The organism is Colwellia sp. 12G3 (assembly GCF_002836775.1).
Taxonomy (GTDB): Bacteria; Pseudomonadota; Gammaproteobacteria; order Enterobacterales; family Alteromonadaceae; genus Colwellia.
The window spans coordinates 57,672-115,342 of the sequence record NZ_PJAQ01000054.1 but is presented as its reverse complement, the minus strand read 5'-3'; the positions used below and the strand labels follow the sequence as shown (position 1 = coordinate 115,342).

38 protein-coding genes (2 of these 38 cut by a window edge) are annotated in these 57,671 nt (G+C 37.8%); 11 read left to right on the top strand and 27 right to left on the bottom strand.

From position 1 onward, the window contains the following. The 4 genes from trmH to CXF71_RS12360 form a co-directional block, all read left to right on the top strand. Positions 1-427 carry the 3' portion of a tRNA (guanosine(18)-2'-O)-methyltransferase TrmH gene (gene trmH, locus CXF71_RS12375; RefSeq protein WP_101233257.1) on the top strand. 281 nt of this gene lie to the left of the window's left edge, so the window shows 427 of its 708 coding nt (coding positions 282-708); its start codon lies beyond the left edge, outside the window; it ends in the stop codon at positions 425-427. Positions 428-467: 40 nt separating this feature from the next. After that, the gene (recG, locus tag CXF71_RS12370; protein ID WP_101233256.1) at positions 468-2,561 is read left to right on the top strand and encodes an ATP-dependent DNA helicase RecG; all 2,094 of its coding nucleotides are present in this window, start codon (positions 468-470) and stop codon (positions 2,559-2,561) included. Positions 2,562-2,672: 111 nt separating this feature from the next. Further along, the gene (locus CXF71_RS12365; RefSeq protein WP_101233255.1) at positions 2,673-4,049 is read left to right on the top strand and encodes an SLC13 family permease; all 1,377 of its coding nucleotides are present in this window, start codon (positions 2,673-2,675) and stop codon (positions 4,047-4,049) included. 90 nt (positions 4,050-4,139) lie between these two features. Then, complete coding sequence (locus CXF71_RS12360) at positions 4,140-5,159, top strand: transporter substrate-binding domain-containing protein (protein WP_232771462.1); 1,020 nt, start codon at positions 4,140-4,142, stop codon at positions 5,157-5,159. 83 nt (positions 5,160-5,242) lie between these two features. On the opposite strand, the gene polA is transcribed toward CXF71_RS12360, so the two are convergent. The 4 genes from polA to CXF71_RS12340 form a co-directional block, all read right to left on the bottom strand. Further along, positions 5,243-8,050: a DNA polymerase I gene (gene polA, locus CXF71_RS12355; protein WP_101233254.1), complete on the bottom strand. Its 2,808-nt coding sequence runs from the start codon at positions 8,048-8,050 to the stop codon at positions 5,243-5,245. A 762-nt stretch (positions 8,051-8,812) separates the two neighbouring features. Beyond that, complete coding sequence (locus tag CXF71_RS12350; protein ID WP_101233253.1) at positions 8,813-11,977, bottom strand: efflux RND transporter permease subunit; 3,165 nt, start codon at positions 11,975-11,977, stop codon at positions 8,813-8,815. 22 nt (positions 11,978-11,999) lie between these two features. After that, positions 12,000-13,391, bottom strand: a complete 1,392-nt coding sequence (locus tag CXF71_RS12345) for an efflux RND transporter periplasmic adaptor subunit (protein WP_101233252.1) — start codon at positions 13,389-13,391, stop codon at positions 12,000-12,002. Between the two features lie 94 nt (positions 13,392-13,485). Then, positions 13,486-13,821, bottom strand: a complete 336-nt coding sequence (locus tag CXF71_RS12340) for a hypothetical protein (RefSeq protein ID WP_157826759.1) — start codon at positions 13,819-13,821, stop codon at positions 13,486-13,488. Between the two features lie 196 nt (positions 13,822-14,017). On the opposite strand from CXF71_RS12340, the gene CXF71_RS12335 reads away from it, so the two are divergent. Together CXF71_RS12335 and CXF71_RS12330 are read left to right on the top strand one after the other, a co-directional pair. Continuing rightward, complete coding sequence (locus CXF71_RS12335; protein WP_157826758.1) at positions 14,018-14,794, top strand: hypothetical protein; 777 nt, start codon at positions 14,018-14,020, stop codon at positions 14,792-14,794. Between the two features lie 72 nt (positions 14,795-14,866). Next, entirely contained in the window at positions 14,867-15,307 is a 441-nt protein-coding gene (locus CXF71_RS12330) for a DUF4399 domain-containing protein (RefSeq protein WP_101233383.1), read from the top strand. A gap of 71 nt (positions 15,308-15,378) precedes the next feature. Here the strand turns inward: CXF71_RS12330 and gorA are convergent, their stop codons facing one another. Continuing rightward, on the bottom strand, positions 15,379-16,755 hold the full coding sequence (gene gorA, locus CXF71_RS12325) for a glutathione-disulfide reductase (protein WP_101233382.1): 1,377 nt from the start codon (positions 16,753-16,755) through the stop codon (positions 15,379-15,381). Positions 16,756-16,875: 120 nt separating this feature from the next. Then, the gene (locus CXF71_RS12320) at positions 16,876-21,447 is read right to left on the bottom strand and encodes an EAL domain-containing protein (RefSeq protein ID WP_232771461.1); all 4,572 of its coding nucleotides are present in this window, start codon (positions 21,445-21,447) and stop codon (positions 16,876-16,878) included. Between the two features lie 279 nt (positions 21,448-21,726). On the opposite strand from CXF71_RS12320, the gene prlC reads away from it, so the two are divergent. The 3 genes from prlC (at position 21,727) to CXF71_RS12305 (ending at position 28,981) form a co-directional block, all read left to right on the top strand. Further along, positions 21,727-23,778 (top strand): oligopeptidase A, encoded by a 2,052-nt coding sequence (prlC, locus tag CXF71_RS12315; protein WP_101233248.1) that lies wholly within the window; start codon positions 21,727-21,729, stop codon positions 23,776-23,778. 175 nt (positions 23,779-23,953) lie between these two features. Next, on the top strand, positions 23,954-24,688 hold the full coding sequence (locus tag CXF71_RS12310; protein ID WP_101233247.1) for a DNA-3-methyladenine glycosylase I: 735 nt from the start codon (positions 23,954-23,956) through the stop codon (positions 24,686-24,688). A gap of 135 nt (positions 24,689-24,823) precedes the next feature. Beyond that, positions 24,824-28,981, top strand: coding sequence for an InlB B-repeat-containing protein (locus CXF71_RS12305; RefSeq protein WP_101233246.1), 4,158 nt, complete (start codon positions 24,824-24,826; stop codon positions 28,979-28,981). 66 nt (positions 28,982-29,047) lie between these two features. Here CXF71_RS12305 and CXF71_RS12300 read toward each other — a convergent pair whose 3' ends face one another. The 21 genes from CXF71_RS12300 to CXF71_RS12200 all read right to left on the bottom strand — a co-directional run bounded on the left by CXF71_RS12300 (position 29,048) and on the right by CXF71_RS12200 (position 56,408). After that, entirely contained in the window at positions 29,048-30,478 is a 1,431-nt protein-coding gene (locus CXF71_RS12300) for a mannose-1-phosphate guanylyltransferase/mannose-6-phosphate isomerase (RefSeq protein ID WP_198559881.1), read from the bottom strand. A 330-nt stretch (positions 30,479-30,808) separates the two neighbouring features. Further along, the gene (locus CXF71_RS12295; RefSeq protein ID WP_101233245.1) at positions 30,809-32,002 is read right to left on the bottom strand and encodes a hypothetical protein; all 1,194 of its coding nucleotides are present in this window, start codon (positions 32,000-32,002) and stop codon (positions 30,809-30,811) included. Beyond that, positions 31,999-33,480: a hypothetical protein gene (locus CXF71_RS12290; RefSeq protein ID WP_101233244.1), complete on the bottom strand. Its 1,482-nt coding sequence runs from the start codon at positions 33,478-33,480 to the stop codon at positions 31,999-32,001. The genes CXF71_RS12295 and CXF71_RS12290 overlap by 4 nt, the downstream gene beginning before the upstream one ends. Before the next feature lie 42 nt (positions 33,481-33,522). Beyond that, positions 33,523-34,566 carry an acyltransferase family protein gene (locus CXF71_RS12285; protein WP_157826757.1) on the bottom strand — a complete coding sequence of 348 codons (1,044 nt, stop codon included), beginning with the start codon at positions 34,564-34,566 and terminating at the stop codon, positions 33,523-33,525. A 57-nt stretch (positions 34,567-34,623) separates the two neighbouring features. Continuing rightward, complete coding sequence (locus CXF71_RS12280) at positions 34,624-35,667, bottom strand: glycosyltransferase family 2 protein (protein ID WP_101233242.1); 1,044 nt, start codon at positions 35,665-35,667, stop codon at positions 34,624-34,626. A 59-nt stretch (positions 35,668-35,726) separates the two neighbouring features. Then, complete coding sequence (locus CXF71_RS12275) at positions 35,727-36,800, bottom strand: glycosyltransferase (RefSeq protein ID WP_157826756.1); 1,074 nt, start codon at positions 36,798-36,800, stop codon at positions 35,727-35,729. Next, positions 36,797-38,233 (bottom strand): oligosaccharide flippase family protein, encoded by a 1,437-nt coding sequence (locus CXF71_RS12270; RefSeq protein WP_157826755.1) that lies wholly within the window; start codon positions 38,231-38,233, stop codon positions 36,797-36,799. Before CXF71_RS12270 ends, CXF71_RS12275 begins: the two co-directional genes overlap by 4 nt. Then, a complete protein-coding gene (locus CXF71_RS12265) occupies positions 38,230-39,429 on the bottom strand; it encodes a glycosyltransferase (RefSeq protein ID WP_101233239.1) in 1,200 nt (399 codons plus the stop codon). The genes CXF71_RS12270 and CXF71_RS12265 overlap by 4 nt, the downstream gene beginning before the upstream one ends. Before the next feature lie 23 nt (positions 39,430-39,452). After that, positions 39,453-40,901, bottom strand: coding sequence for a lipopolysaccharide biosynthesis protein (locus CXF71_RS12260; RefSeq protein WP_101233238.1), 1,449 nt, complete (start codon positions 40,899-40,901; stop codon positions 39,453-39,455). Between the two features lie 31 nt (positions 40,902-40,932). After that, a complete protein-coding gene (locus tag CXF71_RS12255) occupies positions 40,933-42,141 on the bottom strand; it encodes a glycosyltransferase (protein WP_232771460.1) in 1,209 nt (402 codons plus the stop codon). Beyond that, complete coding sequence (locus CXF71_RS12250; RefSeq protein ID WP_157826754.1) at positions 42,142-43,095, bottom strand: polysaccharide deacetylase family protein; 954 nt, start codon at positions 43,093-43,095, stop codon at positions 42,142-42,144. It lies immediately after the preceding gene. Positions 43,096-43,099: 4 nt separating this feature from the next. Next, on the bottom strand, positions 43,100-44,428 hold the full coding sequence (locus CXF71_RS12245; RefSeq protein ID WP_101233236.1) for a putative O-glycosylation ligase, exosortase A system-associated: 1,329 nt from the start codon (positions 44,426-44,428) through the stop codon (positions 43,100-43,102). A gap of 87 nt (positions 44,429-44,515) precedes the next feature. Further along, positions 44,516-45,706, bottom strand: coding sequence for a glycosyltransferase family 4 protein (locus CXF71_RS12240; protein WP_101233235.1), 1,191 nt, complete (start codon positions 45,704-45,706; stop codon positions 44,516-44,518). Beyond that, complete coding sequence (locus tag CXF71_RS12235) at positions 45,706-46,929, bottom strand: TIGR04063 family PEP-CTERM/XrtA system glycosyltransferase (RefSeq protein WP_101233234.1); 1,224 nt, start codon at positions 46,927-46,929, stop codon at positions 45,706-45,708. The genes CXF71_RS12240 and CXF71_RS12235 overlap by 1 nt, the downstream gene beginning before the upstream one ends. Before the next feature lie 147 nt (positions 46,930-47,076). Continuing rightward, a complete protein-coding gene (locus CXF71_RS12230) occupies positions 47,077-49,047 on the bottom strand; it encodes an XrtA/PEP-CTERM system amidotransferase (protein ID WP_101233233.1) in 1,971 nt (656 codons plus the stop codon). 7 nt (positions 49,048-49,054) lie between these two features. Further along, on the bottom strand, positions 49,055-50,164 hold the full coding sequence (locus CXF71_RS12225; protein WP_157826753.1) for a TIGR03088 family PEP-CTERM/XrtA system glycosyltransferase: 1,110 nt from the start codon (positions 50,162-50,164) through the stop codon (positions 49,055-49,057). Beyond that, positions 50,157-51,617 (bottom strand): exosortase A, encoded by a 1,461-nt coding sequence (xrtA, locus tag CXF71_RS12220; protein WP_198559880.1) that lies wholly within the window; start codon positions 51,615-51,617, stop codon positions 50,157-50,159. The genes CXF71_RS12225 and xrtA overlap by 8 nt, the downstream gene beginning before the upstream one ends. Then, positions 51,614-52,846 carry a TIGR03087 family PEP-CTERM/XrtA system glycosyltransferase gene (locus CXF71_RS12215; RefSeq protein ID WP_101233379.1) on the bottom strand — a complete coding sequence of 411 codons (1,233 nt, stop codon included), beginning with the start codon at positions 52,844-52,846 and terminating at the stop codon, positions 51,614-51,616. Before CXF71_RS12215 ends, xrtA begins: the two co-directional genes overlap by 4 nt. Positions 52,847-52,985: 139 nt before the next feature. Further along, positions 52,986-54,065, bottom strand: coding sequence for a FemAB family XrtA/PEP-CTERM system-associated protein (locus tag CXF71_RS12210; RefSeq protein ID WP_232771459.1), 1,080 nt, complete (start codon positions 54,063-54,065; stop codon positions 52,986-52,988). Between the two features lie 76 nt (positions 54,066-54,141). Next, a complete protein-coding gene (locus tag CXF71_RS12205) occupies positions 54,142-54,999 on the bottom strand; it encodes an XrtA system polysaccharide deacetylase (protein ID WP_101233230.1) in 858 nt (285 codons plus the stop codon). Between the two features lie 5 nt (positions 55,000-55,004). Next, positions 55,005-56,408 (bottom strand): TIGR03013 family XrtA/PEP-CTERM system glycosyltransferase, encoded by a 1,404-nt coding sequence (locus CXF71_RS12200; RefSeq protein ID WP_101233229.1) that lies wholly within the window; start codon positions 56,406-56,408, stop codon positions 55,005-55,007. 200 nt (positions 56,409-56,608) lie between these two features. Between CXF71_RS12200 and CXF71_RS12195 the strand changes: the two genes are divergently transcribed. Continuing rightward, a complete protein-coding gene (locus CXF71_RS12195; protein WP_101233228.1) occupies positions 56,609-57,244 on the top strand; it encodes an XrtA/PEP-CTERM system exopolysaccharide export protein in 636 nt (211 codons plus the stop codon). Positions 57,245-57,296: 52 nt separating this feature from the next. Beyond that, positions 57,297-57,671 carry the 5' portion of an XrtA system polysaccharide chain length determinant gene (locus tag CXF71_RS12190; protein ID WP_101233227.1) on the top strand. Its footprint extends 1,212 nt past the window's final position, so only the first 375 of its 1,587 coding nucleotides appear in the window; the start codon lies at positions 57,297-57,299; the stop codon falls past the right edge of the window.

Here is a 57,671-nt window from a genome sequence, read left to right as displayed (position 1 = left end):
GGTCACCAACTTGTCTGATACTGCCGTTAATTTTACCGAAATTGATTATACCAAGCCCACCGCCATTATTTTAGGCCAAGAGAAGTTTGGCACCTCAAAAGAAGCACTTGAGCTAGCAGATCACCATATTGTTATTCCTATGGTTGGCATGGTGCAATCATTAAATGTTTCGGTTGCTTGCTCAGTTGTTTTATACGAAGCACAACGCCAGCGCGAAGCTGCTGGAATGTATGATAAACCTCGCTTAAGCAATGAACGCCGTCAACGTACTTTATTTGAAGGTGGTCATCCTATATTTGCCGAAGCTTGTCAGCGTAAGGGCTTACCTTACCCAGAAATTGATGAAGCAGGTCAAATTGTCGCTGATGAAAAATGGTGGCAAAAGATGCAAATGAACAAAAAAGCTTGGCAACATCTCGATGACTAATTCTATCGAAAATAAGTTTTAAGCCGAGCTGAGGTTAACTATGGCACAGGAAGCGCTAAGCCGATTATCACAAGTCCCGCTGAGTACTCTCAAAGGTGTCGGGCCTAGTTTATCGGAAAAACTAGAGAAAATTGGCTTGCTGTCAGTGCAAGATATACTTTTTCATTTACCGCTGCGTTATGAAGATAAAACCCGTGTCACCACAGTACGTGATTTATTAGTCGGTACCTCAACCAATATTATTGGCGAAATTACCGATAGTCAGATCACTCAGGGTAAACGACGCATGCTGGTAGTTACCCTGCATGATGGTACGGGTAGTATTCAACTGTGCTTTTTCAGCTTTTCAGCAAGTCAAAAAAATAGTTTAGCTATTGGTAAAACTATTCGCTGTTACGGTGAAGTAAAACGTGGTCCACGTAGTTACCAAATTGTTCATCCAGAATACAAATCTCTTGATGACGACAGAGAATTAACCTCCGTTGAAGAAACCCTAACACCCGTTTACCCCAGTACTGATGGTCTCAGACAAATTTCGCTACGCAGTTTAACCGAACAAGCATTACTTCGATTACAGCGAGGACAAGTTGAAGAGTTATTGCCAGCCAATCTTTTTAACGAGCAATACTCTCTCAGTGAAGCGTTAACGATTATACATCGCCCGCCCCCTGAGGTATCAGTAGAGCAATTAGAGCAAGGTCGCCACCCTGCTCAGCAGCGATTAATCAAAGAAGAACTACTTGCTCATAACTTGAGTATGCTAAAACTCAGACAAAATAGTGATGTGCATGATGCCCTGCCACTGATAGGTGATGATAAAGTTAGTGAAAAATTTCTTAAGGCATTACCTTTTACGCCCACCAACGCTCAAACACGCGTTGTTAATGAAATAAAAGCGGACTTAGCCAAAACCCAACCTATGATGCGTTTAGTGCAAGGTGATGTCGGCTCAGGTAAAACCTTAGTAGCTGCCCTAGCCGCACTAACTGCTATTAGTGAGGGCTATCAAGTCGCTTTAATGGCTCCTACGGAAATATTGGCTGAACAACACGCTATTAATTTTGCTAACTGGTTTACACCGCTGGGCATTAGCGTCGGTTGGTTAGCAGGAAAAACCAAAGTCAAAGCCAAAAGACTCGCTTTAGAACAAATTGCCAGTGGCGACATGCAAATGGTTATTGGCACGCACGCGCTCTTTCAAGCCGACGTAGTCTTTAAAAATATGGTCTTAGTTATTATTGATGAACAGCACAAATTTGGTGTTCATCAACGGCTGACTTTACGAGAAAAAGGCGTATTCGATAATAAATATCCTCATCAATTGATCATGACGGCAACACCTATTCCGCGTACTTTATCAATGACTGCTTATGCCGACTTAGATTCCTCTATTATTGATGAACTTCCTCCCGGTCGTACGCCAATCAATACCGTAGCGTTACCTGACTTACGTCGCGGGGATGTCATTGAACGTATTCGCCAAGGCTGTGTAAACGATGGCAGGCAAGCGTATTGGGTATGTACCTTAATCGAAGAGTCTGAAGTATTACAGTGCCAAGCAGCGGAAGACACCGCAATTTTATTACAAGAGCAATTACCTGAATTAAACATTGGCTTAGTACATGGCCGGATGAAGGCCATTGAAAAACAAGCAGTGATGGATGCCTTCAAGTCTGGCGATTTACACCTACTAATTGCCACTACTGTGATTGAAGTAGGGGTTGATGTACCTAACTCTAGTTTGATGGTTATAGAGAACCCTGAACGTCTAGGCTTAGCTCAGCTACACCAATTACGTGGTCGTGTTGGCCGTGGCTCTGTCGCCTCTTTTTGCGTATTATTGTATAAAGCGCCCTTATCAAAAACTGCGACTAAGCGCTTAGCCGTATTGCGAGAAAGCAATGATGGTTTTGTTATTGCCGAAAAGGACTTAGAAATTCGAGGCCCTGGTGAATTACTCGGAACTAGACAAACCGGTTTAGCTGACCTTAAAATTGCTGACCTGTTACGTGATGGTTATCTAATTCCTGAAATAAAGCAAAAAGCGTATTTATTATCGCGCCAGCATCCTGAATCGGCTCAAGCATTAATTCAGCGTTGGTTAGGCAATAAAGAGCGTTACTCTAACGCTTAAAAAAATGGTGTTTAATTATAAAAATTAAGTAAATAACAACGAGAAAAGCAATACCAAAAATAATAAAAGCAACGCAAATAGCGTGCTACTAACAACAGAGTTTGCAACATCATGAAAATAACCCGACAACACTTTATCCTTTTAGGCCCTATTTTAGCCTTTGCTTTTTACGTTTTACTGAACCACTTTGGCTTAGCAGATAAACCTGCTATCGCGGCGGCAATAACTCTGCTCACGGTTATATGGTGGGTTAGCGAAGCCATCCCTATTCCCGCGACCTCATTAGTGCCTTTTGCTTTACTGCCCTTGTTCGGTATTGTCGATCACAAAACGGTCGCCTCTTCATTAGGCAGCCATGTCATCTTATTATTGATGGGCGCCTTTATGCTCTCAACGGCACTGGTCAAAAGTGGTGCCCACGAACGCATGGCAGTTTACATGGTAAGACTGGTGGGTGTTACCAGTGGCCGACGCCTAGTGTTTGGGTTTATGCTGGCAACCGCGATGTTAAGTATGTGGATTTCAAACACCGCATCGACCTTGATCATGTTGCCCATTGCTTTAGCTATTTTAAGCCATGTAAATAATAGAAAACTTAAAGTTGCCTTAATACTCGGCATTGCCTATTCAGCATCAGTAGGTGGTATTGGTACTCCTATTGGCACACCGCCTAATGTCATCTTCATGGGGATTTATGAAGAAACTACCGGCAGAGAATTTGGTTTTTTCGAATGGATGAAAATTGGTGTGCCGGTGGTACTTATTTCCATTCCATTAATGGCATTATGGTTAACGCGTTCCGTTACCTTGGATGAAAAAATACAATTACCAACATTGCCTAAATGGCGCAGTGAAGAAAAGCGTACGTTAATCATATTTGCCTTAACAGCTCTGGCATGGATCACCCGCGGTGCACCTTTTGGTGGTTGGAGTAGTTTTTTTGATATATCTATCGCTGGTGATAGTACCGTCGCACTGGCTGCCGTTGTGATCATGTTTATGACGCCTAACGGAAAAGGTGGTCGTATTCTTGACTGGAATGCCGCCAAAGAAATACCTTGGGGCATGTTATTACTCTTTGCTGGCGGTATCGCACTAGCCAAAGGTTTTTCCGCATCGGGGCTAAGCAATATGCTGGGCGAATGGCTATCTTCACTCGCTAACCTACCTATGATAGCCATGGTATTAACGCTTTGTTTAGTAGTGACCTACGTTACTGAAATTACGAGTAATACAGCGACAGCAACACTGTTAATGCCTATTTTAGCCGTTGTGGGTACTGGCATGGGTGTTGACCCTGCTATATTCATGATACCCGCCGCAATGGCTGCCAGTTGTGCCTTCATGCTACCCGTGGCAACAGCGCCTAATGCGATTGCTTACGGCACAGGGGAAATAGAAATTAGAGATATGGTTATGGAGGGGGCGTTATTGAGTTTCGTCATTTCCTGTGTTGTTGCCACTGTAACTTTTCTATTATTGTATTAACTGACCACTGATTATTACCAAGGAAATACTGATAATGAACAGCTATACTTAAAAATTAGCGTGATAAAACCTTAAGTGAAGGAGTTTTAGTTGATGTTACTCTGCTTTTCAGCCAGACAAAATCAAAGTACCTCTTCGGTAAAGCCTAATAGACTTGTTAGTGCATTAGGCTTCATTTTCGGTACCATGCAAGGCATTACCTTGCCGCTTATTTTAGTTGTTTATTTCAGCGTGCTTGAAGTCGCACAAGCTGAGGAGTCATTCGACAATTTGACCGTAAGTTATTACTCCAATGAGCAACAACACACGATTCAAGGCATAAAAACACCGCAGGGCTATCGCTTTAATGAAGATTCAGACAAAGTCATCAACTTAGCAACACTAAACTGGCCTCCTTATATTAGTGAAGCTGTCTGCAATAAAGGCTGGGTTTTTCAATTTACCGTCGCAATATTAGTCAGCAAAGGTTACCAAGTAAATATTCACTTTTACCCTTGGGCAAGGTCGGTTATGTTGGTAGAGCAAGGGAAAATGGACATACTCTTTCCCGAGTACTTTATTGAAAGTTCAGCCCCCTCAGATGCCGTATTAGGCAAAAAACGTCGAGAACTATTAGCCCTTTCAAATAAGTTTGCTGGTGGCGATTTATCCTTACTAAAACGCAAAGGTGACTCCTTTAATTTACAAGCAGATTTAGGTAATTTAAAAGGTAAGATCATTGGTGTTGTTCGAGGTTATCAAAACACCCCGGAATTTGATGCCATGATGGATTCAAAACAATTCGCAGTCGTTGAAGCCTTAGATGAATTGCAATTAGTAAAACTACTGGTAGCAAAAAGAGTCGACTTAATCATTGGTGACCCGAGTGTATTCATCTACAGTGTTAATTATTCCAACTTATCCAATCGAAACAAACAAGCACTACTCAATAGTATTGAAAAAATTGAACCCGCTTTAAAATACAATCATTTGTATTATGCAATCAGTAAGAACTACCCCCAACGTCATCAACTGCTTGATGATATAAATTTAGCGCTACTGGAGTTTAAACAAAGTGGTGAAACGGACAGGTTTATCGAAGTTGGCAGTGGTTGTACATTAGATTTTTAGTCACACAAATAAAAAGGCAGATACCTGAGTATCTGCCTTTTTGTTAATTCAACAAACGATAACTAAATGCTATGATTTATAGTTTAGTGTGCTTCATCCCAGTTATCACCAATACCTGATTCAGCTATTAAGGGTACATTCAGCTCAACGGCATCATTCATTAACATCACTAATTTCGCGGTGGTTTCTTCAACAATATCTTGATGAATTTCAAAAATCAGTTCATCGTGAACCTGCATAGTCATTTTAATACGGTCATCATTTTGCTCAAGTAACCATGAGTCTACTGCTAACATGGCCTTTTTAATAATATCCGCTGCGGTGCCTTGCATTGGAGCATTGATTGCCGCACGTTCAGCCGCCTTTTTACGCATACCGTTTTTAGCATTAATATCAGGTAGGTATAATCGACGACCATATAAGGTTTCAACATAACCCTGCTCACTCGCTTGTTGGCGAGTATCTTCCATATACGTTAATACACCAGGGTAACGCTGGAAATATTTATCTTGATATTCTTGCGCCTGCTGACGACCAATATTGAGTTGCTTGGCTAAGCCAAATGCCGACATACCGTAAATTAAACCAAAGTTAATGGCTTTAGCACTACGGCGCTGATCCGTGGTCACTTCATCGAGTTCAACGGCAAAAATTTCTGCAGCTGTCGCGCGATGAATATCTTTGCCTTCGCTAAAGGCGGTTACTAAACCTTTATCGTTCGACAAATGTGCCATGATGCGTAATTCAATTTGCGAGTAATCTATCGCGACTATTTTATGATTTTTAGGTGCAATAAAGGCTTGGCGAATTTTACGACCTTGTTCACTACGAATTGGGATGTTTTGTAAGTTTGGATCGGTCGAGGATAAACGTCCGGTTGCAGTAACTGCTTGATGATAAGAAGTGTGTAAACGACCCGTTTTATCGCTAACCATTAACGGTAACTTGTCAGTATAAGTCGACTTCAGTTTACTCAGTCCTCGATTTTCCAAAATGATCTTCGGTAATGGATAATCAAGTGCTAACTCTTGTAGTACTTCTTCTGCTGTTGAAGGTGCACCTTTGGGTGTCTTTTTGATGACCGGGATTTTTAACTCTTCAAAAAGAATTTGCTGTAATTGCTTTGGTGATGCCAAGTTAAAGCTTTTGCCCGCTAAATTATGTGCTTCAATTTCTAGTTCAGCTAAACGTTGACCCAAGGTCAGGCTTTGATCCGCTAAAATATCACTATCAATTAATACGCCCGTTTGTTCCATGCGTGCAAGTACGGGTAATAATGGCATCTCAATGTCGGTAAAAACACTTAACATTGAAGCTGTTTGCGCTAACGCGGGGAAAATAGCGTGATGTAATCGCAAAGTGATATCCGCATCTTCCGCGGCATAATGACCCGCTTTTTCAATGTCAATTTGGTTGAACGTAAGCTGCTTAGCACCTTTACCGGCAATGTCTTCAAAATGTACTGTTTCATAACCAAGATATTTTAGTGCCAGTGCATCCATATTATGACGAGTGGCAACACTGTTATAACAATAAGATTCAATCATGGTATCAAACTCGATACCCTGCAAAGCAATATCATAATGGCTTAGTACATTGGCATCATATTTAAGGTTTTGACCAATTTTTTTAATGGTTTTACTTTCAAGTAGAGGTTTTAATTGCGCTAACACCCACGCTTTATCAAGTTGTTCCGGTGCATCAACATAATCATGAGTCAATGGCACGTAAGCAGCTTTACCCACTTCAATAGCAAAGGATAAACCGACTAATTCAGCTTTCATATAATGAACACTGGTGGTTTCAGTATCAAAAGCAAAAGCTTCACACGCTTGTAACTTCTTCAGCCATTGCTCAAAAAGTGTTTTATCTAAAATAATATCGTATTGAGTTTCTGCAACTTGTACCGTTTTAATTTCTGCGGCTTGCTCACCTGTCGAACGGGAAGATTCACCTGCTTTAGTTTTTTTAGTTGCACCCGTAGTCTCGGCCTCACTGCCTCCTTTACCTAAGTCAGCTAATAGACGCTTTAATTCAAATGTTTGATAAAGTTCGGTTAACGCTTCAATATCTGGTTTACTGGCCGCTAATTCTGACGCTGTTTGTTCTAATTCAACATCACATTTAATGGTCGCTAGTTGATAAGACAGCGGTAACTGCTCTAATGCATCACGTAGGTTCTCACCAACTTTCCCTTTCACTTTGTCCGCGTTGGCAATGACTTCATGCAAGGTGCCATACTCTGCTAACCATTTTACCGCAGTTTTGGGACCACACTTCACTACACCGGGTATATTATCGACTTTGTCGCCCATCAAGGCGAGATAATCGATAATTTGATCAGGACGAACACCAAACTTTTCACTAACACCGGCAACGTCCATTTCTACGTCGGTCATAGTATTAATTAAACGGACATGCTCAGTAACGAGCTGCGCCATATCTTTATCGCCTGTTGAAATGACGGTTTCAATACCAAGCTCATGGGCTTGTTTTGCCAACGTACCAATAACATCATCGGCCTCGACCCCAGGAATAACTAAAAGCGGTAAACCCATGGCGGTAATAATTTCATGTAAAGGCGCAATCTGGGTGCGTAAATCATCTGGCATGGGTGGACGATTGGCTTTGTATTCTGGATACATATCATTGCGAAAGGTTTTACCTTTTGCATCGAAAATAGCGATGATATTGCCATTCGGGTAGGCTTTTTTCAAACTACCCAGCATATTCAATACACCGGTAATTGCTCCCGTAGGTTGTCCATCTGCGGTTGAAAGCGCTTGTAAATAGGGTACGTGATAGGCTCGAAATAAATACGAAGAACCATCGACCAATATTAAGGGTGATTGCGTGTTATTCGAGTCTTGAGAAGTTGCAGAAATTGTCATAAGAAATACGCGAAGCGACTAAATTAAGCTAAAGATGGCTAAGCATGCCACAAAGCGTAAGTAGGCTCCACTTTATCAGTGTTCTTAATTGCTTGGATCAAGGATCCACTTGTGGATAACCTTGTGATCAAGTACGAAAAACAGCCAGATATTCACGCGTTGTGAATCTGGCTTTATAAATATAACATTTTGGTTTCATTGAAAAAAAGCGAAGTGATAAAGCTTTTTAATACACAATGTTTTTATTTTTATTATATGTGGATAATTTTATTATCTTGTTATTTTTTAGCTGTACGAAAAAGCAACGACTAAAAATAACGAGGTAAGAGATTATCAGAAATTGGCGTGATTACCAGTCTATTATTAAGCTTTTTTTACAGATTATTTACACTTTTACATAACTAAAAAACATAAGCGAGTAAAGACAATAGCTGGCAACAGATTGACCAGTATAAATTATTTTTTTATGACTAAAAAGTATAAGCCATATTTTTTTATATCAATCGAGCCTTAGTAGTAAAGCCGCTTCGATTCTTTATTATGCAATAAAGGTATACTTAAACAACACCATGCTATGTATACATAAAGCATAACTCTTCGTAGAATAATACTGTTACGGTTTTATGACTACTTCCTGGTATTGCTGCCGTAATAATATACAAAGTACCAAACAAATTGTTTGTTATGAATTCTCACCTGATCTGTCAATCGTTGTTTATTCGTATATTCAAACCAGAGTAGCTTAGCTACTCTGGTTTACTCCTATACAAACTTGTTTTTTGAAAATCGTCGATAAAGTACCGGCAAAACAAATAATGTTAGTAACGTTGCACTCACTAAACCCCCTACAATAACTGTCGCCAATGGCTTTTGTATTTCAGCACCTACACCTGTGGATATTAACATCGGCAACAAGCCTAACAGAGATGTGATCGCAGTCATCAATACCGGTCGTAAACGTGCCAGTGCGCCATCAAATATTGCATTGTTTACCTGAAAGGCTGTTGCGGTGCCTTTACTCAACACCAGCCTTATCTCAGCATTAATGCTTTCCACCATCACCACGCCATTAAGTACAGCGACACCAAACAAGGTGATAAAACCTACCGAGCTGGGTACCGACAAGTATTGCCCCGATACATATAAGGCAACAATACCGCCAATAGTGGCTAAAGGGACATTAAGTAAAATAAGTAAGGCTTGTCCAACCGAGTTAAAGGCAAAGTAAAGTAATAAAGCAATCAACGCCAATGACAGCGGTACAACTAACATTAAACGTTGTTGCGCGCGTTGTTGTGATTCAAATTGCCCACCAATTTGCACGCTATAACCTGCTGGTAATGCTACTTGCTGCGCTATTGCTTGCCGTATTTCTGCGACAACACTACCCATATCACGACCTTGCACATTCGCTTGGATAACCACACGCCTTTGTACATCATCACGGCGTACTTGCGGTGGCCCTGATTCTACAGCTATTTCAGCAATATCCCCTAAACGTAACCAAGCACCGTTAGGCGCCAACAAACGCAATTCACTAATTGCCGCAACATCTTGCCTAAATGCGCCAGCAAGACGAACATAAATATCATAGCGTTCATTACCATTAATTATCTGTCCTGCAGCTCGTCCACCAAGACCATCACTGACCACATTCATCACATCAGCAACTGATAAGCCATAACGAGATAGTTGTCTGCGTTTAGGTTTGATTACCAGTTGGGCTTCACCGGCAATTTGTTCCATAGCAACATCCTTCGCGCCAGTAACACCTTTTACTGCTTGCGCTATTTGTTGTCCCTTATCCGCTAATACCGCCAAATCACTACCAAATAACTTTATCGCCAGTTGGGCTTTCACTCCTGAGAGTAATTCATCCACACGCGTCGCGATCGGTTGTGAAAAGTTAAAGAGTAAACCTGGGAATTGCTCAAGCTTTTCAGCCATTTTGTTTTGTAGATCATTACGATTACCTGCACTTTGCCATTCATTAACAGGTTTAAGTCCAAGATAAATCTCAATATTATTTACTGGCTCAGGATCGCCACCAATTTCAGGACGACCAACACGACTCAGTGCATAAGTAACCTCTGGAAATGTTAGCAATATTTTTTCTAGTTTGGGGGCAACCGCCAGTGCTGTTGTTAAACTTGCTGACGGAGCTAACGTAACACGTAAGTTAATGGTGCCTTCTTCCAGTTCAGGAACAAATTCAGTACCTAACTGAGGAACAAGAGCTATTGCTGACACCATTAAAACCAAGGCGAAGCTAACAATTGTTTTCTTCCAGATTAACGCCTTCGCTAAACTATACCGATATAAAGCAGTAATGGGCTTTAATACAATGCTTTCTCTTACCTTAATTTCGCGCTTAAATAAGATGCTAGCCAACGCTGGCACAATAATTATTGCGACAATCAACGCTGACAACATAGCTAACATGATACTAATTGCCATAGGCTGAAATAACTTAGCTTCAACACCTTCAAAGCTAAATAGCGGCATAAAGACAACAAGTATAATAGCGGTAGCAAAGAATATAGGGCGTACCACGGCTTGTGCCGCTTGGCTTATGGTACTTTGTATCTCCTCAGCAGATAACTTTTGCTTAGCTTTGTCTTGCGCAAGAGCTAGCTGTTTGAAAATATTTTCAACCATCACCACCGCACCATCAACCAACATACCAATAGCAACGGCTAAACCACCTAATGACATTAAGTTGGCCGATATGCCCAACCATGTCATCACCATAAGCGCTAAGCCAATAGCAATAGGAATAGAGATCAGCACTAAAAAGGTTGCTGATAAATTCATTAAAAATAATGCCAATATTATAATGATCAAGACAAAGGCAAAGAGTAATGCATCGGTCACCGTGGTCACTGCTTTGGTAATTAACTCGGCTTGATCATAAAGCACAACAAATTTCACTCCTTCGGGTAAAGCCTGATTAATCATTGCTTCTCGGGCGTTAATACCATCAATTGTCGTCTTGGTATTTGCTCCCATACGCTTTAAAATAATACCGGTAACCACTTCCCCTGCACTTTGAATATTCCCGTCAGCATCACGGCTAGACATAGTTACCGCTCCTTGACGAATTTCACTGCCTAGACTTACCGTTGCCACATCACCGACGGTAACCACAACACCGTCAATTGTTTTTAGGGGTACTTGCGCTATTTCTACTAATGAATGTTCTCCCGATGTTAACCAACCCATACCACGAATAACCAGTTGCTCTTGCCCTCGGTTTAAATACCAACCACCAGCATTTTGATTGTTGTTTTCGATAGCCTCGATCACTTGTTGCTGATTTAACTGATAGGCTAATAGTTTATTGGGCTCAATATTGACTTGGTATTGTTTCACTTCACCGCCAAATGACAGCACTTCAGTTACGCCATCAATTGGCATTAACATCAACTTAACTAACCAGTCATTCAAACTACGCAGTGTCATGATGTCTATATCGTAGCCATCTTCCGTAGTGAGTAAGTACTGATAAACTTGTCCTAAGCCAGAGGTGTTAGGGCCTATTTCAGGTGCGCCAATACCTTGAGGGATCAGTTCTTTGGCCGCTTGTAAGCGCTCAAAAACTAACTGCCTGGCAAAATAGATATCGGTGCCTTCTTTAAAAACAACTGTTATGCCAGACAAACCTGTTTTAGAAATAGAGCGTACTTGCTCAACATCAGGTAAGGCATACATTACCGCTTCTATCGGAAAGGTAATTAATTGCTCAACCTCTTCCGCGGCTAAACCGGGTGCTTCGGTATTAATAACCACTTGGACATTAGTCACATCGGGAAAAGCATCGAGATTAAGTTTAGGCAGTACCATGACACTGCTAATCATGAGGGTAAATAAGGCAATGACCACCAACAATTTATTGCCGATAGCCCATTCAATTAAACGATTTAACATGAAATTACTCCAGTAGCACAAGTTAGTGGTTATGGGCATCAAAGCCGCTTTTAGCGCCTTGTGAGGCAATAAAAAATGCGCCCGTGATAGCAAAGTGACTATTCGGAGCAACACCTGTTACTTCGCGCCAGCTTAACCACTGCTTTTTTTCTGGAGAAAAAACCCGATATATAGCACCTAATTCAACCTCTTGTGCGATAAAGCTTGTCTGATCTTGCTGATGTTCCTCTTTATGCTCATTTGCTTGAGCCTGTTCGGTAGCAAGACTCACGGATAATATTTCCTTATTTAATTCAACATGCTCAGCGGCTTCATTATGATCATGGTTATGTTTTTTAGGTGACTCTTCTTTGTGTTGATCATTTTCAACATGACTACTTATTTCATCTTGCTCATGCATCGCCTCTTCACTGTGTACTGCATCTTTATTGGTACTTTCTTGTTTGCTGTAGATGAGCCAATCGCCATCACTACCGCGTAATAACGCACTTTCAGGTACAACCAGTATTGGCTCTTTAGTGATCACAGAGAAATAAACATCAACAAATAAACCTGGGTGTAATTGATGATTAGTATTTTTCACTTTCAGACGTACAATTCGAGTACGTGTTTTAGGATCAATAGTATGGGCTTGTTGAATAACTTCTGCTTGGTAAGTGTTATCTTCCCCTGGTGCGGTACCCGAGAGAATCACTTGCGCTTGGGTGCCTTTAGTTAGCGGCATTCTATTATTAGCTGCAAGACGAGCTTCAACCCAAAGTTCATGCTCATCGGTTAGCACCATAATTGAATCACCCGCACTAACTCTTTGACCTTGTTGAAAATCATCGGACAGCACTGAGCCAGAACGCTCTGCTTTTAGCGTATATTCACCTAAAGCAGAACTATTATCTGCGGCAATTAAGTCGATGGCTTTTTTTGATAAACCATACGCTTTTAATCGACTATAAGCGGCAATATAATCAGTTTCCGTAGATAATAACTGGCTTTCACTAATAACATCTTTGCTTACTTTTTTAGCGCGTTGCCAATCAGCATATGAAATACGGTACAGAGCTTGAGCCTGTGCTACATCCTCACTAAACAAGGTTACTAACGACTGTCCCTGCTCAACATGTTCACCCAAAATAGCATGGCGGCGAACAATGACTGACTCAACGCGAGGAGAAACGACATAACTGGTATAGCCGTTTGCTTGTACCTCACCAGGAGCGTATAGACGTTTATCCATATACTGTGGGGTTAATTGGGCAACGTTAATATCTGCCATTTGCATTTGTTCCGCAGTAAAGCTTAGCAACTGAGTTTCGTCTTCGTGGTTATCACTAGTCTTAGTTTGAGCTAGGCTCATTTGGGTAAAAATTACAGGCAAGAATACAGCAGCCAGCAAGCTGAATGATTTGGAAAAATTCATAAAGATCTCGTTTAATACCAAGAGGATTAATTAACCCGTTGGTATAACTTATTAAAAAATTGGCGAAGTTAATCGCGCACGAATTAAATAAGAGCTAAACGATAGGAGGACGTGAATCAGGGCTGACGGGTAAAGAGTTAAATAATACGGTTTTATTGATTACTTGCTTATCAATGGTATTAGATAAATACACTTGTGAAGACAAGTCTAAGTAAATCAAGTTACTGTGATGGCAATGGTTAGAGTGACAATCTGGATGGTCAGCATCACTGTGTGTCGATTGACCATCAACTGCTTGTGTCTGAAAAGCTAATAGCTCTGCTTCATTATGGTGATCACTGTCTTGATGAATATCATTAATTGCTGAGATCGCATTAACCGATTGCAAGGCAATCAAGATAATAACAATGTAAAAGCAAAAAATACGCACAGAGAAACTCACAAATAAGTTAGAATGAATGTCCAAAAAACAACGCAGCTTAACAAAGCAGTATAAATATTGACACCTGTTTTACGATATATATTGTTATCACACTCCTTCTTACTTAGAAGTTAGGAATTGTTATGGAGCTAGTTATATAACTTTGTTATCTTTGCTCGCATAATATCAAAAGGATTCGACATTAATGAAATACTCCACTCTATTTACCTGCCTATCTTTAAGTCTGCTTTTATCCGCTTGCTCTTCTCACCCTGTTACTGTTTCTATGTCTACTACGCGATTTGATAACCCAGAAGTGAGCAGTGAGCCTTTAAAGGTTAACTTGGCTGTCGGCCATGGCGGCAGAACAACTCTAGCTATTGAGGATAACCTTTATAACTACGATGGCACTGAGGTTTATGGTTTCGCTCGTGGTAATATCACTGCTGCTAAAGGTTTAGAAATATCAATAAGAAATGACGATGACTCTGCCACTCGCATTGGTCTAAAATATCAATTTTATGGCGCCCACACTGAGCAATCAAGCAAAGGAAACCTTTCACAAGCATTTACCTTAGGCTATGAGCAAAATGCAACTGGTGAGCAATACTCAACTTATAACAACAACTGGAGTTGTGATGAATTTTCTTGTGACAGTACAACTAACACCAGTGTTTGGGAACATGATACCGATATTTATGATATTGCTTGGGTTGTAGGGTATAAGTTTGCTGCTAGAGATATTATTTATGGTGGTCCTTTCTATCAGTGGGGACAACTCAGTGGTTATAAAGCTTCTTCTAACGCCCCAACCGAAGAACTTAAAAGTAATGGTTATATGCTTGGTGCAAATATAGCGATAGAACATCGTTTTTCTTTTGGTATGGGTTTGGCGGGGGAGGTTGTTTATTCCAATTTAGATTGGGGTAATTACAGTCAATCGGATACCTCCTTTAATTTTAAAATTGATTATCAGTTTTAATCGCTATTGAGTGCTAAAGTAGTATTACTTTTGTCAGAACTTTCAACTAAATTATTTATTAACGAGAATATTATGAAAAAATTTATCCAAGTAACACTATTATCTTTAGCTATGAGCCCTGCTCTATTGGTATCTGACTTAGCTAACGCCAGTAATATGCCGCAATCTGTTTCTCCTGCAACTGCCAACGTTTACATTATTTCACCTGCCGATGGTGCAACAGTGAAAGGCACGTTTACAGTAACATTTGGTTTAAAAGACATGGGCGTGTCGCCAGCAGGTATTGAGAAAAAAAATACCGGTCATCATCACTTATTAATTGATAAAGCCGCTCTTCCTGCATTTGATATGCCTATGGGTGGTGATGTTCAACATTTTGGTGGTGGGCAAACTCAAACAACATTAACTTTACCTAAAGGACAGCATACCTTGCAGCTTATTTTAGGCGATCATCATCATATTCCTCATAAACCTGCTGTTGTGTCTAAAAAGATTACTATTACCGTTGAATAAACCGTTGAATAATTTTTAAGTTATACCTTTTTTTATAGCTACTAACCTCTCGTTAGTAGCTATATCGTTAGCTAAAGCGTAACGAACTCTTCTGCTGAAGTGGGATGAATAGCAATGGTGTTATCAAAATCAGCTTTGGTTGCGCCCATTTTCATCGCCACAGCAAAGCCTTGTAATAACTCATCGCTACCAAAACCAATACTGTGTAAACCCACCACTTTTTCTTCAGTACCCGCACAAATTAACTTCATGCGCGTAGGATCACGATAGTCTTCAGTGATCGCTTGGTAAAGCGCCGTAAATTGAGAGTTATACACGGTAATGTTTTCTTCACCGTACTCAGCAATAGCCTCATCTTGGGTTAAGCCGACAGTGCCGATAACTGGATGACTAAATACTACCGTGGCAATGCCAGAATAATCTAAATGCTCATTAGGTTTATTATTAAATAAACGTTCACATAAACGACGTCCTGCGGCTACTGCGACAGGTGTTAATTGTGCACGTCCGGTATTATCACCAACAGCATAAATACCATCGACATTGGTATTTTGAAATTTGTCTGTAGGAATAAAACCACGTTCATCTAACGCGATCCCCGTTGACTCGATATTAATATTATTAGTCGCTGGTTCTCGACCTATTGCCCACACTAAGGTGTTAACTGGACCAATAGTTTTACCGTTAGTTAAGTGCACGATTAGCGTACCATCGCTCAATTTTTCAATACGTTCTGGTGTACTGTGGTTATGCAGCGTTGGCCCGTGCTTTGCCATTTGCTCTACCAAGGTATCGCTTAACATGTCGTCAAAACCACGTAACGGTTTTTCTTTACGCACTAATAAATGCGTTTCACTGCCAAGTGCATAAAATACACCCGCAAGTTCAACCGCTATATAACCAGCACCAACAACAGCAACACTTTTAGGTTGTTCGGTTAAGGCGAAGAAACCATCCGAGTCGATGCCATGTTCAGCCCCTTCAATATTAGGGAAAGATGGGCGTCCACCTGTGGCGATAGTAATGTGATCTGCTGTGATTAACTCACCGTTAACTTCAACAGTATTTTTATCAATAAATTTGGCGAAACCATTAATCACGGTAACATCATTGGCATCAAAACCACGCTGGTAGGCGGCATGAATTCGTTCAATATAAGCTTCACGATTAGCCACTAACTTTGCCCAATCAAACTTAGGCTTTTCTTGTGAAGAGTCTTGAGAGAGATGATCACCAAAACCGTAATCATTGGCATATTTTAACGCATCAGATATCTGCCCGGCATACCACATCGCTTTTTTAGGGACACAACCAACATTTACACAGGTACCACCTATGTACTTAGCTTCAATAACGGCTGCTTTTTTACCTAATTTTGCGGCACGGTTAGCAGAAGCTATACCGCCACTGCCACCGCCAATGGCAAGATAATCAAAATGTTGTGTCATGGTTTCACTCATTAGTTAATGTGTTGTATAAAGAGAATGTGGGCGCCCAAAAAGCTTTATTCAAGTAGTAAGATAATAATATTAATACTTTATTAGGAATCAGCCGTCGGCTTTTGTAAATTAGCTCGTGGTAGAAATAAGTTCAGTTTTATTTAACAACAAATTTTGCATAATTTCATCCGCAGGTATTGGCTTACTATATAAATAGCCCTGTATATAATGACATTTTTTGGCCACTAAATAATGCAATTGCTCAGTAGTCTCTACCCCTTCAGCAATGCAATGCATATTAAGCCTTTTAGCTAAAACTAGCGTGGTATCAACAATCGCTTCATCGGCTTCATTAATACCAATACCCGAAACAAAGCTACGATCTATTTTGATAATATCTAACGGTAATTGCTTTAAATAAGATAATGACGAAAAACCAGTACCAAAATCATCTAATGCTAATGTCACCCCTAGTTCAGATAACTTGCGCATAGTAGTAATAGCATTCTCTGGTTGTAAAATAAGCGCACTTTCGGTTACTTCAACACGCAGTATTGTTGCTGGCAGTTGGTAACGCGCCAATAACTCGCTAATATATGAAACTATGTCTGCTTCAATAAAGTGTTGCACTGATAAATTTATCGACACATAAAAATCAGATCGTATGGTGTGCCATTCTTTTAGATCTTTACAGGCCCGCTCAAGTGCGGATTCTGTCATAGTAATAATTAAATTTAGCTCTTCTGATAAAGGAATAAAGTCATTGGGTGGTACTAAACCTGTAGGAGTTTGCCAACGCATTAACATTTCTACACCAACCGCCTTCCCCGTATGTGCGTCTATAATTGGTTGATAGTGATTAATAAATTCATTATTTTTCACCGCTAATTTTAACGATGATTCCTTACTTAAACGCGCCATTGCCTCCACGTTCATTTGTGCCGTATAAAACTTAAAGTTATTTTTCCCTGCTTGTTTCGCATGATACATAGCAACGTCAGCATGGCGTAATAACTCGTCTGAGTTATTACCATCATTAGGGTACAACGCAATGCCAATACTCGCACCAACACTGACTAAGTTACCTTCTAAGTTAACCGGTTTGCCAATAGTCTCAATAACTTTTTCGGCGATTCGGCTCAGCTGATTATCACTAGAAAAACTCTCCAACAACACCACAAACTCATCACCACCAATACGCGAGACAGTATCATCCATCAGTAATACAGCTTCTAAGCGCTTGGCAACGTCTTGCAATAACAAATCGCCATTATCGTGTCCTAGCGAATCATTTACTTGTTTAAATCGATCGAGATCGATAAAAAAGAGTGCTATCGATTTCGTTTGTCGATTAGATAAATCTATTGCATGTTTAATACGCTCAAGTAATAAAGTACGATTCGGTAACCCCGTTAAATGATCATAATTAGCTAATAATCTTAATTCATTTTCAGCACTTTTCTGCGCGCTAATATCCGTAAGTACAAACAAATAATGTAAAGCGTTACTCACCGAATTTCGACCTACCGTCACGTTGATGATAACGTGATATTCGTCCTTATTAGCGGTAACAATCAATTCTTCACCACGCCAATGCTCACCCTCTTTGAGTGATAGCATTAATTTATGATAGAAACTGCGACGTTTTTGGCTAATGCCTAATAATTTGGAGCTAAAATCAAACTCTTCTTCTGGCCAGTCAAAAACAGCACGCATTGATTGATTTGCGGTGACTCTTGATATTTTTTCATCAATGATAAAAACCCAATCTTGTGTTTGCTGAAAAGCATCTCCGTAATACTGCGCACGTTCTTCATTAGCACGAGTCTCGGTAATATTGGTATAAGAACCCGTCACTCTAATAGGTTTATTATCAGCATCTACAGCAACAATTTTCCCTAAATCTTTATACCATAACCACTGATCATCAGATGTTCTCAAACGGTAAGTACAGGAAAAATTATCCTTTAAATTGGCACTACTAATAAATAATTGCCAACAGAGCAGAAAGTCATCATGATCCTCAGGATGAATCAAGGCAACATGCTCTTCAAAACTATAAAACAGCGCTTCTTCTACATAACCTAAATCTATAGCAATACGCTTACCAAACATTAAGTTTTCATCTGCTTGCCAATCCCATACCTCACTGTTACTGCCAGTTAAGGCCAATTGTAAGCGGTTTTCGCGATACTTAACTTGCTCATGAGCATCTAGTAACAACTGTTGCTGAGCTTTACGATAACGAGACCAAGTCACCATAATAAGTAGTAACACTACTATATAAAAAACTAAGGCCAAAGGAGAACGCCAAGGGGCAAAATTTACGTTGAACTTAATATGGACAGGATCTGAGTATTCACCAGTCGAGGGTGACTTCGCTTGAATAGATAAAGTATGTTTGCCTGAAGCTAAACTAGGAAAGGTAATATGAGCTTCCCTCGTTGCGGGGTAATCAATATTATTTACCCCCGCCAAGCGATATTTATAACTGATACTTTTTTCATTACCGTAAGAAAAAGTCGAAAAATCAATGCTAATACCGACATCATCATAGTTGAGGTTAATAACGGCATTATCTTCAATAGCCAAGGGTAGAGCTAAATCTCTCGATAACAACGCCACAGCAGTGACCTTGACGTTAAAGTTTTCGTTATTGTGCACTTTCTTTAATGTTGATGGCTCGAAAATACTTATGCCTTCCATTGAACCATACACAAAACGCCCATCCGGTAATTTCACATGAGCCCTACCGTTAAACTCAGTAGCAACAAGGCCATTTTTACGGGTAAAGTGACTGATGTGATGGCTATTAGCGTCCAGCATAAATAAACCATTATGAGTAGAAAACCAGATATCTCCTGCTTCATCGGCCATGACACCGTAAACATTATTATCAATAATAGAATTAGCTTGATGGTAAAAATACTTTTCTTGAAAGTCTGGTAACGTTAAACCAACTAAGCCCTTACCGGTAAAACTTAGCCACAACACTTGGTTTTTATCTATTGCCCAATTGTCGATAGAGGTATATTCACCTGCGTCTATACCTGGCATTTTATAAAGTTGTACAAATTCTCGGGTCTTCGGATTAAAGCCCCATAAGCCATCATTACTTGTTAGTAAAAACCAATCACTCTTCGGAAAAGTACCTAAGAAATACAACACATTTTCGGGGGAGAATTTTTCTGATATTTCACTTAAATTATCTATTTCACTAGTGTTTTTGTTTATTTTAAAAACGCCTTTTTCATTTGCTACCCAAATAAATTCATCTTCCATTAATAGGTCAATATGCTGCCTTTCAAGCAGTTGATTAACTTCATCATTAAAGGGTAACGACACTATTTTTTCTAGTTTTTTATCAAAGACATCTACCCCTTTAGCCGTATACAGCAGGAGTTGTTCTGAATTTAGAGCAAAAATGGTGTTAATGAAGCTTTTGTTATAAATACTTTTTGAATCTTCATTGACTAAAAATGATGTAACTTTCTGCTTTGCTGTATCAACTCGATTCAAACCATTTGAGGTGGCGATCCAGAGTAAGTCATCATTTTGAGTATCCGGGTAAGCATACCAAACTTCGTTATAACTCAAACTAGCGGGATTATTTTTTTTATAGCTGTAATTTTCAATCAACTCTCTTTTAGGATTCCATTGATATGCGCCTACTGCTTTTGTGCCTAACCAAAAAATCCCCTGATGATCTTTAATCAGCGTTGTTATATTGTTATCTGTAATGTCGTCAAAGTAATCACTAAAGCCAAATAAAAACTCACTGCTATTATCAAGTGTATTGACAACACTCAGACCCTTATCTGAAGCGATATAAAGTTTTTTCCCATCAGGTAATATTTGCCATGCTGCTATATTTTCAATAAGCAGTTGATAGCTAGGTAATGGTGATTTATCTGCAATATATGCTTTAATATCTGCTACGTTTATAGCAAAAAAACCATCGTAAGATCCTAAATACAAGGTATTGTTAATATCCGTATGTAATGTGTATATTTTATTACTCGTTTCTACATTCGGCTGTTTAACTGTACCGATTTGTATTTTAGGCAATTTTTTCCAATGATTTTTATCTATGTGATAGGCAAAAACACCGGACTTAGAACTCAGATACATTACTCCATCATGCAAAGACATCTTAAATAAGTAAAAGTCACCAGCTAATTCTGATTTTAGATCAAGAACTTGTTTGTATTCGCTGGTTGCTTGGTTATAAAAGCCTAACGCTTTAGATGTTAATATCCAGATGTTATTGTCATCATCATGGATTAAGTCCATAACATAGGAATCAGCGCCTAAGGAATCGTTGATTGGAATTTGCTGATAATTATCAGTTTTAGGGGTATAGCTATAAAGTTTTCGACCATCTATATTTAGCCAAATTAAACCATTATTATCTTCAAGAACATTATATACAGCGACATTTTCAAAGTTATTATCAGGCCCTGACAATTGCCTAACTTTATTACCGTCATAAATATTGACCCCATCTTCCGTAGCCAGCCAAATAAAACCAGTTTGATCCTGAATAATTGAAAGAATACTCCCTTGTGACAAACCATCATCAACAGATAGGAGTTCTAAAGACAGGTTTTGTACTGCGGCATAACTATTAGGCGCAACTATAGTGCCAAATAAAAGGGTTAATATTAGTAGGCAGAAAATAAGTAATTTCTTAAGCATCATCACTCAACAACAGAATTCATTATAAAAATAGACAGTAAGTTATAAAGGTATAACTTACTGTCTATTTGTGCAAACAAAAATCAAAGGAAACACTGTTACAAACAACAACTTTGCTCTCTCGATACAATAAAGTCACACCAATAAATAACTCAGTAAAATATGGAGGGATGTTTTTATACTTTTAAATAAAAACTATTTGATAACTAATGTCTCAATTGCCTTGAATAAAGCCTCTCTTGGTCTTACATCAGTTATAACATCAACTAATTTCTAAGCATCATGACCAATCCATTATTAGTACCTAGCGAACTACCAGCCTTTTCAAAAATCAAACCTGAGCATGTTAAACCTGCTGTTGAGCAAGCCATTAGTGATTGCAAAAAAGTTATTGAGCAAGTACTCGCTAATAACGATGTATTCACTTGGGAAAACCTAGTATTGCCCATTGATGCTGTTGATGACGTGTTATCTAAATTATGGTCACCGGTGTCGCATATGAATTCGGTGACGAGCAGTGATGAATTACGTGATGCTTACGAGTCCTGCTTACCGTTGTTATCAGAATATGGCACTTTCGTTGGTCAACATGAAGGTTTATATCAAGCCTATCAAAGCATTAGAGATAGTAGTGAATTTAGTCACTTAAACATTGCTCAGCAAAAAGTGATCACCAATGCCCTACGCGACTTCACCTTGTCTGGGATAGCCCTGAGTGATGAAAACAAAAAGCGTTATGGTGAAATAGTGACGCGTTTATCAGAGCTCAGCTCGAGCTTTAGCAATAACGTATTAGACGCAACCCATGCCTTTAGCATTACGATTGACGATGAAAGTGATCTTACTGGCTTACCTGAAAGTGCTTTAGCCGCAGCGAAAGAGCTTGCCACGGTAAAGGAAAAACAAGGTTTTACCTTTACCCTCGATATTCCAAGTTACCTACCGGTGATGATGTATTGTGACAATGCAGATCTACGTGAGCAACTTTACACTGCCTTTGTTACCCGCGCCTCCGAACAAGGGCCTAACGCTAACGAATTTGATAACAGCAGCATTATGGATGAGTTACTTAACTTGCGACATGAGTTAGCTAATTTACTCGATTTCGACAACTATGCTCAACATTCATTAGCAACAAAAATGGCCAACACCACCGGTGAAGTCATGGAGTTTCTTGAAAATTTAGCGATTAAATCGCAATATCAAGGTAAACAAGATTTTAAAGAACTAAGCGATTTTGCGGCTAGCGAATTCAAAAAAGACAACTTACAAGCTTGGGATTTGGCTTTTTACAGCGAGAAATTAAAGCAAAGTCGTTACGCTATTTCAGATGAACAATTACGTCCATACTTCCCTAAAGACAAAGTGGTTTCTGGTTTATTTGAAGTGGTGCATAAATTATTTGGTCTATCTATCACACATCGAGCAGGTGTTGATGTTTGGCATGACGATGTTAACTTTTATGACGTATTTGATAAAACAGGTGAAAAACGCGGCAGCTTTTATTTAGACCTCTATGCCCGTGAGAAAAAACGTGGTGGTGCTTGGATGGATGATTGCGTTGGTCGTAGACAATTGTCTGATGGTTCAATTCAATATCCAGTAGCCTATTTAACCTGTAACTTTAACGGCCCTGTAGGTAATAATCCGGCATTATTTACCCATGATGAAGTCGTCACCTTATTTCATGAATTTGGTCATGGTATTCATCACATGCTGAGCCAAATTAATGCCAGCAGTGTTGCCGGTATTAATGGCGTTCCTTGGGATGCAGTAGAACTTCCGAGCCAATTTTTAGAAAACTGGTGCTGGCAACCAGAAGCACTCGCCTTTATCTCTGGACATTTTGAAACTGGCGAGCCTTTACCTCAGGCAATGTTAACTAAAATGTTAGCCGCGAAAAACTTCCAATCAGCCATGCAAATGTTACGTCAGATCGAATTCAGCATCTTTGATTTCACTATGCATGAAAGCTTTGACCCGAAAGCATTGAACAATGAAAAACACATTCAACAAGTGCTAGATAATGTCAGAACTCAGTACTCAGTAGTACAAGCACCTGAATTTAATCGCTTCCAGCATGGTTTTAGTCACATCTTTGGTGGTGGCTATTCAGCGGGTTATTACAGCTACAAGTGGGCTGAAGTATTATCAGCGGATGCCTTTGGCTTATTTGAAGAGCAAGGCATTTTCAATGAGGAGACCGGACAGTCATTCTTAACCAATATTCTAGAAAAAGGTGGCAGTGAAGAACCGAGCGAATTATTCAAAAACTTCCGTGGCCGAGCGCCTAAAATAGATGCGTTATTACGTCATTGTGGTATTGAAGGGTAATAAAGACCGTCATTCTAGAAGTGTGTTAATCGGACGTGGTATGGATACCACTTATTAGACAATGCATGGAGCATATTGTCTGGGATACAACACTTGTGGCATAACATTAGATTCCCGTCCTAAATAACGGGAATGACATAACTCAAAAAACACTACTTTAATGAATAAATAACATATGACCCACGAATCATTTAAATCACTATTTCAACGTGCTGCCGAGCGAAAAGGCGGTGTACGGGCACTTGAGGATTTACTAGGTAAGAAAATTCTCGGTAAAAAACTACTTGATGATACCGCCGCACAGCAAAGTGTAGCCAAATTAAGTGATGATCGTATTCTTGCCGCCTTCACCAAACAAATATTTAAATCAGGCTTTGTTTGGCGTGTGGTCGAAAATAAATGGCCTGATTTTGAAGAGCACTTTTTTAATTTTAATATTGAAAAAATGCTGATGATGCCTGAAGAAATGTTGGAACGAAAAGCAGCAGATCCGAAAATAATTCGTAACTACAATAAAGTAAAAACCATTAAAGCTAATGCACAAATGATATTTGATATCACCATGGATAAAAACATCAGCTTTGCGCAATTTATTAATGACTGGCCAAGTGAAGATATTATTGGTTTATGGGCTTATTTGAAAAAACATGGTGAACGCTTAGGTGGTAATACAGGTCCCTATGCACTGCGTTTATTAGGTAAAGACACCTTCATTTTAAGCAGTGACGTTGAGGCTTATTTAAGAGTACAGAAAATTATTGATGGTGGCTTGCAAAGTAAAAAAAGCTTAACCGCAATACAAGCACATTTTAACAAGCTACAAAATGAAAGCGGCTATAGCTTAACGCAATTGAGTCGTTTGATTGCTCTTTCTTGTGGTGATAATTATGTGCAAGTGGCTGAAGAATGATTATCCCCCCATTGCAAGGTTAACATTTTGCTTTGAAAGGCTAATTTTAAAACTATATGGTCAAAGCTCAAACAAGTTATCAGCAATACCACCAAATGCTATATAATTAAGTAGCGAAGCCTTAAAACTCGGTCTATGATGATTAAATTATTAAATAAAGTATGCGGTATTTTTAATATGGATATGGATATCACCAAAATGTTAAGAGCCATTCTATTTATTTGTTTTTCTTTTTTTCTAAGCAGTTGTACGTCAGAGGAAGAAACACCTGAAACAAATTTGCAACCCACTTTCTATGATCTAAATATTAACTTCACACAAGCCGAGCAAGATTTAGGTGTTGTTAATATCCAACCAAGCAATTTAGTATGTAAAACCACTTGTACCTCCAATATTGCTGTTGATACTGCTGTGGAGTTAATAGCTAACCCAAAAGCAGGAGCAGTTTTTGTTGAGTGGGGCGGAGATTGCTCAGGTAATAGTACGTGTAATGTGACAATGGCATCGGTACATACTGTAACTGCTTCATTTTCTGAAGCACCCTCTGTATTTGCATTATCTGTAGAAATAACCAATGGGGGCTCAATTACACTGGATGGTGATTTAGGTGAATGCCTAACCGATTGCGAATTAAACTTTATTAGCGATAAAAAAATAATACTTAATGCAACACCCGATACCGGTTATATATTTACTGGTTGGTCTGGAGCATGTTCAGATAACTCAACTTGCCAAGTGACTATGTCTGCAGCACGCAGTGTCAAAGCGAGCTTTGAACAAGAAACTGATTTTATCCTTTCAACTGAAATTAGTGTCGGCGGCTCAGTGTCTTTACAAGACGGTACTCTTAAATGCTCAGATAGTTGCAAATTCAATTTAGAAAAATTAGTAATAGTCGACATAATTGCAACTCCTGTGTATGGATATGTGTTTAAAAACTGGCTAGGTGATTGTACAGGTACTGGTAAATGTCAGATTACCATAGATGCAGCTAAAGTAATCACGGCCAATTTTGAAGCAAGCCCTACTTTTAATCTAACAACTTCAATTAGCCTTGGTGGTTCAATATCATTAAAAGATGGATCTCTTACTTGTGACGCAGAAGCAGATTGTATTTTTAACATGCTAGAAAATGAGACCGTCATAATTAAGGCACTGCCAGCTACAGGTTATATCTTTGCCGGCTGGAGCGGTGATTGTACAGGAATTTCTGTCTGTGAATTAGCAATGTCAGCTGAGCATAGTTTAACTGCAAGTTTCATTAATATTCCTGTTGGTCAATTACTCTCTTTACAAATAACAACCGGTGGCTCAATTTCATTAGCTAATAACTTAGGAGATTGCTTTACTGACTGTCAATTAAGTTTTAGCAATCAAGAAATGCTAACGCTGACTGCCACACCTGAAACTGGCTACCACTTTACCGGTTGGGGTGGTGACTGTACTAGCCAAACTGATTGCCAAGTAACGATGGATACTGAACACTCAGTTACAGCAACATTTACAGAAAACCCTAAACTATCATTAACCGTACCGGCTGGTGGCTCAGTAACGCTTTCTGATGATTTAGGTAACTGTTCTGTTGATTGTCAGCTGAGTTTTAGCCCTGATACAGTAATAACGGTCACCGCTACTGCGGATGATGGTTATACTTTTGCTGGCTGGACAGGAGATTGTACCGGTGAAACTAATTGTCAAGTAACGATGTCAGTAGACCATTCAGTTACGGCAACTTTTACTGAAATCCCCCCAGAAACAACATTATCAATAATCATAAGCGAAGGTGGTTCAGTAACACTTTCAGATAGCTTAGGTGACTGCACTATTGATTGTCAGTTAATATTCACCCAGCAAGAAGCGATAACACTGACCGTGACCCCTGAAGCGGGTTATATTTTTTATAGTTGGAGTGGTGACTGCGCGGGTGATGCTGCTTGCCTAGTAACAATGACATCAGATCACACAGTAAGCGCCATTTTTAAGCCAACATCACACACATGTACAGCACAAGCGCCTTTACCAGCAGACAGTTTTGATGCAGACCCTGAATTTCCTTACAACAACCCAGCTTTTGATGGTACAAAAGTTGAAATCTTATTAACTGATTTTGTTGTCAAAGAATCATCAGGAAAAGGCGCCACTAACTACCCTGTATCAATGGTATTTCCGGTAGAGCAAGGTCTATACTTTCACCCTGGTGACTTCCATATAAAAAATAGTGTCGGAGAAATTGTTCCAGCACAGTTTAATGTAATTAATCGTTGGTGGGCAAAAGATCGCTCTTTACGCCATATTCAAGCACACTTTACTGTAGATATTGAGGCTTATACTGTTGGACAAAGCACTACAGGAAGGAAGGAGCTCACATTATACGCGGGTAATGGAAATATAAAGCCGACCTATAGTGTATGTGCAACTGAAACTAGTTCAGATATACAACTAAGCAATGGATTGGTCGATATTGCTATCACTAAAAGCCCTTTAACTATCACTACACCAGCAGGTCAATTAAAATCACTTTTTACCAAAGAGAATGGAGATATTGATAACTCTTTTGACCACACTAATATAAATATAGAGTTAGAAGAAATTGGCTATCTCCGCACTATTGTTAAAATATCTTCATTAACGAATTATGTTAGCCCAACAGATATAAAACATGGTTGGGCAATGAGACTTTATATGTATGCTGATAGCGATAAAGTGAAGGTAGATTTTCAGTTACAAAATTCAGCAATCAATACTCAGTTCTCGGCACCACTATACTTCAAGAGCCATCAATTAATTCTTGATAGTACAGGAAGTACAATTACCCAAACGGTACAAGCGGATCAAATCGATGGAGAAAAAATATCATCCGGCTTATCTGGCGCGATAAGCGCCCCTAAAGTGAATGTATTCTTCCGGGATTTTTGGCAGAAATTTCCGCAGGGCCTTGCTACAAAAACTGATGGAAACGTATCTATGGAGTTATGGCCTGCATGGTCCAAGCAATTTTTAGATGCTGACTTTGCCGTTGCTGATTTTTATTGGCTAGATGATATGAAACAAACTTACAAAGAAGTATTACTTGACTTTTCCACTCAAAATCAAACAGATTATCTAGATACCGTCGCGCGTAACTTTCAATACTCACCTGTAGCTTCATTACCGCAAGCGTATTACGCAAAAACTAGCGTAACTTTAGAGTTAGGAGGGTACTTTCCTACAACAGCTATTCCAAATGAAGAATTCAGAATACCTCAATACGTAGCTAGTGATTTTTCAGATACTGTATCTACAGGCCAATATAAGTTTGGTCAAGATAACTTTGCTTTAGATTTAAATCGCAAACATGCTACTAATGGTACGGGGGGATGGGCATACTCTAATAGACGCTTCTTTATAACAAGTAACCCTCAAGATTTCTATAAGGCACAAGCATCGGCAAAAGCAGAAATAAATATTAGACCACAATGGCTTTCTGGCTATACTCATGCAGATAACTTCGCCTCGATAACGCCAAGTGCAAACCCTTATGGTGGCTCAACGTGGAGGAGCTTCCACCTTGGTAATAGTGGAGCCACACTAACAAGATCCTATATTGACGGAAGCGAACAGGTTGCAAGGCCCAGAGATGATCAGCATGCTTGGTTTTACCACATGGAACATGCTTATTTGATGTCAGGTGATAAGTGGTTAAAAGATTGGTATCAGTTTATGGCTGAATTTAAGCAAGTATACCTTAAAGAATTGGACCCTTGGCCTGATAGGTCAAATCGAGCTGAAGGACATAATTTGAATGTCGCATTGTCTGCATATCGTGTTACAGCTAATGCAGGTTTAGGTGAACTACTAACTAAATATACTACCGATATACATAGCAAGTTCTTATTGGCTCCACATAACCTTCACCGGGGTGGTGACTGGAGTGATAATCCTCAGGCCTCTATATTTCAACTCGGTTATTTAATTAAACCTTTTATAGATTTGACGTATGAGTTCCCCGATCAGACTACAACAATAGGATTGATCAAAGACCAAGCGGATTGGAACTACAATTATGCTAACTTTAGTTATTATCGCAGTATCTTAAGTAATGAAGTAACCACATCTGCTTCAGGTGCTAGTCTAACGTTTGTTGATGCGGCAATATGGTACTCTTTACATACTGGAGATACAAAATATGCAGACCACGCTACAGGGTTTGTTCAATCAGGTATTGGTGGGAGAATAGCTTATGGTACTTGGAGCCGTTGGTTAGGGCAATATGAAGGACAAATATATAACTACTATCTACAAAACACTCCATAGATAACATTAACTATAAGGTTACTTACTCAGCGTAAGTAACCTTATATAACTAAGCAGGTTGAATGTTTAAACTCTGCCGTACTTATCTTCAAAGCGCACAATATCATCTTCACCTAAATAACTACCTGACTGCACCTCAATCATTTCTAATGGCAGTTTCCCAGGGTTTTCTAAAGCATGCACGGCACCAACAGGAATATAAGCCGATTGATTCTCAGTCAACAATACGGTATTTTCATCGATGGTAACTTTTGCAGTACCTGATACGATGATCCAATGTTCAGCTCTGTGATGATGCATTTGCACTGATAACTTAGCACCTGGCTTTACAGTAATACGCTTTACCTGAAAACGCTCTCCCTTATCGATAGAATCATATTTACCCCAAGGACGATAGGCTTCACGATGTAATACAGCTTCACTACGTTTTTCTAATTTTAGCTGCTCAACTATTTTTTTTACTTCTTGCACCTGATCTTTATTGGCAACCAATACCGCATCAGGCGTATCAATAATAACTAAATTTTCAACACCAACCGTTGCAATCAACTTATTTTGACTGTGAATATAACTATTAGTTGTTTGGTGAGCTATTACGTCACCTTTTAAAACATTCTTGTCTTCATTTTTCTCACACACTTCCCACAATGCAGAATAAGAGCCAACATCACTCCAACCAGCATCAAGCGGAATGACTACTGCAAAGTCAGTTTTTTCCATTACCGCGTAATCGATAGACTCGCTAGCACAAGCTAAAAATGCTGCTTTATTTGGTCTTAAAAAGTCTAGATCATGCTCAACGTCTGTCATTGCTTGTTGGCAATTTTCTAAAATATCACTACGGTGCTTAGCTAGCTCTTCTAAATAACGCGAAGCTTTAAATAAGAACATACCACTATTCCAAAGATAATCACCTGAAACTAAATAGTCTTCTGCAACTTGCGCATTTGGCTTCTCTACAAACTGTGCTACATCAAAAATACCAACTGTGTGCTCACACCCCTTCTTAATATAACCATAACCTGTTTCAGCATGAGTAGGCACGATACCAAAGGTGACTAACTTTCCTTGCTGTGCTGCAATACTTGCTTGTTCAACGGCTTGATGAAAAGCCGCTGTGTCTTGAATTACGTGATCTGCCGCTAAAACTAACAATACAGCATTTTTATCTTTTTCTAACGCATGAATTGCCGCTAGCGCAATTGCAGGTGCAGTATTGCGACCTTCTGGCTCAAGCAATATAGTGCTTTGCTTTTGTGATAGTTGCCTTACTTGTTCCGCGACTAAAAAGCGATGTTCTTCATTACAAATAAATACTGGCTCGCTAATATCCCTAGGTAAGCGTAATAACGTATCTTGCAGCATGCTGGTGTCATTAACTAGCGGTAAGAATTGTTTAGGAAAAAGTGCACGTGAAAGAGGCCAAAGGCGGGTACCGTTTCCACCACACATTATTGCAGGGAAAATAGATGTAAGAGAAGTCGTTGTTGAACTCATATGTATTCCGTTGATGAGGTTGAAGTTTCATAGAAAATAATGCTGTTATAATAAGCGATACAGGTGAAGAGTAAAACCTCTTTTATCGTTAACTAACAAGTTATAAGAACAACAAATTTTCTATCTCATTAATTCCCTTTAACTATTACTCTTAACTCTCTTATTAAACGACCAGAATGTTCATCAAAGAATAATTTTACATGCTTATGTAGTTAACTCAGGAGCTTGCTGTAAACGTCATCTTCGAAGTATCTGATCGAATATCCACCACTTTTTAGGCACTGGATCCCCCTGAGCCATACACGTAGGCACGTAATTTTATAACTTACCCTAACGAGTTAAAAAACACTCATTAACTTTTTGACAAAAACTAGGTGAAAAATAAGGATAGTTGGGTAAACCTAATTCAACTCTACTTTGAAAGTAGCTGTTAGATTCTATTTCATTTTCGATGCCGCCATCACCAATAACAATATTTTTATCGTGAGTGACCGTAATCCTTTCATCGCCAGCTGAAGGAAGTGCTAATAGTTTGTTAATACCTATTCTATCTAGGTAGATTATGTTGCCAACAAGATTAATTCGGTTACTTTCATACGCCATTCCTTCTAAACCAAAGCCGATCATTTGACCATTTTCTGATTTAGGTCCTTGCTCTAAAATTGAATTTTTTACTGTTAATTCACCGCCATTAGACATATCAATTAAACGACTATCATCAGAAGATAAGGTAGCGACTATAGAAGATTCGATAACTAACTTATTCCCACGAACTTTTATAGCATGACCCTCACTCTTCGCTGCAATTATTAGTGATTGGTAAATATACACATCAGCTTTATTGGTATATATGCCGTGGGCTTGACCATTAAAGCCTAATCGTTCGAAACGGCTATCATAAATCTTCAGAAATCCGGTTTCTTTTGCCGTTTCTAGTACTCCTTCTTGGCTATTATGAAAATAAACATGATTAAGGGTAAGATCTTTACCTTCTTGCCTAATGCAAGCTCCATTACCATCTCTTACACTTATATAACGGCATTCAATGTTCTCAACGGTTAAATTATTGCCTTGGCTTAAGATAAAACCCTTTCCATGAGCTGCCGATTTTTCAAAGACAACATGTCCATTGCCTTTAATCGTTATATCGTTTTTTGTTATTACTAGTGGTGTATAATGAACACCCTCGGCGACGAATAAAGTATCGCCATGTTTCAAACTTTTTACCGCAGCAGAGAGGTCTAAAAATGGCTTTTTATTTACAAATGTTACCCCTGAATTAGCCGTATTTTTCACATGCGCTTGCCATGGTAAAAATGCCGCATCAATCTCTTCTGCAAGGGTCATGTTATTGCCTTGAATTAACTCTTCATATTCGCGCTGTTTTTGAAATTGATAATACTTACCACTAACTTTGCTAGTAAGTTTATTAAGAATGATCGGTTGCCATAATAGTAATAATACAAACAACACATGCGTTAATACACCAGAGACAAGAAGATATTTATAAAGTAAACCTCTCAAGGTGATTCCTTATTATCTACTGATTTTAAATTAAGTTGATCTAGGCAAAATTGTTTACCTGAAAATGCGCCAACATAGCCATTTTGCGCCCGATTACCACAGAAGTCATAAAATAAGGAGGGAGTTAACTCTTTATAGTCATTAACGAGAAAGGTATCTCGCCAAGAGAAATCACCTATATCTGGAGCAATAAAATAATCACTCATGTTATCTTTCCCAGTAAAAAAGTTTTGTTTTACTATGAGATTGTTCCTCTGTGTAAACTTACCTTTTTCTCGCTTTTTAATTCGGCCAGAAATTATATTTTCATCAATAGTTGCTGAACTTTCTTCAAAACGGACATCAATTCCTAGAGTGTTATACAAAATATTATGGTGAACTTGACTGTTACTTGCTCTATTCAAATAAAGACCTACATCGTTGGAACAATGCATAACTATATTGTTTCTAATAATACCATTAACATGCTCTGCAGGATTTTTATCTCGCCTATGCGCCTTGAGGGAGCCACCACCACCAAGTGACAATCCAATAGAAGTGTATTGGTCTGCTAAATTTGCAGCACAAATAACAAGGTTTTGTTCAAAAATACCATTTTGAGATCCTCCCTTGAAAAAGGCAGCATAACTCACCTCATCACCTGCGGATTTTTGTATATCAAAAATAAAATTGTTCGCAACCCGCCAATTATTTGCATGCATTAAATCTATTGGGGTTACCGGATTTTTCGTTTTTCGTGGACTAGTATTAAAAATAGTATTTTGGACAACACTGCCATAGTCAGGATAGTTATTACCTACACCATTCACTTTGATCATGGCATTAAAATCTTGTAAGATATTATTTTCAATGGTGGTGTGCTTACCCTGCCCCACTACATGAAAAGCATGTTCGCACCTGCTGTGTTTTTTACAGTTGCCGATTAAATGTAAATTTTGAAATTGCCAATAAGGCCTGTTTACAACAAAACCTTCGCCTCGTATATATATTTTAACTGTACCTAATTGGTTAGCAATAACACGAATTGGGTTATTTTGAGTACCCGCTTTAGCCAAGTGAATACTAAACTGGTCAATCACATAATCACCCGGCGAAATAACAATAGACTGCCCTGCAATAACATTTTTTAAAGCGGTAAGTAGCTCCCCTTCATTAAATACCGTAATTGTATTATTCACATCAAATTTAGCGTGCTTTTTAGCCCCAACGCCATGCCATTGAGTTATATCGAATGATCTGAAATAGTAATTTTTTTCTTCAAAATAACTCATTCCATCCAACAAGGGAGACACTACAGACAATAAATTAGGCTTCTTAATAGATAGGTTATTTCTAATTTTTTCGCTAAAAAGGGGTAAAGATAAGTCTAATGTATTTATTTTATACATTAACAATCCACAGACAACAATAAAGCCAAAATTAGCAAATAATCCTACGAGGATAAAGTATTTTTTAAATGCGCTTATCCATGTTGCCATATAAAAATACACTCCCTAGTAAATTGGAATTAAACTGACTACTTACAATTTTTTTAGTATAAAATTCTTTATCGTTCTTTTATGTCTTTCACTCCATCGACCCAAAAATACGACAACAAGAGTGACCCCACCTAAAACAATTAATCTCGTCATCCACGACGCCGGCTCACTGGGAGAAAGTAGAACCAACACCTGCATTAAAGGGCGATGAAACAGATATAGCGCGAAAGTTAATGAAGCTAACCATCTTATTTCAACGGAAAACTTCAACAAAATACCCCTCAATAATTTAAATAAAGGTAATCCAAACATAATATGAAGAGAGAAAGTAATTGCTTCAAAATAATCAGCGACTATACCTCCTCCAACATAAGGAAGGTTAAATTTAAACTCTGTGCGGATAAGTGGTGAAAATAAAAATAACATTAGAAATATAAATGAAATTAGCCCATGGTAATATTTTAAAAAATAGCTTGGATATTCATTATGCACCTTAAAACAATAATAACCCATCAACCAGATAGGGAATAAAACAATAATGCTTGAGCCTGCTAACAGCACTAATAGTGCAATAGTAAATATTCTTTTTTTACCACGTACATAAAATATGGCGGCAAATATTGCATAATAAATTACTTCGTAACTTAATGACCAAAAAGGTGCGTTGATACCTGGATTTAAATGCATATTCCATACATTTTGCAACAGCACTGTCGATAATAAATAATTAATTATTTGACTACCTTCAGGATATCCCCAAGGTCCATCATAATAAAAAGAGGGGTTAATCGAAAGTCCAATAAAATCACATATAGCGGTAAGAATTAGGGCGGGTAAAATAATAGAGCTCAAACGAGACACCCTAGATACAGTATAATCTTTTAGTGTGTGCTCTTTAAGATGCGCCACATATCCGATAACATACCCTGACAAAACAAAAAAAACGATTACCGCAGCCTTTAAATAAAGGCCTAGTTGCCAAAAAAGACCTCCTGTAAAACTTTGTCCTGAGGCGTGGCCCAAAAAAATAATCATTGCAGCCGAAAACCTAACTAAGTCTAAATATAAAGATGTTTCTTTGTTCAAAACCTTTTCCTCTGCATGCCATATAAAGAATAATTTGCACTAAAACACCTAAATAGTTTAATACTGTGTCTGCGGTAACTTTCTTTTGAAAATAGTTTTCAATATTGACTTTATTAGTTGTTTCAACGAGAAAACACTATGGCCATATTTCACTACCGGCTGTTCACTAATTACCATTAATACTTCAGTAGGTGATATATAACTCGCATAGTAAAGTAAACTTGAAAGCTGTTTACTAATTTTTTGATTAAATATCTGCACTAAATCGCTATTTAATGTTGGATTACTCTCTAAGATAAACCTATTAACAGCTAGGCTTTTTATAGTGTTTCTGTAAGAGTTTTTTGGGTTACTGGTATTATCTTCATGATGATAAATATTAGATAACTGTTTATTAATGGCTACCATGGGGTTCGTTAAAGAAATTCTAAACCATAATTCAAAGTCCTCCCCTACACTAAAGCTTGGGTTAAACAGACCACTTAATATTAAGACATCTCGTTTAATAGCCGTCGAACACATAGGTATAAGACTTCCAAGCGCTAATGTATTAGGAAAGCTATCATTAAAAAGAACATAATCTCCTTCAACGTCCCAACAATCACCTCGCTGCATTAATCGATCTAAAAATCCTGAAAATTTTTCCCAGCTGTCATCCTGACGGTGAGTTTCACCATCAGCAAAAAAGAAACCTATCTCAGGATAAGATGAAATAGCTTTACTGAATTCAGATAAATGATCCTCTTTAAATTCATCATCCGCATCAAGAAAGCAAATAAAGTCACCCTTGGCTGCTATAACACCAATATTACGTGAGACACTACGTCCTCTGTTAATATTAGATATAATTGTAATATCAAGGTCTGGGTGATTCGTTACAAAATTTTGAGCTTCATTTAATGTAGAATCAGTTGAGCCATCATCAATAACAATGACTTCAAAGTTTCTAATTTTTTGATTAGCGACACTAGTAAGAGCCTTACTAATGGTTTTCTCACCATTATAAACAGGGATGACAATAGAGAAGTACATATTAAATATTATTACCATTTTTGAAGTTTTGATATGATTCTCTTTGGGAGAGTCTGTTGGAATACTCATCTTTCTCGAGTGTAAACTTAAGAATCACTAATTGGTTAGCATATTAAATGACATAGCATTTAATATGCTAACGTTTGCTGTAATAATTCCAATAATTGCCCCTCAATAAAGGTCACTTGTCTATTTTTTGTTATGGACTCTCTGATTGCATTTTTTGATAATTTTTCGTAATAATCATTGTCACAATATAGTAACTCAAGTGCATCAACCCATTTATGGATAGGTTCTTCAATATTTATGATGACCCCGCCTGCCCCGACAGTTTCAGGCAGAGCTCCTCTATCACTGGCAACTACAGGGATTCCTGAAATTATAGCCTCGGCAGCAGACCGTCCATAAGCTTCCTCTACTCGGCAAGGCATCAATAAGCATCGAGATTGTTCCATTATTTTTTTCATATTATCCGTATGAGGTAACCTTTTTACATTTTTCAATTTTAACAGCTGCTTTTCGATATAGATAACGTCATCATTTAAGGATGTATGCTGCCATCCACCAACTATTAAAAAGTTTCTCCAAGGCATTTTCTTCGCTATCTGCAGAACGATATCCCCCCCTTTAATAGGGTGGGGGTTAATAACTAATATATTATCCCCTTTTCGTTCTACTAAGTAATCTTCAGGTGCGATAATTGGTTTAATTACAGTAGCATCTTGGCCTATCTCCTTCTCTATAATCCTCTTTATAAAGTTAGATTCACATACATATGCATTATTGTTTTTTTTCGCCTTGAGATAAGTTACATTTTTGTTACCAAATACAAAATAAATAGTAGGTAATGAATTATTATTAATAATTCTGGCCAGATCAGACTCTCCAGAATAAAAGCAGATTAAAACATCTGGCTTATACTTGGGTATTAGGTCATTAACATCTGTAGGGTGCCATATATCGGATAGTACCTGGCAATTATCGACTAAGCCTTTAGAAGGATATTTCCCTAACACTCTTCTTTCAAGCTTTGAAATAAATAAATTGTTTGTGTGCTTTCCTCCTGCAACTACAATACTTTCACAATGATTAGATAATAATGACAGGATATTATGAGCAGATATTTCTAGTCCTCCTTTCAATAGTGGGTAATACATCCGAGGTACAACTGCCAAAATTTTTAATTGTGAAATGTCAGTCATAATAACCTTGCTAATTTTGCTGATTTTTTCATGACCAAAACAGTCATAGGATGTTGATTTATAATTGAAGTTATTCCCCATACAATTATAGAAATCATAGCTATTACAAAAACATTCAGTATTTCAGAAAAGCCCTGGCTTGTAGCAAGATAATCATAACAAATTAAACTTAATAGTAGTGGAAGGCTATATTTAGCTAATGAATATATAAACACTTTGAAATGGCGCATATCTGCCCGTATTGCACGGCGTAAAAACACAAGAGTTAATATTGCGAAAACACTATTAGAGATAACAAACAAATACGCGATTTTACTTAATGTTAATTCGGGTATGATAAAAATCCCGATGAGAGTTGTTGATAATGCGATCCCTTGTACCACAAGAATAGAAATCAACTTTCTCTGAGCATACAGAATCGACTGCCCAATAATAAACAAAGCTGCTATTAATGAGCTTAAACAAAATAAGCTTGTGACTTTAGAAGCTTCACCCCATTGAGGGCCGTACAAAAAGTCTACAAAATCTGACGCTACAAAAAACATAGAAATGAGAAGGGGACCAATTACACAAGAAATACTCATCCAGCTACGAATTGCTGATTTCCGAGCAAAGGAAAGCTCATTATCCCTAAAAAGCTTTGAAAAAGAAGGCAGTAATACAGCACTAATAGCGGGTAAGATATACGCCCAAAATAGTAATGGCAATGATTGAGCTCTTTCAAACTGTGCAATTCGATCACTACTAAAGTATAAGCCTAATAGCATCACAAGGCCTTGACCTCCAAAGACCGTAATCAAGGCTATAAGAGTAGACATACCACCAAAGCTCATACACTCTTTAATGTGATCTAGAGATAAGGACCATGGAGTTTTTACAACAATAGAAAGTAAAAAAAAGGAACTAATCGATAAAATAGCGGCTCCGTACGCAAGTGAAATTGGACCATAACCCAAGTAAACACAAAATAACATAACAACTGAGCTTATAGTGACAGCAATTGTTTCAACCCAAAAAATAGTATTAAACTTTAAACTCCGCTGTAATACACCACTCCTTATTGCGATAAAAGGCCATAAAAAGAATGCCAAAGACTGAACTTTTAGCATTTTTATCAATTCAGGTTGTCCATATAGTTCAGAAATATTTGAACTTAAAGTGAAAACACATATTCCCAATGGCCACGATAAAATTAGTGCAGCCAGTTGAGCAGAGCTTATTTTCTTATCCGTCAAATTTTCACTAACCACAACATAGTTTTGAATGCCAAAATTCCTAAAGGCGTTAAGAATAGCTACAAAAGCAAAACCTAAACTATAAATACCAATTTCAGTCGGTGTCAACCACCTGCTTACAAAAGCAGTAGTTCCAAGTAATAAGACTGCTGCATAAATACGCTGTAAAAAAGAGAAAACATAATGTGTTGCGCTCAAAGAACACTCCTTGTGCTTGAAAGTAATCTTGAATAAATATCATCTAATCTATTTTGAGTGAATTTTTGTTCTATCAGGGTTAAGCCATTAAATGAAATTTTTTCACTTTCTTGAGTAGATTTAATTAATTTGAGTACTGAACAGGCAAATGTCTCTGCGTTATCCGCAAGTAAAATATTCACTCCATCCTTAACACCGAGCCCCTCTGCACCAATAGTTGAAGACACCACGGCCCTTTGATAAGCCATTGCTTCTAATATCTTTATTCGTGTTCCACCACCACTTAAAATAGGTGCAACAACAATCTTCGCTGTTCTATAGTATGGCTTCACCGAATCAACCCCGCCGGTAACCTCTACATACTCATTGGATAAAGCCAAAATCTTCTCGCTTGGATTAAACCCAACTATTCTAACACTCGCAGGAACTTCCAACTGGTTATTAATCAAAGGTAATATCTCATTACAAAAGTACAACGCGGCTTGTTCATTTGGTGAATAACTTAATGTACCGACAAACAAAATATCTTTTTGGTGATCTCCAAAACTTAATGGTTCAACATCACTAATTACATTGGGAACGACGAAAAAACTCTTCTTATTAAACCTCTTATTAAGCAAAGCTTGATCATCATATGAACAAATAAGTACTTTACCAAAACGTTTCAAAACGTTATTTTCTAACGTCCTCATCTTTATAACATCAAGTATAGATTTGAACGTGGTGACTTTACCTAAATCACGATAATTGGCTTTAACATGTCGATAGTTAGCTCTACTCTCGATGTCATCTAAATCTAATATCCATTGTTCTTTAGACACAAGCTCTGTTAACGATTTTTCCAGAATAAACTTGGCTGTTGATAAACGAAATAAAAAAATGAGTGCCGGTTCCATTTTGATTATAATTTCTTTTATTTCACATAATTCCATGGCGCTGGGAGCACAATAAGCGGCATCAAAGTTTGAGCTAAGATATGGCCTCATCTGTAATTCTTGCTTATGAGTAACCACATTCTGGTGTTTATGGCAGTAACTCGTAATTTCACCTAACGTTATAGGCTCATGAGTTAAATGCACTAAAATGACATCAAATATTTTTGACAAGCTCATAATATGTCTTGCGCATCGAAGTTGGACACCAGCCCCTTGAAGTGAAGGTGTAACTCTTGTAATAAACAGTAATTTTTCTTTCATATAAATTAACTTATTTTATTCCTTTAATTTAAATTTTTAGTTTGAGTAAATAGAGCCATAACATCGTTAACATGTGTCCTAGCGAAAGCCAGTGATAAGACCGTATAACTGAGTACTCCCAATGCCATCATAATTAAGATATTAAAAACGGGGATAAGTGTCATTGGGATTTGGCTAGATAATATGCAGACAAAAAACCACATTAAAAGAGCGCAGATGATTGGTCCTCGTAAGCAAGCTATAAATACGCCAAACGAGTACTTTATTTTTTTCATGCTCAAATAAGATACTAAAAAAAAGCATAAAGTATAACACGCCACTAAACCTATAACGGTATCAATAATATCTCCATAACTACCTATCGTTATACCTATTGTAATAAATCCCAAATAGAGTAAAGACATTTTAAGGTTAAATTTTGCATCCCCTTTACTCGCAATAAAAGTGTTTACAAAACTACTAATCAATTTTAATGGCATAATTAATGAGAGTATTTGAATAATAATGACCGATTCAAGCCATTTATCCCCAATAAGTAGAGGGACTAAACTAGGTGCTATTACTGCAATACCAATAAAAACAGGAAAAAGTGTGACCGATAACAGCCTTAGTGAAAATAAAAAATGTTGCTCATTTTCGTTATTAACACTATTTTGACTAAATGCAGAAAAGGCCACTTGATTTATTGTGCCTGATATTTTATCTAATGGCATGGATGCTAATTGCAAGGAAACCGTATAAATGCCCAATAATTGCGAGCCAAAAACTCGTCCTATAATCAATACATCCAGTTTATTATAAAAAGCCCAAATGGCACGCGAGGCAAAAGTATAAGCCCCAAAATTGAATAGGCCACCAAACTCTGTAAAATCAGTCGTTATTTTATAGCGACTGTAACCTAAAGTATTAAATAAAATAACACGGATTAGCATATTAACCGCCTGCCCAATGAGAATTGACCAATAACCAAAACCTACCAGAGCCAAGCCTAAAGTAACTAACGTATTAAATGCACTCGCCAACGTTTCTATCAGAGCTCTTTTTTTAAAAAGCATCTCTTTATTCATTAGAGTTTCTGGAATGACAATAAATGATGACAGTAATAAGTTTGCCGCTACAAAAATCAACACCTGGTTTAGTGCTATATTTTGATAAAAATCTGCAATTAGGTTACTTGCAGCAATAAAAAAAATAAAAATAACTGTGTTTAACAGTAAGGTTGACGTGAATACTTGATCACAGTTTTTTTCCGTGGTGTCTTGTTGCTGTATTAGCGCATCAGCCAAACCAAACTCACTTAACACATAGAAAAAACCAATAAATGCAAACGCTAAACCAACGATGGCATAATCAGTTGGCTCTAAATAACGAATAACAACAAAGGTACTGACCCAAGAAAATAGCTGAGCTATCAACTTTGCCATACTTGACCAAGCTAAACCTGAAATTATTTTATTTTTTAAACTAGACAAAACTACAATCCCATTACTTATCAAACACCAATTAACACAATGTTCTTAATAAGACATCTAATTGTTGCGTTTTACTGTAACGAGAGAATTGCATGCTGTCTCTATTAGGACTATCAACCTGAGCTAGCATTTTTGCAATTGCGTGCTTAATCTCTTCAACCTCATCTACCACTTCTGTACTGTCAACTTTACTTAATAATAATCCAGTAGACCCCTCTTTCGGGGTCAATGCCAATATAGCTTTGTTGCAGCGTATATATTCATAGGCCTTACCTGGGATTTGATTTTTAAATAATCCGCCTTGAACTAACAATAAGGCCGATGTTTTTGCCATTTCAGCTAAAGACTCTTTATAAGGTACATTACTTTTAAAGTGAACTAGTCGCTCTATACCAAGTTGCTTTATTTGATTACTATACCTATCCGCAGAGGCACCACGAAAGACCAATTCAAAATCCATTTCAGTAATTAAACCTTCTTGAAACAACTCGCTTATCGCGATAAAAAGCTTACTCGGGTCTCTACCGTTTTCATAGATAGATCCACTATGTAACAATGTAAATATATCAGCCTTGTTTCTGTCTGCTATTTCAATATCTTGGAAATTCCCTTCATCAAAACCATTTTCAATCACTGTAAACTTCGTTAGCTTTTCATCCAAATATAATCTGCGATACAGTTGTGCTGCATTTTCAGTGGTAAAAACTGCTTTGGTACAGTTTTCAATGGTTTTCTTCTCAATCCATTTAGGAATAGAACTGTAAGGCTTGGCATTTACATCATAGCGACACTGTAAAGGGTCTCTAAAGTCAGCTACCCAAGGAAGTTGTGAATGTTTCTGCAATTTATAGGCTATAAAATGCGCTGTAGATACAGGATAGGTTGACCAAATAATATCAGGCTTATATTTATTTATTAGTTTTTTTCCTAAAGGTATAGCTGAAACTGCCCAACTCCACCAGCGATCAGGTACTTTACTCCAAGCAAAATACTTTCCTTTAATTGATAAATCTTTCGCTGCATCTAAAGATTTGCAACGATAAACTTTTATAGAGTCAGGGATAGTTACTTGTGAGTCAACCGAGGTATAGACATCGCTATTAACTGTAAGCACAATTGGTTGCCAGCCTAAGGTCACTAGATATTCGGCAAACTTTAGTGTTCTCTGCACACCAGCACTTTGGCAAGGAGGAAACTCTAGGGCTATCATTAAAATCACTTTATTTTTCGGGTTATTCACTTACTTATCCAACTTCATATAGTATCCGGTAAAATTTAACGCTAATCGCAAACAAAATTTAGCTTCTGACTTATCCCAAGGCGTAAAGCGCTTTAATGAATAGAGATCTTTCGGGCTGTGATTTATAAAGCCCCAGTCACTCGAGAAAGCAGCATCAAAACCACATTCCTTTGCTTGATTTTGATTGTTTTCGTCAAAATCTATACCTAACTTACCATTAGGGTAAGCAAGATATTTCACCTGCTCTCCAATTATGTCTTCTAATATCTCTTTTGAATCCAACATTTCTCTTTTCGCCACATCAGATTTCTCATAAGTTAATATAGGATGATTAACCGTATGAGCCCCTATTTCCATACCTTGCTTGTACAATAATTTAATTTGTAATTCATTCAGAAAATCATGCTTAAGAACGATTTTTTTAGTTTGCTTAACTAGTTTTTGAATCAATGTTTCTCGCTCATTTAAAGAGCAATATTTTATTTGATCACTTATTTCCTTCGCACATTTAATTCTTTCATTATAAGTTGAGACCTCAAAAGTTCGCCCTTCAAATAAAAACTCTTCAATGTCGACAGATAAGGTCATTATTATTAATGAAATATGTTCATCCCATAAATAACCTTTTTCTAAACCTGAAGTGCTGATAAAAAAAGTGGCCGTTAGATTATGCTTCTTTAGTAAAGGAAATATAGTGGTGAAGCTATCAACATAACCATCATCAATAGTTATAACTATTGATCGTCTAGGTAGCTTTCCTTTTTTCTGTAACGCTAATGCTTCCGTTAGCCCTATAGGGTTAAAGTATTTTTTTATCCAAATAAGTTGTTGTTCAAACAAATATTCATCCATACATAATTGATTATAAGACTCACCAACACGGTGGTAAGTCAATACGCTCAGTTTATTTTCCCCTGATAAAGCCGTAACACCATTAATTACTGAAGATAACATCCAACTAAGCATAATTATTCCTTCTAATTTTCTTTTCTTCTGTTATTAGCAAAACTTTTTTATTATTTTCTCTTTTGATTATTTCACATAAAATATGTGTCAAGGCAAATATGGCAAATGACAGATCAAAATAAGGTAAACTTAGTGCCGCTCCCCCTGCACAATATGCAACTAAAGAGACCTTCAGCATTTTTGCTAAATTAATTATCCATTCATCATCTGTATTTTTGGTCACCCAAATTAATTTTCGATAGGTAAGTAACAAAATAGCGAGAAACATAAATAATCCCACAAAGCCAAGATCACCCAAGACCTGAAAATAAATACTATGCGCAGCTTTCGCATGCTCAATACGAACTCCGCTAGTATCGACAATAAAGTCTAACTTTGAAAACTCTGGTTCATATAGAAGCCATAATGCTTGGTTCTGCCCTGCTTTAAAGCCACCACCAAATATAGGGTTATCAATAGCCATCAATGTTGCTTGCTTCCATGCCATAACTCTCCCTAAAAAGGACATATCTGTTTCCATGGTATTAATCGTATCCATACGATTTGTCCACTTATCAGAGACCATTGCACTCGCTATGATAAATCCTCCAAAGAATATTATTGATACGAGTAATTTTCGTTTACTTTGTAGGAAGAAGTAACCACCTATAATGATTAAACCGAGTAGTCCTCCTCTTGAAAACGATCCAATTATTGTTACTATATTGAGGATTAATGTACCTGTCAGTGCCATCTTCAATAATTTAGATTTAACCTGTGGTAGTAGAAATATTATCAAAGGAATTGTCATATTAAGTGCAAGAGCTAATTCATTTCGATCGGATAATCGGCTTCCAACTATCCCTTCAACTACATGACCACCACCTGTAACTATGTATTTAAGGCCTTCCCCTGCACCAAAGAATGCCGCAGACAGCGTGATTGCCCATATAAAAACATTCACATGATGTTTAGTTTTTATTGTTAGAATACAAAACACATAAAAAATGATTATTTTTAAAAAAGTATTCCATTCAAACCAGACCACTGGTGAATATGATATTGTTATAAAACTAGATATGGTTGACCAGAAAAAAAAGAATAAAATTAAAGTCGTCAAACCTGAGGCATCTGTTTTAATTTTATCTTTTTGGAATATATAGGAGAGGATGGTGGCCAATGCAATAAGCATATTATATCGAAACGATGCAGCAAAGCCCCAAACCCAACCATTTGGAAAGAACATTGAGCTCCATATCCACATTGAAACGCCAATATATGGGCGTCTCAAAATAAAGTATAATAGAATAGGAAAAACTAGAACTAAAAATATATCGCGCATTTACTTATCCTCACCATCATTCTTGACCGCCCAATAGCATAAGAATGTGATTGAAATTAAGTTAACCAAAAATAGTAAGCTATCCATTTATTTAGAGTCCTTAGCTTTTCTAGTGATCAATTGGTTCAAATAGGTATATTGTTTTTTAGTGACTTCTTCCCAGCTCAATCGCTGTGAGAATAATCTTACTTTTTCTGAGCTAATTCCGGCAGCTAAAACAGCTGTTAATGCCTGTGCTATGCATTGAGCACTTCTTTCATGTAATAATTGACCAATATCATTTTGAGTTATCACTTCGGAACTTCCACCCACATTAGTCGCAATTACCGGTGTTCCACAAGCTAAAGATTCTAGTAATACATTTGGCATACCCTCTCGGCTTGAAGCTAACACCAGCGCATCTGCAGTAGCATAATAACCAGGTAATTCAGCCTGCCTGATATTACCCGTAAAATAAACTCTACCCGTTAGTGACAGATCTTCCACTAATTTTTGTAAACTCGGTTTTTGTTCACCTTCACCAATAATTATTAGTTTCACTTTATCCAATAAGGTTAAAGCTTCAATAACAAGGTGATGTCCTTTTAACTCAACTAAGTTACCCACACTTAAAATCAGTTTATCATCAGCTTGAAGGTCAAATGGGAGATTAGGTTTAGTTGCATCAGGGTGGAAAAAATCTAAATCTACTCCATTTCGTAACACTATCGGTGTCTTAGCGAAAGGAGCTAACTTAACCATCTCATTTGCTAGCGCTTGTGATACAGCGGCGCTCGCTTGCACGTCGATTAGTGCTTTTACAATACGCTTTCTAGCAATTTTATTTTCTGGAATGATATTTATATCACTACCACGAGCTGTCACCATTACAGGTATATTTAAATTTTTTCCTATCCAACTTGCCACTACACCGTCTGGATAGAAATAGTGCGAATCAATAACATCAACAACAAAGCCTGACGCTTGAATATCCTTAATCGTACTTAAAGCGGCTTGATACAAAAAATACGGAGTAATATTCATACCTACTTTAGGTATTACCCAATATTTAGGATGAAACACGTCAATATTAGAGCGGACTTCCTGTTGTACAACGTCACTATATTGCTTATAGCCATCAATCGGTAACCATGATGGAAAATAAGGTACTGGTGCCACAACCTTTACTTTGGCATCAGGGTAACGTTTTACCAACTCTTTCACTCTATTTTCAATGAAAATACCATGCCGATACTGAACATTATTTGGGTAAAGAGTAGTTAAAACGAGAATATTCATTAGTTAGCTTTTTCTGTTAATTTTTTATAAACGGGTAAATAGTTACTTACACTGTTTTTCCAGTTTCTAACATCTTCTACGTAAGTTCGTCCATTGGATAACACACTGTTAAGCTTGGTTTCATCCGCTAATAGTTCAATCATTCGCTCAGCAAGTACCACACTATCGCCAGCTTTGAATAAAAATCCCGTTTCATTATCGGTAATTAATTCTTTATGACCACCAACATCGGAAGCCAGCACTGGCTTGCCTTGCGCCATCGCCTCTAAAGGTTTTAATGGTGTCACTAAATCAGTTAAACGCATCGCTTTACGCGGGTAAACTAATAAATCAACCAAGCTATAGTACTTGCCAACATCACTATGAGGTACACGCCCAGTGAAGATAACCTTACCCTCTAAGCCTAATAAGGTGACTTGTTGTTTAAGGTTTTGCTCTTGCGGGCCACCACCAACAAGTAATAAGCGTGCTTTAGGGTTTTTAGCCAACACAGCTGGCATTGCTGCAATAGCCAGATCTAGACCTTCATAGGCATAAAACGATCCTAAAAAGCCTAATACATCACAATCAGTTAATTTTAATGTCTCAGCTAAGTCGCTATTGTTGGCTTTATCTTGCGGTGTAATAACGTCAAATTGTTCGATATTGACTGCATTGGCAATAACCGTAAATTTACTTGTATCAAATCCTCTACTGATGAGATCACTTCGTAGACCTTCACAAATAGTAGTGACTGCGTTGGCATTTTTAACTACATGGGTTTCCATTTTTCGTGTTAAACGGTAACGTAAGTCATCTTCTTTACAGGTGCCGTGATCAACAGCGGCATCTTCCCAAAAGGCACGTATTTCATAAACAACCGGTAACCCTGATTTTCGCCCCGCCTTTAAAGCCGCCAAACCATTTAGTGCGGGTGAGTGTGCATGAATAACATCTGGCTTTTCAATTTCAATCACTTCTAAAATTCGTTTAACCATAGGCGCAATGTTTGCAATTTGGTTTAATACCGGTAGTTTTGACAGTAAACCAGAAATGGGAGCACTACGATAAAAGGTAAGTCCATCAACTTCTTCAATTTCAGCTTCGTCATTTCCATGTTTTGGGCTGGTCACATGACAGGTTTTTATACCTAGGGCATGCTGCTGCTTTAAGATTGAACGACTTCTAAAGGTATAACCACTGTGTAGTGGGATTGAGTGGTCAAATACATGTAAAATTTTCATAATTATTAATACGTTTAGTTATTGGCTTTGCGACTGAACTAGTCATACTCAATGCACCGTCATGTTTACCCTACTGGACAAATGGATTCCCGACCAGACACTTCGGGAATGACGAATTGTGCTTTGAATTATTTAATCTACGGCTAACTATTGCCCTTCAGCTTGTTTGTAAAAAGAAGCAAACATTAACAATGTCCACAGTGGTGCACTATATTCTTTGCGGCCAGATTGATGATCATCTAACCAGGTTTCAATAGTTTTCATATTAAACAAACCACTATTTCTCATTTGTTCACTTAATAATGAATCACGTAACTTTTGCTTTAATGGGCCTCTAAACCAATCAGATAAAGGTACCCTAAAGCCCATTTTCTTGCGATAAAGTACGTCGTGTGGCAGATGTGGTTCCATAGCTTTTTTCAAAATATATTTACCACAGCCATTTTTAATCTTTAAATCAGTTGGTATTTTGGCAGTCCACTCAACAAATTTATGGTCTAGAAATGGCACTCTAACCTCTAAGCTATGTGCCATGCTTGCTCGGTCAACTTTTGTTAAAATATCACCCACTAAATACGTTTTAATGTCTAAGTATTGTATAAGTGATAAAGGGTCGTTGCCGTCAAAATTCGCTTCATGCTCTCTAAACACTTCAAGAGCAGTATAACCTTTAAGCTCTTGATATAACTCATCCGAGAACAATGCTTTACGTTGGGCATCATTAAGCAAAGATACACCGTGAAAGTAGCCCTCAGTAGTATCCATCGCTAAAGATTGAAAAGTTGTTTTCGCACGTAAAAATTGTGGCGCCCAATCAAGTTTAGGGTAAAGCTTACCCAAGGTGCCAAATAGTGGTTTACGGATAGAATAAGGTAATATTGAACGTACTTTCTCTTCGTTCATCATTAAACCGTAACGGCGGTAGCCTGCTAATAATTCGTCTGCACCATCACCTGATAAACATACAGTAACTTTCTCACGAGCCAACTGACATACTCGATACGTTGGCATCGCAGAGCTATCAGCATAAGGTTCATCATATAAACCCGCTAATAAATCGACCAGTTCAAAGTCATCACTAGCAACAATATTTTCATGGTGATCGGTCTTATAATCTTTGGCTACCATACGCGCAAAGTCAGTTTCATTATAATCTTTAACATCAAAGCCTATTGAACAGGTTATGACCGGTTTAATTGAACCATTATCTGAACTGGAAATAACTGACTTTTCTTGAGACAGCTGCGACATCATTGCAACAACAGCACTAGAGTCTACGCCACCCGATAAGAATGATCCCAATGGAACGTCTGCATTCATATGGCTATCAACAGCAGATTTAAATTGGTCTACCATTTCTTCAAGGTAATCTTCTTCAGCCATTTCAACTTGCTGTGCGTAGCTAACATCCCAGTATTGCTCAATTTTTGGCGAAGTATCTCCAACATTAAGACTTAAGGTATAACCTGGCGGTAATTTAGCGACTTCTTGATAAATGGTATGTGGCTCGGCTGCATAGCCTAAAGCAAAATATTGTTCGATGGCTTTTACATCTATTTTTTTATTTAATCCTGGTACCAACGTAATACTTTTCAGTTCAGAGGCAAAATAAAGTGTGCCATCAATCATGGCATAGAATAATGGTTTTATACCCAATCGATCACGGGCAATAAATAAGTGCTGTTTGGATTTATGCCATATAGCGAAGGTAAACATACCTTGAAACTTATCAACGCAAGCTTGGCCCCACTGCATGTAAGCATGCAAGATAACTTCGGTGTCACTATGGCTATGAAAAATATGGCCTAACGCTTCTAGTTCAACGCGTGTTTGCTTGAAGTTGTACACTTCACCATTAAAAATTAATACATAGTCACCATCGTCACTTATCATTGGTTGCTGACCCGACGATAAATCAATGATGGATAAACGTCTGTGACCTAACGCAACATGTTCATCAAGATATTCACCACCTTCATCTGGGCCACGATGAAATTGTGCCTGATTCATTTGCGCTAATAATTGTTGATCAGCTGTAGAGCCATGTTCTGAAATTTTAGTCGAACTATCCACTGTATTCGCTGCTAAAAAATGTATAAAACCTGTTATACCGCACATTCTATTATTATCCTTTAATTAGTGCTTTATATTGCTCTAAGTAAGCTTGCACCATGTGTTTTTCATTAAATTGTTTCAATACTTTCGCTCGTGCATTTTCACCATGCTCGAGAATAAGTTCGGGGTGATTGATATAGTTAAGTAACCCCTGCGCTAAAGCTTCAGCATTGCTTTTATCAACTAAAAAACCTTCTTTAGCCTCTTCAACAACTTCGGGAATGCCACCAACTCGTGTTGCAACTATCGGGGTTTTTGCCGACATAGCTTCCAAAATAGTCATGGGAATACCTTCGGCAATAGAAGATAAAACAAAAACATCTGTTTGCGATAATATTTGCTCTATATCATCACGTGCTCCAAGAAAAGAGACCGTATCTAACCCACTAATTTTACAGTATTGTTCGAGTTGAGCGCGTTGCTCACCTTCTCCAACAATGGCAAGCTGAGGTAATTTATCTGCAGGTAATTGTTTTTTTAATAAGGTAAATGCTGACAATAAATTTTGGTGGTCTTTTACAGGGCTAATACGAGCAACAATAGTAAAGCGTAATTGCTTACTTAGTGTTTTTGGCACATTAAAAAGTTCAGTATTAATACCATTTTGAATCAATAAAGCCTTTTTTTCTGGTATCCCAACGGTATTTATCAACCATTGGTGTAAGTCTTCACTAACACTGACATATCGATGAATAAAGCTAGCCATCAGTTTTCGTAAAATATTATGCTTTTTATTTAATCCTGCAGGGTCACCAATATCACGCCCATGCTCCGCATGAATATGACCTTTAACACCTGCTAACCAAGAGATTGGGTGATACTCAATGGTTGGCAGGTTATAAGTATGCAATATCGCTGGTTTTATTTTTCTTAAAAGCTTAAAGAGTTTAAAGTGAACACCAAGATCACTTCCTTCTTTTTTTCCTAAACAATACACTTTAATTTGATTTTTTTCTGATTGTGAGAAGTTATTAGCATCCGTTAACGAGACAATAACATGCTCAAAATTTTCATCTTGCATCTGGTTAATGCAGTTCAACATCACTCTCTCTAAGCCGCCAATATCTAGACGGTAGATCAAGTGTACAATTACAGGTACCTTACGAACTAAGCTACTCAACGGTACTATTCCCTTTCAATACAGGCTGAAATGAAACAGCAGGGAAGTCAATACTTTTAAAACTATCTAACAACCTCTGTTCAGCTAAATCAAAATCAATCAGCTCAACTATAGAAACCGCTCGAATTTCGCTGAAGTCAGACTGCCGCGTTAAACTATTCCATGCTTGCATTAGTTTAGTTTTATTTTCATTAACCGCATAAAAGTCACCTACCTTGTACTGATATAAGTAACTTCTCGGCTGTCCGTTTATACTACGTAAATGCACCAACATCGCTGATTGACCATCTATAGATAAAGTTTTTGTGCTTACGACTGTCCATTTATCATGATCATGGGTTACATTTTCCCAAGAAATCATTTCACCTTGAGTCTGTTTATTTGCATAAACTGCTCTAAAGCGCTCTACGCCAGATTCATTAATACTTTGAGTTTTATCCAAAGCATTAGCAAAGTTGATTCCCCATGAGGAATCACTAACCTCAGTATTATTTAACTGTTTTTTACTGACATCAACAGATGGAATTAAATGCGCCAAGTAAAAGCTTATAAACAACAATGGTAAACTGATAGATGGTACTAGATAGTTAAATTGACTTTTAGGTGAAGAAGCATTTAACTTTTCATTATCAGCAACAGGTTCTTGATCTGCAAAAAAACCACCTATCCAGAACATCAGCATGATTATCAGACCAAAGAACAACCAACCATAAATAAGATGATCAGCACCTGTGGCGTATTCCATATCTGAATAATAGGCAATCGCCACTATGCCATAAGCACGAATACCATTGGCTAATATAGGTAAGGTTAAGGCAAAAACAAAAAAGATAATTTGCTTATGTATTTTTTGATAAGTTAAGTGCCCGTATAAGGCACCTACCGCTGCAGAAGCAATTAAGTAACGAATACCTGAGCAGGCAACAGCAACTTCAAACATACCAGTGGGTATTTGAATATATAAACCATCAACATAAACAGGAATACCATTTATTTTTAGGAAGAACACAGTAAACCATGCGGTGACGTCTTGTAGCCAAGGAATTAGGTTTTCCCCCATTGGCACAGCAAATAATAAATAGGCTAATGGAAACTTATAACGCCACGCCAGCTTATTACCAATTAACAGCCATAACAAAAAGATAAGTGAGGTAACTGCTGACAGTTGACCTAAAACATTAATATCGGCCGCATAAGCAAATAAACCAACAAATAATGAACCGGCTAATAAAGGTAAAGCCAACCAGCTCGGTTGCACAGTACTGGCTATTAAATTAGCTTTATCTCGCCATAACAGCCATAAACTAATCGGTAAAATAAAGTAACCGTGGGCAAACGTATCAGACCTTGACCATATTGCTTCCATAGCAACTAAAGCATCTTGATAAACAAGTGCCCAAGCAAAAATGAGTAATGAAAACATCGCCAAAAAGCGATTATCTGTTATTTTCATGAATGGCCTTCCTTTGGAGAAAAGTAATTCCCTAGTGGCTGTAAGGTTTGCTGCCAAGTAAAATGATCTAAAATCCATTGCCTGTTAGATAATGCTTCGGGTGGTTTTTCGAAAAAAGATAAACATGCCTGCGCGTAAATATTTTTATCATCGGTAATGACCACACCATCCGATTGTTGTGCATTAATGCCTTCCATCGCCATCGTAGTTACAACAATCGCTTTATTGAGCGACATAGCTTCGAGTACTTTATTTTGAATACCTCGTGCTATTTGCAAGGGTGCGACAACACATTGAGCTTTCTCTATGAAAGGTCTGACATCGTGCACTCGCCCAGTGACGACAATGCTTTTATTATTTTTAACTAAAGCCTTAACGTCACTACTAGGGCTACCGCCCACAATACAAAAAATGGCATCGGGTTGTTTCGCTAATATTAACGGCCAAACATGCTCTACGAACCACAATACCGCATCAACATTTGCCCAATAATCCATCGCCCCGGTAAAACTGATAAACGGTACGTCAGGGACTAAGCTTTCCTCAGAAAAACTGGCTTCTGGATTAAAAAAATCTACATCTACGCCATTGAGTAAACCGTGCACTTTACCCTGCTGCTCTTGTGGTTGCTTATCACGAAAGAGTTGAGCTTCATCGGGAGAAACAAAAAGACTATGAGTAAACTCGCCACAAATTTTATTCTCTTCAAGAGCTAAAAGCTTATATTCTCGATTAAAGAACCATTTAGCAATGCCACTTTTTTTCAATGCATATTGACGCCATTTGTCAGAATCTACATCAACAAAGTCAATGACTCGTTCTAATGATTGGTATTCATCACCTTGAACGTATTGCGCCATAGATGAAGAATAAACAAACACTTTAGATATATTGTGCTGAGCAATAGTACGGCTTGTCCACTGCTGCATACGTTTATCAAAATAATAAGGTAGCGTGATCGGCTTGTTCGTTAAAAAGCCAGTCAGCCCTTTTATCTTGGCAATGGTTTTATGCTGATCTAAATGAAAAATAGAGGCGCTGTATTTATCTAAGCCAGAAACATATTGTTTATCAAATGGATCATCGATAAAACAACCTAAGTGAACATCATATTGCTCACTTAGCTTTTTTAATATATTAAAAGAGCGAATTTTATCGCCTTTGTTTGGCGGAAACGGAATGCGATGACACAAGAACAACAACGGTTCTTTGAGGGAAGTATTAGTCATTAGTAACCGCCCTTACAAAAAGAAACTGGATTCCCGATCAGATATTTCGGGAATGACGTTAAACAGTACTTCGCCACTATTGTCATGTCATGTTTTAGCTTTGCTGAATAGTGGAAATTTAGAGACTTACGCATCACAATCAACCTAAAAACTTAGATAAAAATGGTCCAACGATTTGGCTCACTTTTAACGGTAGTTTTTGCCACAATTCAATGAATAGCTTGTACTTTGGGTTGTTTGGACTGAGATTAGGTAATTCAGTCGCATTGACTAAGTGGTAATAATAATAAAGTGACTTAGGCTCCATGCCCCAGTTCTTCTTATATTTATAAGGGCCGCTATCATTTTTACTGCGACCGAAATCATACCAACGATAGCCTTTTTCACTGGCACTACACATCACTTGATAATACATGTAATCAGCACTTTTAAGACAACGAGCGCTGTCGTTACCACCACCATAATAAGGTATTACTTGTTCATTAAAATAAAAATTCATTACCGCGCTAGACAGTTGATTATTCTTATTTTTAATGACCGCTATATCAGTACTATCGCCAAAAACATCCAGTAAATTTTCAAAATAGGTTTTACTAAAAATTGGCGTACCTAAATTTCGATAACTTGTTGACAGTAAGTGGTAAAAATCTTGTAAGTTCTTTTTACCTGATTCAAGTGAAAAACTAAGCTCATTCTTAAAGGAATGACGAATTACAGCACGTTGTTTCTTCTTAATGGACGCTAAAACTTGCTCATTATCTTCCGCTAAGTCACAACCAAAAGTACTGTGTGCTTGTTTGAGAAGTAACCTTGTGTCTTGCTTTTCTTGATAACGAAGCTCTAAGTAGTCAACAGATAGTTTTTCTGCTAACAAACAAGCTTCTTGTTCTAATTGACGAACTAGGTCTGGAGAGTCAGCAATAGCGCCGCCATAAACACAAAACGGCGTTGAGATAAGTGCATGACCAAATAATTTACTTTTAACTTCTACTAAAGGTAATACGCCAGCAATATTACCTTCAAGCTCTATATACAAAAAATAGCAATCATGGTTAAAACTTTTGGATATCACCTGCTGCCAGCCACTTAAGTGGAAAAAGCTACCCTGCTGATGACTTTTAACATAGTGATCCCATTGTTCAAATGTCGATGGCGTTAGCTGTTTAATTGTATTAGAAGTTGTTTTAGAACTTATATTAGTATTATAAATAGTATTCAAGTGTCCATTCTCTTTATATTTAGCTTATATGGTGAGTTCACCACTCATCATTGCAATATATCCATTTAATGCTTATCTACTTATTCAAATAAACACTCTTCATCGTGTCCCATTGATAATCTTCTAACAAGCGCACTACTTTACCTTCCATGCGGGATAAGTTTAAGTAATGGCGCAGCCTAGACTTTACTGAAGCACCAGCAACACGGGGTTGCTCAGGGTCAATTTCCCATGGGTGAAAATAAAAACTATAAGGTTGCTTCTCGGTATTCAAGTAATTATCAATACGTCTTTTAGACAGCCAATAAGGGTAAAGGCGAAAATAACCACCACCACCTATGCCGGTGTTAACTTCATTTTTACGCACTGTCGGTACTGGTATTTCAATGATGCCTTCATCTCTTTGATATTTAAAACGTGGCCAGTTAGGCACACCGTATAAATCATGTTCAATAGGATAAGTACTAGAACTGTATTCAAACCCTAGCTCTGTTAATATTTCATAGACCCAGGTATTACTGTCATTAAACGAAAAACTTGGTGCTCGATAACCAATTATTGCTTGTCCCGCAGCATCTTCAAGTACTTGTTTGCTTTTACTAACATCAGAACGAAACTGCTCCGGCGTCATTATCGTCGCACGTTGGTGGGAAAAACCATGACTCGCTAATTCGTGCCCCTGTTCAACAATGGCTTTGATTAAATTAGGGCAACGTTCGGCTACCCAACCTAAAGTAAAAAAGGTGCATTTGGCTTGTTTTTGTTCAAACAACTCTAATAATCGATAGGTGTTTTTTTCAACCCTCAATTCAAGGTTATTCCAATCCGTTTTATCAATCGCCTTTTCAAATGCGGAAACATGAAAGTAATCTTCAACATCTACCGTTAGTGCCTGTTTTTCAGGTATCGGGCTTACTTTATCTACAACTTGCATTTTAATTAACGCCCTTTACCAAACAAGACAATTTCAACCGTTCGAATCAATATCAATAAATCTAATAGAAAACTACGATGCTTAATATAATACAAATCATATTTCAGCTTTTCTAACGAATCAGCTTCCGTTGCACCATAAGGATATTTTAATTGTGCCCAACCCGTTAAACCCGGCTTAACATTATGACGTTCGTTATAGTAAGGAAGGTTTTTGATAAGGCTTTGCACAAACTGTGGACGTTCAGGTCTTGGACCAACAAAGCCCATATCGCCATGCAATACATTCCAAATTTGTGGCAGTTCATCAATACGGTATTTACGTAAATACAGGCCGATTTTTGTAATACGACTATCATTTTCACTCGCCATCTGGGCACCGTGTTTCTCGGCATCTAAACGCATACTACGAAATTTAATAATATTAAACGGTTCACCATCTAAACCAACACGTTCTTGCTTATAAAAAATGGGTGCATTAAAACCTTCAGTAATTTTCATACACAACACAGTAATAAGCATTACAGGCCAAGTAATAAGCAATAAAAACACTGCCATTACCGCATTGAAAATCCAATCGAGGGTATTGCGTAAATGATTGTTGGAAGCAAAACCATTAGAATAAATCACCCAACTTGGGTAAATAAGGTTGACTGCAATTTGTCCCGTTTCACGCTCTATAAAATCCAATATATCTATAATTTCTATGCCGCGGATTTTACATGCGAACAGCTCATCTACTGGTAAGTTATTTCTGCGTTCGTCATTGGCGACAACTATCTCGTCAATATTATGGGCTAAGGTATACTCCACTAATGATTCATCTAGACTGATACGTGTTTCGCGTTGAATCCCTTCCGGTGCATCACCTTCCATAATAACAAAACCATGAACAGTAAAGTCTTGTCTATCGACATCACGTCGCATACGCCTTTCTATAATTGCTGCTCGTTGACCCGATCCTAAGACCAAAATATTACGTTTACCAAAACCAAAGAAATCTATTTTAAACGTAAAATAACGAAATGAACTCACCAGAAAAACACTGAGAGATGAGGCTATAGCCAATAACTCTATTGGTAAAAGATAAGATCCATAAAGAGGATTGATGATCGTTGTCGCGCAAAAGGCAACAGAAACACACATTAGCATGCGTCTGAATATACCTCGAAAACTTTCTCTCAGTTTTGAATTATATAAGCCTAGCGCTAACGCACTTAACTGGTTAAGTAATGCAAAAATAACGGCGTAAATAAATAAGAAGCCATTCGGCACCACCTGGAATTCTATAAGTTGATATATTCCGTTCAAGTGAACAGCTAATAATAACGCGCCAGCAAATAAAATTTGCTCTATAACGATTAAAGATTTAGTACCCGCTGATAAATCACGAAATTTCGAACTAGACATGGCCGACTAGATTCCCTTTAATTAATAGTTGCTAAATAGCAGCTATCCACCGACAAAAAACAGCGCTGATTCTAACAAAAAACACACTAAAGTTAACGTTTAATTTACACTTGTTAATTTAGATTGTTAAAAGAAGACAAAATATCATACAATTATGCTGATTTTTCAAATTAAATTGTATTCAATAAAAGGTGTAAATTATGGATAATCGCTTTGCCAACAACTTAAAAGTTGGGTTGCTCTTATTAGCAACTATTCTTTCCGGCTGTAGCTCAAACAATACATTGCCTAGCGCAACTTTACATCCCTCTAATACTGCCAATATAAACGCCTATAAATATTTAATCGGCTCGGGTGATGTGCTTAATATTTTTGTTTGGCGTAACCCTGAAGTTTCCGGCTCATTTGTAGTACGTCCAGATGGCATGATTACCACCTCTTTAGTAGAAGATATTAAGGTCAGCGGTAAAACACCCACTGAATTAGCTCGTTCAATTGAAGAAATATTAGCTACGTATTTACGAGACCCTATTGTTACCGTCACCGTAGAAAATTTTGTCGGTCCCTTTAGTGAACAAGTGCGAGTTATTGGTGAAGCGGCACAACCACGAGCGATTAATTACACCCAACACATGACGTTACTCGATGTTATGATTCAAGTAGGTGGTTTAACCGAATTTGCCGATGGTAATGATGCGGTATTAATACGCATTGAAGAAGGTAAACAAAAACAATATCAAGTAATGATAGATCAGCTACTGAAAGATGGTGAGATCAGTGCCAATGTTGATATGTTACCAGGCGATATCATCATCATTCCAGAGGCATGGTTTTAAAGTCCATTATCACTAAAGGCATATAAATTTAGCGCACAATTAAAGGGTAGTAATGCAAGACATATTTGAAGAGATAATTGATTATCTAAAAGGAATTTGGTTAAAACGTCGTTATATCATCATAGCAACTTGGCTTATTTGCCCTATTGGCTGGTATTTTGTTGCGGCTATGCCCAATGTGTATGAGTCAGAAGCAAGAGTATATGTAGATACCCAATCATTATTACGCCCTTTATTAAAAGGTTTAACGGTTGAAACTAATCCGGATACACAAATTCGTTTAATGGTAAAAACACTATTAAGTCGTCCAAATTTAGAGCGTATATCGCGTATGACCGATTTGGATGTACAGGCTAGCAATAGTGAAGAATATGAAAAAATAATCAGAAGTCTTAAAAATAACATAAAAATCTCTGGTGTTGGTCGA

Coding starts and splice junctions, on each gene's coding strand:
- CXF71_RS12345 (WP_101233252.1), bottom strand. CDS start 13,391: ATGAATTTTTCCAAATCATTCAGCTTGCTGGCTGCTGTATTCTTGCCT.
- CXF71_RS12200 (WP_101233229.1), bottom strand. CDS start 56,408: ATGTCTAGTTCGAAATTTCGTGATTTATCAGCGGGTACTAAATCTTTA.
- CXF71_RS12320 (WP_232771461.1), bottom strand. CDS start 21,447: ATGATGCTTAAGAAATTACTTATTTTCTGCCTACTAATATTAACCCTT.
- CXF71_RS12230 (WP_101233233.1), bottom strand. CDS start 49,047: ATGTGCGGTATAACAGGTTTTATACATTTTTTAGCAGCGAATACAGTG.
- gorA (WP_101233382.1), bottom strand. CDS start 16,755: ATGACACAACATTTTGATTATCTTGCCATTGGCGGTGGCAGTGGCGGT.
- CXF71_RS12275 (WP_157826756.1), bottom strand. CDS start 36,800: ATGACTGACATTTCACAATTAAAAATTTTGGCAGTTGTACCTCGGATG.
- CXF71_RS12290 (WP_101233244.1), bottom strand. CDS start 33,480: ATGGCAACATGGATAAGCGCATTTAAAAAATACTTTATCCTCGTAGGA.
- CXF71_RS12215 (WP_101233379.1), bottom strand. CDS start 52,846: ATGACTAATACTTCCCTCAAAGAACCGTTGTTGTTCTTGTGTCATCGC.
- CXF71_RS12365 (WP_101233255.1), top strand. CDS start 2,673: ATGAAAATAACCCGACAACACTTTATCCTTTTAGGCCCTATTTTAGCC.
- CXF71_RS12205 (WP_101233230.1), bottom strand. CDS start 54,999: ATGCAAGTTGTAGATAAAGTAAGCCCGATACCTGAAAAACAGGCACTA.
- CXF71_RS12195 (WP_101233228.1), top strand. CDS start 56,609: ATGGATAATCGCTTTGCCAACAACTTAAAAGTTGGGTTGCTCTTATTA.
- CXF71_RS12240 (WP_101233235.1), bottom strand. CDS start 45,706: ATGAATATTCTCGTTTTAACTACTCTTTACCCAAATAATGTTCAGTAT.
- CXF71_RS12245 (WP_101233236.1), bottom strand. CDS start 44,428: ATGCGCGATATATTTTTAGTTCTAGTTTTTCCTATTCTATTATACTTT.
- xrtA (WP_198559880.1), bottom strand. CDS start 51,617: ATGAAAATAACAGATAATCGCTTTTTGGCGATGTTTTCATTACTCATT.
- CXF71_RS12250 (WP_157826754.1), bottom strand. CDS start 43,095: ATGTTATCTTCAGTAATTAATGGTGTTACGGCTTTATCAGGGGAAAAT.
- recG (WP_101233256.1), top strand. CDS start 468: ATGGCACAGGAAGCGCTAAGCCGATTATCACAAGTCCCGCTGAGTACT.
- polA (WP_101233254.1), bottom strand. CDS start 8,050: ATGACAATTTCTGCAACTTCTCAAGACTCGAATAACACGCAATCACCC.
- CXF71_RS12265 (WP_101233239.1), bottom strand. CDS start 39,429: ATGAAAGAAAAATTACTGTTTATTACAAGAGTTACACCTTCACTTCAA.
- CXF71_RS12335 (WP_157826758.1), top strand. CDS start 14,018: ATGAAATACTCCACTCTATTTACCTGCCTATCTTTAAGTCTGCTTTTA.
- CXF71_RS12305 (WP_101233246.1), top strand. CDS start 24,824: ATGATGATTAAATTATTAAATAAAGTATGCGGTATTTTTAATATGGAT.
- CXF71_RS12300 (WP_198559881.1), bottom strand. CDS start 30,478: ATGAGTTCAACAACGACTTCTCTTACATCTATTTTCCCTGCAATAATG.
- CXF71_RS12350 (WP_101233253.1), bottom strand. CDS start 11,977: ATGTTAAATCGTTTAATTGAATGGGCTATCGGCAATAAATTGTTGGTG.
- CXF71_RS12330 (WP_101233383.1), top strand. CDS start 14,867: ATGAAAAAATTTATCCAAGTAACACTATTATCTTTAGCTATGAGCCCT.
- prlC (WP_101233248.1), top strand. CDS start 21,727: ATGACCAATCCATTATTAGTACCTAGCGAACTACCAGCCTTTTCAAAA.
- CXF71_RS12235 (WP_101233234.1), bottom strand. CDS start 46,929: ATGAAAATTTTACATGTATTTGACCACTCAATCCCACTACACAGTGGT.
- CXF71_RS12310 (WP_101233247.1), top strand. CDS start 23,954: ATGACCCACGAATCATTTAAATCACTATTTCAACGTGCTGCCGAGCGA.
- CXF71_RS12280 (WP_101233242.1), bottom strand. CDS start 35,667: ATGAGTATTCCAACAGACTCTCCCAAAGAGAATCATATCAAAACTTCA.